The following is a 57,671-nucleotide window of genomic DNA, read 5'->3' on the forward strand; positions in this document are numbered from 1 at the left end:
TTTCCGGCGTTTCGACGATGAAGGTCGACGTATCGCCATCATACTGGTAGATATGGGCCTGGAACCAGCCGAATTCGGTTTGTTTGAAAGCAAATGTAAACGCATCGAACTTCTTGCGCGTGCCCAGCCACACAAAACGGCACTGGCGCGCCTCGACCTGCGGCTGGTAACTGGCCGCATAGCGCGTGCGGATGCGGCTGTTCAAGCCGTCCGACGCGATCACCAGCTCGGCGCCATACTGACGGGCGATGTGCTGGTCGTCCTTGACGTCGGTCTCGAACACCAGTTCCACGCCCAATTCCTCGCAGCGCCGCTGCAGGATATTGAGCAAGTGCTTGCGGCCGATGCCGCAAAAGCCGTGCCCGCCCGACGTCACTTTTTCACCCTTGAAAAAGACGTCGATATCGTCCCAGTGATTGAACGATTGCAGGATGGCGCGCGCGCTGGCCTCGTCGGCGCGGACCAGGTTGCCCAGCGTCTGGTCGGAAAACACCACGCCCCAGCCGAAGGTATCGTAAGGCCGGTTGCGCTCGATCACCACGATGCGGTGGCCGGGATGTTGCTGCTTCATCAGCAGGCTGAAATACAGGCCGGCCGGGCCGCCGCCTATGCATACGATATTCATGATTCCCTTATCTGGTGTCTATCCCGGCAGGCACTTGCCGCGCAGCTTGAAACGCTGCAGCTTGCCGGTCTCGGTGCGCGGCAAGGCCGGCAAAAAGCGCACCGCGCGCGGATATTTATACGGCGCGATTTCCTGCTTGACGAACTCTTGCAAGATCCGCGCCATCTCGTCGCCAGCGTCGAAGCCGGGCTTGAGCACCACGTGCGCTTCGACGATTTGTCCGCGCCGCTCGTCGGGACGGCCGGTGACGGCGCATTCGGCCACCGCCGGATGGCGCAGCAGCGCGTCTTCCACTTCCGGCCCGGCGATGTTGTAGCCGGACGAAATGATCATGTCGTCGGTGCGCGAGCGGTAATAAAAATAGCCGTCCTGGTCCATTTCATAGGCGTCGCCGGTCAGGTTCCAGCCGTCGAACACGTAATCGGCCTGGCGCGGATCGGCCAGGTAGCGGCAGCCGGTCGGCCCCTTGACGGCCAGCCGGCCGATCACGCCGGGTCCGAGCCGGCGCCCGTCGCGGTCCAGGATGCAGGCCTGGTAGCCCGGCACCGGCTTGCCGGTGGCGCCGCGGCGGATGGCGCCGTCGGCCGCTGAAATGAAGATATGCAGCAGCTCGGTGGCGCCGATGCCGTCGATCATCGCCAGTCCGCTGGCCGCCTGCCAACCGTCGCGGGTGGCCAGCGGCAGCGCTTCGCCGGCCGACACGCTGCGCCGCAGGCTGCCGATATCGTAATCGGACACCAGCGGCGCCATCTGGCGGTAAAAGGTCGGCGCCGTGAAACACACGCTGGCGCGGTGATCCTGTATCGCTTGCAGCAAGCTTTCCGGCGTCAGTTTTTCCAGCAGCACGGCGCAGCCGCCTACCCGCAGCGGAAACAGCAGCAAGCCGCCCAGGCCGAAGGTGAACGCCAGCGGCGGCGTGCCGATGAAGACGTCGTCCGGCCGCGATTGCAAGATCGAACGGGGAAAACAGTCGCAAATGGCCAGCACGTCGCGGTGAAAATGCATGGTCCCCTTCGGCACGCCGGTGGTGCCGGACGTGAAGCTGATCAGGCAGATATCGTCGGCGGCCGTGTCGACCGTCTCGAACGTGCCGGACTGGCGCGCCATCAGCGCTTCCAGCCCCTGCGCCACATCGGAGCCGGAGCCGGGGTCGGACGCGGCGCCGAAATACAGTGTCGCCGGCAAGCGCTCCAGCGTATCCAGCTCGTCCCGCAACTCGTCGGCGCACAGCACCGCGTTGACTTGCGCCTTGGCGATGATAGACGCCAGCTCCTTGCCGCGCAATAGCGGCATGGTCGGCACCGCGATGCAGCCGGCCTTGATCACGCCGAGGATGCAGGCCGCCATCATCGGATGGTTGGCGCCGCGCAGCAGCACCCGGTTGCCGGCGGCCAGCCCCATCTCGCCGCGCAGCACGGCGGCGATGCGGTTGACCTGGTCGAGCAGCTCGGCATAACTCCATTGCCCGCGCGCGCCGCGGATCGCGATGCGCGCCGGATCCGGCTGGCGATCGAGCAATTCGGCGACGCAGTTGAGCCGCGCCGGATAGCGCAGTTCCGGCAAATCGAACAGCAAGTCCGGCCACTGCTCGCGCGGCGGCAGGTTCAGGCGCGCGAATTGATCGGTATAAGCGGATGCCGCAGTGGAGATGCCCATGATCGCCCTGATATAGTAAAAGTTTTATCTGTGCGCCTTGCCTGCTGCACGTCACGCAGATACTTTAAACCTAAACTATCTCGCCATCAAGCGCAATTTCAGTTTTCCATGCTTTGCCGGCGCACCAGGCCGGACTGGTGGATCACGGTGCCCACCACGTCGGCCAGCACCGCTTGCAGCGTATCGCTGGACAAGCCGCCCGGCGCCAGGCCGGCCAGTGCGCGCGCCGCGCCGTTCAGGCCCAATGTCACGCAGCCGACATGCAGCCGGTCGACCCGCGCCTGCGCCTCGGCATGCTCGCCGCGCGCCAGCAAGGCGTCCAGTTCGCCGCTGGCGGCCGCCAGCTGGTTCTGGAAGCCGGCCAGGTAGACCAGCAACCGTTCGGCGTTGATGCCGAGCCGCTGCTGGGTCAGCCGGGGCGCTTCGGCCGCGTGCTGCGCGCCGTCAGCCCGGCCCAGGCTGGCGTCCAGGTGCAAGCGCACCTGGTCGACCTGGAATGGCTTGACGATATAACCGGCCGCGCCCGACAGCGCCGCATGCTGCACCGTTTCGCGGTCGGTGGCCGATGAGACCAGCACCAGCGGCATGTCTTGCAGCGCCGGATCGGCCTTGACCCTGGCCAGCAATTCCATGCCGGATAAACGCGGCATGCGCACATCGCAAAAGCAGATCGCCGGACGCAAGCCGTTTTGCAACTGCTGCCACGCATCCTCGCCATCCTCGGCTTCCACGATATCAAACGTGCCGCAACTGTCGACCAGATGCATCAACACCATGCGCGACACGACATCGTCGTCCACCACCAAAACTTTCATTTTTTAAATCTCCAATACCGGCCCAGGCCAGATTTCTTATATCGCTGCAACACGCGTGCAGGTGTTGCGTTTAGTTGCCTTTATATTACATCAGAACCGGAAACCAGCCCGTTCATTTTACAAGCGGGCCGCCGGTTCGCCGAGATTGGCCAGCATCTCGCGCAAGCGCGGCAGGCCGTCCTGCAAGCGCGGCCAATGCCGGTGGTCGGCGGCCTCTTCCAGCTCGCTGCACAGCACATGCAATTCCATCTCATCCAGATAGGCGGCGCTGCCCTTCAAGCCATGCAGCAAGCGCCCGGCCGCGTCAAAGTCGTGCGCGTCCAGCGCCGCGTCGAGCTCGCGCAAGCGGCCTTCGATGTCGCCGGCGAACGCGTCGCGGATGCGCCGCTTCAAGTCCGGGCTGCGCACGCCATGCCGCGGCGCGGCGCCCGGCCCCAGCGGCGGAGCAGCGGCGGCGGCGACCCCGAACAGCACGTCGAGTTCGCTGGCGCCGGCCAGCGCGCGCGGCGCCGGCATCAGCGGCAGCATGATGCCACGCTGCAACTGGCGCTCGATCGCCCGCGCCAGCTGGAAGTGCAGCGCGCCGTCATCGATCGGCTTGGTCAGGAACGCATCCATGCCGGCCGCCAGGTAGCGGCTGCGGTCCTCCTCGCTGGCGTTGGCGGTCAGCGCGACGATCATCAATTCCTGATCGCGCACCGGCGCGTCGGCCGGGCCGCCGGCGCGGATCAAACGGGTGGCGCTGGCGCCGTCCATGTCCGGCATGCGCCCGTCCATCAGGATCAGGTCGTAGCGCGTATGGGCGCAGGCGGCCACCGCCAGCGCGCCGTTCGGCGCGATATCGACCCGGTGGCCCAGGTCTTCCAGCATGACCCGGATGATGATCTGGTTGGTCGGAAAATCCTCGGCGCACAAGACCCGCAACTGGTGGCTGTGCGGTTCGCGTTCGACCTGCGGCACCAGTGGCGGCGCCACGCCGTCGGCCAGCGGCACGGTAAAGATGAAGGTGCTGCCGGCCCCGGGCGTGCTGGTGGCGCTGATTTCGCCGCCCATCAAGTCGACCAGCTGGCGGCAGATCGCCAGGCCCAGCCCGGTGCCGCCATAACGCCGGGTGGTGGTCGAATCGGCTTGCTCGAATTTCTGGAACAGCCGCGCCATCGCGTCGGCGTCGATGCCGATGCCGCTGTCGGTGACGATGAAACGGATCAGGTTGACCGGCCGGCCGCCCGGGCCCGGCGCCACGCCGGCCCGTTCGACCCGCACCGTGACGCCGCCGCGCTGGGTAAACTTGAACGCGTTGCCGACCAGGTTGACCAGCACCTGGCGCAGCCGGGTCGGGTCGCCGACGACGAACAACGGCAAGTCGGGCGCGAAGTCGATCGCGAAGCCGATGCTGCGCGCCGCCGCCTGCTCCTCGAACAGGCTGATGACGTTTTCGATCGCCGCGGCCAGCGCGAAGTCGATGTTTTCGATGCTCAGCTTGCCGGCCTCGATCTTCGAAAAGTCCAGCAAGTCGTTGATGATCGCCAGCAGCGACTGGGCGTTGGCCTGGCCGCGCAAGATCTGTTCGCGGGTCGAATGGTGCAGCAAGCGGTCGCGCAACGCGAAGCCCAGCATGCCGATCACGCCGGCCAGCGGGGTGCGCATTTCATGGCTCATATTGGCCAGGAATTCGGATTTCTGACGGGTCGCGTCCTCGGCCTTCTGTTTCGCCAGGCGCAGCCGTTCCTCGTTATCCTGCAAGGTGCGGTTCGCTTGCGCCAGGTCTTCGGTATGGCGGCGCACCTGTTTTTCCTGCTTTTGCAGCAGGCTGTTCTTTTGCTCGACTTCGTTGGTGCGCAGCGATACCTGGTGTTCCAGCCAGCTCTTCTGGCGCCGCAAGCCGTGCAGGCGCGCCTGGTACAGCAGGAAGCCGCCGCCCAGCACCAGCGCCGCCAGCAGGCTGCGGAACCACCACGTCTTCCAGAACGGCGGCGTGATGGTGATCGCCAGCGTGGCGCCGCGCTCGTTCCACAAGCCGTCCTTGTTGCTGGCCTTGACGCGGAACACATACTGGCCCGGATCGAGGTTGGTATAGGTCGCGAAACGCTTGCTGGCGTCGGTGATGACCCAGTCCTGGTCGAAGCCTTCGAGCCGGTAGGCGAACTCGTTGCGCTGCGGCGCGGCGTAATGCAGCGCCGCGAATTCAAGCGAGAACACGGTCGCGTCGCCGCTCAGCGTCAGCGCGCCGGTATGGTCGATGACGCGCTTGAGCACATCCGGATAGTCGCCGCGCCCGGCTTGCACGCTGCGGTTGAAAATCTGGAAATCGGTCACGACCACCGACGGCGGCACCCGGTTGTCGCGGATCGCGCCGGGATCGAAGGCGGTAAAGCCGTTGAAGCCGCCGAAATACATGGCGCCATCGGTGGCGCGCAGCGCCGAGCCGTCGAAATAAGAGCCTTCGACGATGCCGTCGCTACTGTCGTAGTTGCGGAACAGGCCGCTGCGCGTATCGAGATGGGTGATGCCGCTGTTGGTGCTCAGCCACAGGCCATCCTTGTCGTCGCCGAGGATGCCGGCCACGGCGTCGTCGGCCATGCCGTTCTTGCGCAGGTAGCGCCGGAACCGCGGCACGCCGTCGGCGTCGATTTCCATGCGGTTCAAGCCGCTGGCGGTGCCGACCCAGATGACGCCCTGCCGGTCTTCATACAGCACATGCACTTCATCGTGGCTCAGGCTGGTCGGGTCCTTGCTGTCGTGGCGGAAGCTCTTGAAGCGGCCGGTCTTGCGGTCCATCAGGTCGAGGCCGTTGAAGGTGCCGACCCACAGCCGGCCGGTCCGGTCTTCCAGCACCGGCCGCACCACATTGTCGGACAGGCTGCCGCTGTCGGACGGATCGTGGCGGTAGGTGGTAAACGCCAGCGTGTCCTGGTCGACCCGGTGCAAGCCGCCGCGGGTCGAGACCCACAAGGCGCCGCTGCGGTCGGTGTACAGGTTGCGGATAGTGTCCTGGGCCGGGTCGCTGCGGCTGAAGCCGATGCTGGTGAAGCGTTCGCGCGCGATATCGAAGCGGTGCAGCCCGGCGCGCCCGCCGACCCACAGCGCATTGCCCTTGCCGCGCCACAGCGACGCCACCTGGTCGTCGCGCATATTGACGGGCGACTGGGGATCGATCACATGAAACACCCGCGCCGTGCCGGTGGCCAGGTCGAACAGGTTCAGGCCGCCATTGCTGCCGATCCACAGACGACCGGCGCCGGCGTCGGCCAGCGCGCGGATCTTGCGGTCGGACAGTGATGTCGGATCGTCCGGCACCCGCACCACGCGCGCAAAACCGCCGCTGCCCAGGTCCACCCGGCTGACCCCGTTATACCAGGTGCCGACCCAGAACACTCCGGTGCGGTCGCGGTACAGCGCCGAAATCTGGTTGTCGGCGACGCTGTACTTGTCGCTCGGCTGATGGCGGTAAGAGAGGAACTGGTCGCTTTCCGGCAGCCAGCGGAACAAGCCGTCGCCATTGCTGCCGAGCCAGATGTTGGCGTCGACATCCTGGTACAGGCTGGTAACCCGTTTCAGTTTCAAGCCATGGTCGGCGTTCAGCCGGGTGCGGTGCGTCTGTACGCCGTTGCCGGTGCCTTGCAAGCGCCAGCGTTCGACGCCGGCCATGGTGCCGATCCACAGGTTTTGCTGGCGGTCGACCATCAAGCCCTGCACGCAATTGAATTTCGAATTCGGGTCGGCCTGGTCGATGACAAAATGCTGGAATTCGGTGGCGCCCGGCGCCAGCATGTCCAGCCCGGTATTGGTGCCGACCCACAAACGGCCGGCGCCGTCGCGCACCAGCGCGTTGACCTTGTCGTCCTTCAGGCTGCCAGGATGGGCGGCGGCGCGGTGCCACACGGTAAACAGCCCGCTGGCCGGGTCGAAGCGCTGCAAGCCGTCGGCGGTGGCGATCCACAAGCCGTCGGCGCCGTCGTCGATGATGCCCTGCACATGGCGGTTGCCGTTGCCGCGCTTGCCCGGCTCTTGCGGCGCGAAATGGGTAAACGTGCCGCTGGCCGGGTCGAACAGGTCGAGCCCGCCGTCGGTGCCGACCCACATGCGGCCCTTGGCGTCGATGTGCAGCACCTTGACCCAGTTATCGATCAGGCTGCGGCTGTCGCCCTCGGTATTCTTGTAGGTCATGACGCGGTAGCCGTCGTAGCGGCTCAGGCCGGACTGGCTGCCGAACCACATGAAACCGAGCCGGTCCTGGACGATCGCCAATACCGATTCCTGCGCCAATCCCTGCTCGACGCTCAATTGCTCGAAACGCAAGGTGCGCGGCAGCGCAGCCCCGGCCGCGGCCGTCGCCGCCGGCACGGCGCACAGCAGTAGCATCAGCATCAGCATCAGCAAATGGCGGACATGACGTAAGCGGCGGGCAAACAACACAAGCATCCTATAAAAATGATAACAAAAAGGTCGAACGCATACCGCCGCCCAGCGTGGACAAACTCGTCTCAGGCGCCGAAGAAGGCCAGCACGTCCGCCTTGCGGGCTTGCGTATCGCGTTGCCCAAGCCTGATCAGCTCGCCAGTATACGTCGATTCGAACAATAAGTACGAAGCTAATGCGGCGCCGCGCGCTTCGGCCGCGCCGATGCCCGACAACATGGTGCGGATCGGCCGCGGCAAACTGGCGATATGGCGGCTGGCGATATCGTCGAGCCGCTCGGACGGCGCGATGACCAGCAGCTGCACCGGCCGCAGCGGGGTTTTTTGCAGCAATTCGGGCGGCAGCATCGACAAGGTCAGGTTAATCCGGTTGAGCCGTTCGATATCGACCGCCAGGCCATCGAGGAAAATCGACGACAGCGCGTGGCCGGCGATTTGCGCCAGGCTGGGATACGGCGCCGCCACCGCCGCGTCGCCGGCCGGTTCGCTGAGGCGGCCGGCGCCGACCACCAGCACCTTGTCGGCGCCGAGGTGGATGGCCGGCGAAATCGGCGCCAGCTGGCGCATCGAACCATCGCCGCAATACTCGCGCTGGCCCGCCACATACAGCGGCACGGCCGGGAAAATGAAGGGAATCGCGGCCGACGCCAGCAAATGTTCGACGCCGATCTGGTCCGCCAGCGCCAGCCGCTGGGTGCGGATCCACGGCGCGACTTCGGCCGCGCTCTGGTAAAACGTCATGTGCCGTCCGCCGGTGTAGGACGAGGCGGTCACCGCCAGCGCGTGCAGCAAGCCGTCCGACAGCGCCGCGTCGAGCCGCGGCAAGTCGAGCATGCGGTGCAGCAGGCTGACCAGCGGGGTATTGTCGAGCAGCGACGTCGGCGGCGCGGCGTGCCATTTGCGCAACAGCCAGCCGAACGACAGCAGCGACAGCCAGCGCGCGCCGGAACGCAGCACGCCCAGCGAATCGGCGCGGTAGACTTGTTCGACCTGGATATGCTGCCACACGTCGAGCAGTTTTTGCACGCCCTCGCCGAAGTTATCGGCGCGGCAAGCGAGCGCGGTGGCGTTGATGGCGCCGGCCGACGTGCCGCAAATGATATCGAAGGGATTGCGCGCGGGCGGCCAGCCGGCTTCCCACAAGATTTCCGCAATCGCCTGCAAGACCCCGACCTGGTACGCGGCGCGGGCGCCGCCCCCACTCAAGATCAAGCCTGTTTTCTTTTGAATGCCCATCCCGCGAGATTAGCAGGGTATGCGGCTGTTGTGGAAATTGTTGCAGTTTTAAAACATCGTGACAGCAAAAACCACGGCGTCCCGGAAGACGCCGTGGTTGCCGGCATCAGTCGCCGCGCACCATGCCTTCGCGGCGCGGATCGGCGCCGCCGAACCAGATTTCCCGGCCATGCGCCGACAGGCGCATCAAGCCCTGCAAGCCGGAATTCTGCTCGATCACCTTGACTGCATGGCCCTTCGCCTGCAACGCCGCGATTTGCCAGGCCGGCGCGCGGCCCGCTTCCAGCTCGGTCGGGCCGTTGCGGCTGCCCAGGTTCGGCAGGCTAATCGCCTGCTGCACGTTCAAGCCCCAGTCCATGGTGCCGACCAGCACCTTGGCGACGTAATTGATGATCGAGGAGCCGCCCGGCGAACCGGTGGCCAGCACCAGCTTGCGGCTGCCTTTTTCAAACACCAGCGTCGGCGACATGGCGCTGCGCGGACGCTTGCCGCCCTGCACCCGGTTGGCGATCGGGCCATCCGCATCCTGCGAGTCGAACGAGAAATCGGTCAACTGGTTATTCAGCAGGAAGCCGTCGACCATCTGCCGCGAACCGAACGCGTCTTCGACGCTGGTGGTCATCGACATGCCGCCGCCGAAAGCGTCGACCGCCACCAGGTGCGACGTCGATGGACGGTCCAGCGCGGTGTCGGCGCCCCACGCCACCTTCATGCCCGGCGGCGTGCCGGCCACCGCGTGGCCCATCGATTTTTCGCCGATCAGCGCGGCGCGCTGCGCCAGGTAAGTCTTGTCGAGCATGGCGGCGACGCCATTGCCCGGCAGCGGGACGAAGTCGGTGTCGGCCACATAGCGGTTGCGGTCGGCGTAGGCCAGCCGGCCCGCTTCCGAGAACAGGTGGATCGCTTGCGGATCGAGCACGCCATCCTTCGGCGGGTACGGGCTGATATCCCTGACTTCCAGGATGCCCAGCATTTGCGCGATGGCCAGCCCGCCCGACGATGGCGGCGGCATGCCGCACACGGTCCAGCGCTTGTAGTCGCTGCACACCGGCTGGCGTTCCCGGGCCTGGTAGCCGGCGATGTCGGCGGCCGTCAGCAAGCCCGGGTTGTCCGGATGGCTGGCCACCTTGGCGGCGATGTCGCGCGCGATGCGGCCCTTGTAGAACGCATCGGCGCCGCCACGGGCGATCTCGCGCAGCGTGCGCGCCAGTTCCGGATTCTTCAAGATGTGGCCGATCGGCCAGGCCTTGCCGTCCTTGTCATAAAAATATTTGGCGGCGACCGGGTCGTGTATCAGCGCCTGCTCCACGCTCAGCAAGCCGTTCAGCCGCTGGCTGACGGGAAAGCCGCCGCTGGCCAGCTTGATGGCCGGGCCGAACAGCGTCGCCCACGGCAAGCGGCCGTGTTGTTTATGGACCAGTTCCAGCATGCGCAGCACGCCGGGCGCGCCGACCGAGCGGCCGCCGATGATGGCGGCGCGGCGCGACAGCGGCGTGCCGTCCGGATTCTGGAACAGGTGTTCGTCAGCCGCGGCCGGCGCGGTTTCGCGGCCGTCGTACGATTGCACCTGCTTGCCGTCCGAGTACAGCATGAACGAGCCGCCGCCGATGCCCGACGATTGCGGCTCGACCAGGTTCAGCACCATTTGCGTGGCGATCGCCGCATCGATCGCGCTGCCGCCCTGGCGCAGCATTTTATAACCGGCTTCGGCAGCCAGCGGATTGGCCGCGGCGACCATGTATTTCTCGGCGGTCCAGCCCGATTTCTCGGTATAGGCGGTGGCGACTTCCGGCGCCGCCTCCAGCGGCTTGTCCAGTGCCTTGACAGGCCCTTCGGCGTACGACGGGCCGGCGCCAAGCGCCCCCCACAAAGTCAGGCTCAACGCCAGGGTCTTCATCTTGAACATGGATTCTCCAAAAAAAAAGGGCGCATGGCCGACCTCGGCCATGCGCCCGATACTGTGCCATCCTACCTTATTTTGGCTGCATGCGGATGGCTCCGTCGAGCCTGATTGTCTCGCCGTTCAGCATGATATTTTCAATGATGGCCCTGACCAGTTGCGCATATTCGTCCGGTTTGCCGAGCCGCGGCGGGAACGGCACCATCTTGCCCAGCGCATCTTGCACTTCGGCCGGCATGCCCATCAACATCGGCGTTTCGAAGATGCCCGGCGCCACCGTCATCACGCGGATGCCGCTGCGCGACAGGTCGCGCGCCATCGGCAATGTCAGGCCGACCACCGCCGCTTTCGACGCGGCATAGGCGGCCTGGCCGATCTGGCCATCGTAGGCCGCCACCGATGCGCTATTGACGATCACGCCGCGCTCGCCCTGTTCGGTGGCGCCGCCGCGGCCCATCGCATCGGCCGCCAGCCGCGCCATATTGAAGGTGCCGACCAGGTTGATATTGACGGTGCGCTGGAACAGGTCCAGCGGGTGCGGGCCATCCTTGCCGACCGTCTTGACGGCCGGCGCCACGCCGGCGCAATTGACCAGGCCGCGCAAGGTTCCCAACGCGACGGCGGCGGCCACCACCGCCTGGCCGTCGGCTTCCGACGTGACGTCGCACTTGACGAACACGCCATGCAGTTCGGCCGCCAGCGCCGTGCCGGCGTCGACTTGCAGGTCGGCCAGCACCACCTTGCCGCCGGCGGCCGCCAGCATGCGCGCAGTCGCTGCGCCGAGTCCGGAGGCGCCGCCGGTGATGATGAATACATTGTCTTGAATTTGCATGGTTTCCTCAGTGACGTTGACCAGGTAAGGAGATGACGGTATTACGTTTACGTAAACGTCAATACTCCAACGTCAATTGTAGCCAATTTTCAAAGGTAACACTGAAAACCGTATCAAAAACATTGCACGAATGCACCGTTACGATGGCAGATATGGCCGTTCGGATCGAACATGAGATTCCCGGAACCGTTATAGCGCACGCCATTGACACCGTTGCAGCCGCCCAGGTCGCAGCTATTGGCCGGCACCGGCGCGGCTGGCACGCCCGGCTGGGGAATGGTGAATGCCGGACTGGCGGGTCCACGCTCGCCATAGACTGGCGGCAAGGTTTGCGCCGGCATGCGGCCGATCACTTGCGATACCGAACGGCGCGGCCGCAGCGGCGGCGCCGGCCGGCACGGTTCGGCCAGCAGCTTGCCGCTGTCGGCCGGATCCAGTGCGCACACCGGCATTTCCTGCGGCGGCGCTTGCGGCGGTGATTCGGCCCCGGCGGCCGTGCAAACCAAGCACAGCGGCGCCAACAAACTCAAGCATCGTAGAGGTATCGTCATCGCAGCGCTCCCGGCTGATCGGCATGTTTTCATTATCGCAGAATGCCCGGGTGCAGGCATCTCAACGCTCAGGCGGCGGTGGCGTATTCGGCGGTGGATAAGCGGCGTTCGACGGCACCTGGTCGACCAGCCGGCCGGCGACCGGCACCTTGTGCCCGGCCCCATACATGCATTGCTGGTAGGCATAATCGTAACGCTGCTGCACGTCATACGAGGCACTGTCGGCGGCGCCGGCGCCAGCCAGCGAACCGAATACCAGGCCGGTGCCGGCGCCGACGCCGGCGCCATGGCCGCCATCGATGGCCGCGCCAGCCAGCGCGCCGATCACCGTGCCCAGGGCGGCGCTGCGCACGCCGCTGTCGATGCCGGCTTGCTGCGCCGTGCCGCCGACTTGACCCTGGGCATATGAACGGCAGGAAAAATCGTCGGAACGGAATTGATCGAAACTCTTGCCGCTGCCCGGCAACACCAGCGCCGACGGACCGCCCGGCATCACCGTGCACGCGCCCAGCAACAGCGACAGCGGCGCCAGCCACAGCATCTGATTCATATTGCATCTCATGTCATACCTCATGTCACACCTCTAGCGAAGCACAGTCGAAGGCACCACGCTACGCCACGCAGTGGCACAGGTTTTGACATAGGGATAATAACCTTGCGGATGGGCGCAGTAATACCACAACTGCGCCGACGGCTCGCCGCCCCGTTCGATATACACCGGCGGCTCGCGCACCACCAGCGGACGCGGGTAGGGATAGTCGTCAAACGGATCGCCGTACCAGCCGGGGCCATAACGATAGCCGCCACCGCCCCATCCCAGCGGCGCGCCGATCACGACGCCGACATGGGAGCGCCCGTGCCAATGGCCATGACCGGCGCCATGCCAGCCGCCGTGACCGTGGTGGCCGCCTCCGGGCCGGGCCCAGGCATTGCCGCACGCCAAGGCGCCGGCCAGGAACAGCAGCGCCATGGCCGGCTTCAAGAATGTTCGGCCGCGTCCTGTCCTTGAATATGAATCGGGCGATATCCACTGCGTCTTCATGGCGCACCTCCTGTCAGAGATGAAGCTGGCTCCATCAGCTACTCTCATTATTAGCAGCGAAAACGACAGATAAAAGCCCCAGTAACAATTAGTCACGATTGATACGCGGTGATATGGAGCGCAGGAAATATCGGCGTCAAAAACGACCATGCCCCGCCAAACCTGGCGAGGCATTCTTGCAGTCACCGTTGCAACGGATTTACTGGATCGGCACGGAGACTGCCAGCCAGCCGCTGGCCGGCAGCAGCGGCACCAGCAGCAAGGCGACGATATTGATGATCTTGATCAGCGGATTGACGGCCGGGCCGGCGGTATCCTTGTACGGGTCGCCGACGGTGTCGCCGGTGACGGCCGCCTTGTGCGCATCGGAACCCTTGCCGCCGAAATGGCCATCCTCGATGTATTTCTTGGCGTTATCCCAGGCGCCGCCGCCGGTGGTCATCGAAATCGCCACGAACAAGCCGGTGACGATGGTGCCCATCAGCAAGCCGCCCAGCGCGGCCGGCCCCAGCAGCATGCCGACCAGCACCGGCACCACCACCGGCAACAGCGACGGCACGATCATTTCGCGGATCGCCGACGCGGTCAGCATATCGACCGCCTTGTCATATTCCGGCTTGCCGCTGCCATCCATGATGCCCTTGATGTCGCGGAACTGGCGCCGCACCTCGACCACCACCGCACCCGCCGCGCGGCCCACCGCCTCCATCGCCATGGCGCCGAACAGGTACGGTATCAGGCCGCCGATGAACAGGCCGACGATCACCATCGGATTCGACAAATCAAACGTGATGTGCTGGCCGATCGATTCCAGGGCATGCGTGTAATCGGCGAACAGCACCAGCGCGGCCAGCCCGGCCGAACCGATCGCATAACCCTTGGTGACCGCCTTGGTGGTATTGCCGACCGCATCGAGCGGATCGGTGACGGCGCGCACCGAATCGGGCAAGCCCGACATTTCGGCGATGCCGCCGGCGTTGTCGGTGATCGGGCCGTAGGCGTCGAGCGCGACGATGATGCCGGCCATCGACAGCATCGCCGTGGCGGCGATCGCGATGCCGTACAGGCCGCCCAGCTGGTACGACACCAGGATCGCGACGCATACCGCCAGCACCGGATAGGCGGTCGACTTCATCGACACGCCGAGGCCGGCGATGATATTGGTGCCGTGGCCGGTGGTCGATGCTTCGGCGATGTGGCGCACCGGCTTGAAATCGGTGCCGGTGTAATACTCGGTGATATACACCATCAAGCCGGTCAGCACGATGCCAACCACGCTCGAACCCATCATGCGCATGCGGGTCGTATCGTCCGGCCAGACTTGCCAGGTGACCACGGCAAAACCGATCAGCGACAGGCCGGCGGCCCACCACAGCCCGGTGTACAGCGCCGACATGATCTTCTTGCCGGGCTTGGCCTTGACCATCGAACAGCCGACGATCGACGCCAGGATAGACACGGCGCCCAGCAGCAGCGGATAAATGATGGCCGCCGGACCGGCCGCGCTCAGCAGCAACGCGCCGAGCAGCATGGTGGCGATCAGCGTGACGACATAGGTTTCAAACAGGTCGGCGGCCATGCCGGCGCAATCGCCGACGTTATCGCCGACGTTATCGGCGATCACCGCCGGATTGCGCGGGTCGTCCTCGGGAATGCCGGCTTCGACCTTGCCGACCAGGTCGGCGCCGACGTCGGCGCCCTTGGTGAAGATGCCGCCGCCGAGCCGCGCAAAGATCGAAATCAGCGAGGCGCCGAAAGCCAGCCCGATCAGCGGCTTGATCATATCGTGCTGGCTCAGGCCGGCCGCGCCGGTATGGATCAGGGTCCAGTAAAACACCGTCACGCCCAGCAGGCCGAGGCCGACCACCAGCATGCCGGTGATCGCGCCGCCCTTGAACGCCACATTCAGCGCCTGGTTCATGCCCAGCGTGGCCGCTTGCGCGGTGCGCACATTGGCGCGCACCGACACATTCATGCCGATGAAACCGCAGGCGCCGGAGAGCAGCGAGCCGATCAGGAAACCGAGCGCGGTTTGCAGGCCCAGCAAAAAGAAGATAGCGATCAGCAAGACCAGGCCGACGACGGCGATGGTGCGGTACTGTCGCGCCAGATAGGCGGCGGCGCCCTGCTGGATCGCCAGCGAGATTTCCTGCATACGGGCATTACCAGGATCTTGCCGCAAGATCCAGCTGCGCGACCATAAACCGTAAATCACTGCGACCACGCCGCAGGCTACCGCGAACCACAGACTGGCTGCCATATCGTCTCCTCCGTTTTTTATCTAACCTCACTTGGAAAAACCACGTCAAACCCACACCGGGGACAGACCACGATGACCAAGCAATACTGCTCGAAAATCGTGACCTGTCCCCGGTATTTCCTTAAAAACGGCGCAAAAAAAAGCGAACCCTCGGTTCGCTCTTTTATATCACTTTTATTCGGACAGTGCCGTAAATGCGCTGTCGCGGATTTGCTCGACCGGACCGACGCCGGAAATGCGGCGGTATTTCGGTGCGCCTGGCAAACCGGACTTGGCCCATTCGTTGTAGTAGCCCAGCAATACTTCGGTCTGGTTGTGATACACGTCCAGGCGCTTCTTGACCGTTTCAGCGGTATCGTCCGGGCGCTGCACCAGCGGCTCGCCGGTGACGTCGTCGATGCCGTCGACTTTAGGCGGATTGAATGTGACGTGGTACACGCGACCCGACGCCGGATGGCTGCGGCGGCCGTCCATGCGCTCGATAATCGATTCGTCCGGTACCGAAATTTCCAGCACGTAATCTACCGCAATGCCGGCATCCTTCATCGCATCGGCTTGCGCGATGGTGCGCGGGAAGCCGTCGAACAGGTAGCCGTTTTCGCAATCGCAATCTTTCAGGCGGTCCTTGACCAAGCCGATCATGATGTCATCCGACACCAAGCCCCCCACATCCATCACCTTCTTGGCAGCAATCCCCAGCTCGGTGCCGGCCTTGATCGCGGCGCGCAGCATGTCGCCGGTGGAGATTTGCGGGATGTTATATTTTTCTTTGATGAAGTTAGCTTGGGTGCCCTTGCCGGCTCCGGGTGCTCCTAAAAGAATAAGACGCATGAAAAATTCCTAAAACAGATTTTGAAATAATGTTAGTTGAAAACTGTGTGATGCTGCCGAAATGACTATCTTCCCGACGAAACTTACCACAAAACTTCGGGCAAACGCCACTTTGTAGACAATTTGCTATCCCGAGATTGATTAAACGCAGCATTTGCTCATATTTCTGTCGCAAAACACTAATTTTGCTGCGTTTGCACAAAATTATTCGATAGTTTAGTAGTGTTGCCGTACGCGAATTAAATCTTCCGGCGTGTCAACCCCAGCGGGAGGAGCGGAGCCGGTGACATGCACCGCGATCGGATAGCCATGCCACAGCACGCGCAATTGCTCCAGTGCTTCGATGGCTTCCAGCGGCGACGCTTCCAGGCCGGGATAGGCTTGCAGGAAAGCATTGCTATAAGCGTAAAGACCGACATGGCGCAGCGGCAGGTAGCCAGCCGGCAGCGCCGTTTTCGACGCGGCAAACGCGTCGCGGTGCCATGGTATCGTGGCGCGCGAGAAGTACAGCGCGCGGCTGTTCTTGTCCAGCACCACCTTGACCACGTTCGGGTTGAACACGTCGGCCACGTCGTGCAGCGGATGGGCGCAGGTCGCCATCGGCACGTCGGCCTTGATGCAGGCGGCGGTCGCGGCCAGCAAGGCCGGATCGATCAGCGGCTCGTCGCCCTGCAAGTTGACCACTACCGCGTCGAGCGGCAAATCCAGCGTGCGCGCCACTTCGGCGATGCGGTCGGTGCCGGATGGATGGTCGCTCCGCGTCATGCACACTGCCACGCCATGCGCGGCGCAGGCGGCGCGGATGTCTTCATGGTCGGTGGCGACGATGACGCGCGCCGCGCCGGAGGCGGCGGCGCGTTCGGCCACCCGCACCACCATCGGCTTGCCGCCCAGGTCGGCCAGCGGCTTGTTCGGCAAACGGGTCGACGCCAGGCGCGCCGGAATGATGACGATAAAAGACATGCTTTATTCGATCGCGTCTTGCAGCGTGCGCGCTTCGTCGGCCCACATGATCGGGATACCGTCGCGTATCGGGTAAGCCAGGCGGTCGGCGCGGCAAATCAGCTCTTGCGCCTTTTTGTCATGTTCCAGCGGGCCCTTGCAAATAGGGCAAATCAAGATATCAAGCATGCGAGCGTCCACGGCATTTCTCCACAATTTGTTGCGCCAGCGCGGCATCGATGCGCGCGGCGACCGGCACGACCCATATACGGGGGTCGTCTTTGAGATGTTCAATTTGCGCACATTTTACTGCATCCTTCTCGGTGATCAAGATCAGCTGCGCATCCAGCGCGGCGAACGGCCGGTCGAGGAAATCGTGATGGTCCGGCAGCGGCAGCTCGGCAAAGTGCAACCCCATGTCCCTGAGCATGCTGAAAAAACGTCCCGGATTACCGATGCCGGCCGCCGCGACGATGTTCTTGCCAGCCCCCGCCAGCTGGCTCAGCAGCAAGCGCTCACTACGGTCGGCCAGCCGTTCGGCGAACTCGCCGGCCAGTTGCATCTGCGTCGCGGCGCCCGACGGACCGGCCACCGCCGCCAGCAATCGCGGCGACAGCACGGGCGCATTGACCACCGTGAAATCGCGCCGGCGCGATGGCGCTTCGCGCAGCGGTCCGGCCGGCAACAGCCAGCCATTGCCGGTGCCGCGCCCGTCGAACAGGATGATTTCTATATCGCGCTGCAAGGCGTAATGCTGCAAGCCATCGTCGGTGATCAGCACGTCGACGTCCGGATGCGCCGCCAGCAGCGCCCTGCCCGCCTGCGCGCGGTCGCGCCCGACCATCACCGGACAGCGGCCGTGCTGTGCGATCAGCAACGGTTCGTCGCCCACTTGCAGCGCGCTGGAATCCGCCAATACCGGCCGCGGCTGATTGCCGCCCTGCCGATCCTTGCTGCCATGGCCGCGCGAAATCACGCCCGGCGTCAAGCCGGCCTCGCGCAAGGCCTGCACCAGCCAGATCGTCAGCGGCGTCTTGCCGGTGCCGCCAATAAAGATATTACCGACCACGATCACCGGCACCGGCAATTTGCTCGACTTGAGAATACCGCTCCGGTACAAGGCCGCGCGCACGCCGCTCAGGCCGCGAAACAGCAGCGACAGCGGCCACAACGCGCACGCCAGCGGGCCACGGCGCAGCCAGTTGCGCGTCAACACGGCTTCCAGCCTGGATGGCTTCGCAACAACAGGAATCGGGAGATTGGACATAGGGCACGGGAAAGCGCGGGAAGATGGGGCGTGCCATGCGGCACGCCGTGCAAAATGATGACAGTGACCGCTTACTTCTTGCCGCCGGTCTGGGCCGCGAAGGTCAGCTTTTCGTAACCTGCCAGGCGCGCCGCTTCCATCACATTGATGACCATTTGATGCATCGCAAACTGATCGGCATTGACAATCACCACCGGCGTCCTGGCCGGCGGCTGGCCATTGTTGCCGGCCCTGGCGGCAGTTTGCAGCGCGTCGGCCAGGCCGGCCACGTCGCGGAACGACACCGGTTCGCGGTTCACCGTGTAATTGCCCTTGGCGTCGACCGTGACATTGATCTCGGACGCCTTTTCCTGCACCTTGTCGGCATCGGCGGTCGGCAAGGTGATTTGCAATTCGGTGAACTTGCTGTACGTGGTCGTGACCATCAAGAAGATCAGGATCACCAGCAACACGTCGATAAACGGGATCAGGTTGATTTCGGGGTCTTCGCGCCCCTTGCCTTTACGGAAGTTCATTTGCGCGCACTGTGGACGATATCGACGAATTTGACCGCTTGCTGCTCCATTTCAATAATGAAGCTATCCACCAGGGCCCGGAAATGGCGGTAAAACACCAGCGTCGGCATCGCGATCGCCAGGCCGAAACCGGTGTTATACAAGGCCACCGAAATACCGTGCGCCAGTTGGGCCGGATTGGCGCCGCTGGCGTTTTGCGAACCGAAAATCTCGATCATGCCGACCACCGTGCCGAACAGCCCCATCAGCGGCGCCAGCGTGGCGATGGTGCCCAGCGTCGTCAGGAAACGTTCCAGCACATGGGCCACGCCGCTGCCGGCTTCCTCGATCGACTCCTTCATCACGTCGCGCGGCGAATCGACGTTGCGCAAGGCCGATGCCAGCACCACGCCGAGCGGCGAATTCTGTTCCAGCTTTTCCAGCGTATCCGGCGTGATCTTGCCGCTGCGATAGACCTTGACGACGTCATCGAGCAAGCTGCGCGGCAGTATCTTACTGCGACGCAAATACAGCAAACGCTCGACGATCAGCGCCAGCGCAACGATGGACGCGATCAACAATAGCCAGATAGGCCAGCCAGCAGCTTGGAAAATAGCGAGCAAAACGAACTCCCGATGAAATTAAGGTCGCCGCAGCCTACAGGCACGGCAGAACAGACATTGTACCCACAGGCAAAGCGAATGGCGCAATGTATCGCGTTGAGTCGCCGTCGGCAAGCATTACACGCAGGCCATCGCGCCTGTCGTACGGCGGCGGATCCCGCCGGACCGGGTTCTGCACATCTTTTGTGGATAAGATTGTGAGCAAGGGACTTGATATGGCTCAAGTCCCTTGATTTATAAGGATATTTATTTGCCGCTCAAAAATGAGGCAACATCAACATCGCGGGGATAAGCATGATCCAGTCATTTTTCAACAGTTTTGCACACATTCTGTGGACAAGATTGTGCGTAAGCCACTCGACACGGCCTAAGTGCCTTGTTTTATCAGGGTTTTATTTCCGTGCATAAAAATATCGCAATGGGATAAAAGCCGCCCTGTTATGCTCGAAAACACAATCTGCCCCGGATAAAAGACTGGCCATATCACTTTTCCAGCGTCAGGCATGGTTTCACACATATTCTGTGGATAAGATTGTGAGCAAGGCCAGCCAGCTTGCATCAGTGCATTGATTTAAAAGGATATTTTTTCCCTGCATAAAAAAGGTGCAGTAAAAAACCGCTATTTTTGATCGCGCCCAGTCGCGGCCATATTGCTTCCTGTGTATTCCCAGCAAGGGACTTTTGCACAGTTCTGCACAAATTCTGTGGATAAGATTGTGCGCAAGCGTCACGGAGCATACCAAGGCCATTGATTCATAAGGGGTTTTTTATCATGCGCAAAAAAATGGCATGCTAAGCAGTTGCCCTGTTCAGCTAAGCGCACCGGCTTAAAAGCAGTAAAATCACACAAGCAGCCGCCCGTCAATAATGCATTAAAGCAATATCAATTCAAGTGCAGCCAGTTCTGCACATCTTCTGTGGATAAGATTGTGAGCAAGGCGATAGCGGCACCATTAAGTCATTGATATATATCAATATTATTTCCCTGCACAAAAATAAAGCAGCCGATATGACTGCTTGGCGCCACTCGCAAAAGATGACGTTGAGCTCAGCCAAACGTATTACTCTGAAGCAAAAAGTTCCTCACATTTTTTGTGGATAACTTTGTGCGTAACTAGCAGCCTGAGCCGCGATGTGCTTGATCCATAAGGACTTTTTGCCATTGCACCGAAATAAGGCACTATAAATTTCATATAAAAATCAGATACTTACAAAAATAACTTGTTGTTTCGCGTCAAATATGACATAAGCATGACCTCCCGGATAATATGTGGACAGTTTTCCCTCAGCTTCGATGAATACCGATACCTCAACAGATAGCGCCTACGCTGCGGCGCCGGTTTTAAGCGTCAGCGCCCTGAACCAGGCCGTGGCCCGTTTGCTGGAACGCTCGTTTCCGCTGAGCTGGATCGCCGGCGAAATTTCCAACTTCACCCGCGCCAGTTCCGGCCACTGGTATTTCACGCTGAAAGACGACGCGGCCCAGGTGCGCGCGGTCATGTTTCGCGGCCGCGCGCAATTTGCCGGTTTTACGCCGCGCGAAGGCGACAAGGTCGAAGTACGCGCGTTGGTCACCTTGTATGGCGCGCGCGGCGATTACCAGATCAATGTCGAAGCGATCCGCCGCGCCGGCGTCGGCGCCTTGTATGAAGCATTCCTGCGCCTGAAGGAAAAGCTCGGCGCCTTAGGCTTGTTCGATCCGGAGCGCAAGCGCGCCATCCCGATGTTCGCCAGGACCATCGGCATCGTCACCAGCCCGCAGGCGGCGGCGCTGCGCGACATCCTGATCGCGCTGAAGCGGCGCGCGCCGCATGTGTCCATCGTGCTGTATCCAAGCCCGGTGCAAGGCCAGCAAGCGCCGGAAAAAATCGCCGAAGCAATCACTACCGCGTCGCGCCGCGCCGAATGCGACGTGCTGCTGGTGTGCCGCGGCGGCGGCAGCATCGAGGATTTATGGTCGTTCAACGATGAAGGCGTGGCGCATGCGATCGCCGCGTGCGCGATGCCGGTGATTTGCGGGGTCGGCCATGAAACCGACTTCACCATCGCCGACTTCGCGGCCGACTTGCGCGCCGCCACGCCGACCGCGGCGGCCGAACTGGCGGCCACGCCGCGCGCCGACTGGCTGAGCTCGCTGAGGGCCGATGCCGGCGACTTGCGCCGCGCGATGCAGCGCAGTCTCGGCGAAGCGGCGCAAACGCTGGACAATTACAGCCGCCGATTGCTCAGTCCGGCAGCCCGGATACAGCAGCAGCGCCTGCAAGTGCTGGCGCTGTCGACCGCGATGACGCACGCCACCCGGACACCGTTGAACCAGGCCCATTTTGCGCTCGACAAACTGCGCGCGCGCTGGGCCGGCCAGCGGCCCGATGCCGCCGTGCCGCGCGCCAGCCTGCTGGAATACCGGCGCCGCGCAGCCAGCGGCATGGCCAACCGGCTGGCCCAGCACCGCCAACGCTTGACCGGCCTGGCGGCGCAGCTGGAATTATTGAATCCGCAGCGCACACTGGAGCGCGGTTATGCGATCCTGACCGACGACAAGGGCGCCATCGTGCGCGCGCCTGGCCAGTTGAAGGCGCGCCAGCATGTCGGTCTGCGGCTGGCCGAAGGCAGCGTGCAGATCGGCCTTGCCAGCGTGCAAACCACGCTGGAATAAAAGTATCCGGCACGAAGCAAGTCAGCAGCGATGGCGCATCCGCTTTACAATAGTGGTCGCTTCAGCAAAAATATTCTGCTCAACTATTTGATCAATCATCTAAAGGGACATCACATGGAACATACTCTGCCACCACTGCCATATGAAATGGACGCTCTGGCGCCGCATATTTCGAAAGAAACCCTGGAATACCACTACGCCAAGCATCATCAGGCGTACGTCACCAACCTGAACAACCTGATCAAGGGTACCGAGTTCGAAAACCTGTCGCTCGAAGACATCATCAAGAAATCGTCCGGCGGTATTTTCAACAACGCGGCCCAGGTGTGGAACCACACCTTTTACTGGAACGGCCTGAAGCCGAACGGCGGCGGCGCCCCAACCGGCGCGGTAGCCGATGCGATCAATGCAAAATGGTCGTCGTTCGACAAATTCAAGGAAGAATTCACCAAGTCGTGCGTCGGCAACTTCGGTTCCGGCTGGACCTGGCTGGTGCAAAAAGCCGACGGCTCGGTCGATATCGTCAACACCTCGAACGCCGGCTGCCCATTGACCACCGGCGACAAACCGCTGCTGACCTGCGACGTCTGGGAGCACGCCTACTACATCGACTACCGCAACCTGCGCGCCAAATACGTTGAAACATTCTGGGGCCTGGTCAACTGGGACTTCGTCGCCAAAAACTTCGCCTGAGTGCGCTGATTTTCGGCGGCGTTGCATTTGTTTCGACGTCAAAAAATACAATCTGACATAACAATGTGCCAGGTTTGATGCTGCTATGAAAAGGGCTTTTACCGTCAGGTAAAAGCCCTTTTTTCCGCCCTTTCGCCCATCGCCCTGCACGCTCCGTGCACACTTGATGCGCCACAAAGTCCCCGTTCGCCCGCCATTTATGCTGCACGGGATGGGCATCGGCTGCGGCGCCGTGAATTGCACCTGCACCGTGTTGAGATTGCACGCTTTCGACTGCACAATGACCGGCAGGGTCGAACAATTTGCGTCTGCCGTTTGTTCCAGGGAGATATGAATATGAACGATTCAGACCAGCAAGATGACGGCAAGTTCAAGGAATTCCTGCATACGCTCAATCAACTCGACTTCGGTCCACTGGCGTACAAGCTGATGCACCCGGAAGATCATCCGGGACTATCATTTGAACAAACGCTCGATGCAATAAAAAAATACAAGGGTTTCCTGTTCTTGTGCCATGCAAACCAGGAACCGCTTTCGCCCTCCAGGTACATCGATTACGTCTGGCATGCGCACCTGCTGGATACGGAATTGTATCTGGTGCAAAGCAGCATGCTGTTTGGCGACTTCCTGCATCATTTCCCATTCTTCGGCAAACGGGGAAATAGCGATGAGGCCGACTTGCTGGCCGCCGCCGAGTTCACCAGGCGCCAGGCCTTGCTTAACTTCGGCTGGGATGAGGACGGCTGGTGCGGCACCGGCCCCAAACCCCATGGACCCGGCCTCGCTGCCTTGTTGAAAATAATTTTTCCGCAGGGGGTGGATCATGCAGGCATGCAGTCGCATCCCGACAGCTTCATTATTCAGTCAGGAAATTTCAAACATACCATTGAACATCTCGGCCTTGGCCACGGCGGCTTATTCTCGCCCTGGCTGTCAGACCACGACCGGCAGGCAAGAGCCTTCAAGCGCCCGATCCCGGTGATCTCCTGCAAACCAGCCTATTACCGTCCATTAAAAGACGTGTGGGTACTTCGGAATATCGAAAAACTCGACGAAATTGGCAAGGAGCTAGTGCAGAATAGATTGACGCCGCACGGCTATTCGAACGCGCTGGTCGAATTGAGGCTCAGCCCGCAAAAGGCGCCCGCCGCCGAACAGGCTTGATCACATCGACTGCCCGCGATCCAGCAGCAATGGGATCGTCGGGCAATCTGTCTTGCTCATTTACACACCCCCTATGACACCGCACAAAACAGCCGCGCCATTTTTTGTATAAACTGTTAATCTTCTTTCACTTTGGAGCTTTGGAGACCAGACCATGTCCGACATCGTCGAATTATCGGTGGCGAGTTGGGACAATACCGGCGCACCGGCGTTGCAGGCATCCGCACTGCAAGCGCTTGAGAGCGGTAAGCTGTTGTTGTTACCTCAACTGCCTTTTGTCTTGACCGACCATGAAATGCCGCTGCTGACTTCCATCGAAGGCAGCGCAAAAAATATCAGCTGGGATGCGAAGCGCGGCGTGCGCGGCAATAGCCCCGGCCGTGATCCGGCGCTGCTGGATACGATGATGCGCCGTTATGCGACGTACACGCGTGCGTTGATGGATGCGTTGCTGCCATCGTACGGCCATAAAATAAAACAGGGAAACACCAGTTTCAGGCCGGTGGAAATCAGCGGCAGGGTCACCTCGTGGCGCAAGGACGATACCCGCTTGCATGTCGACAGTTTTCCATCGTCGCCGAACCGCGGCGAACGCATCTTGCGCATTTTCAGCAATGTGAACCCGAATGGCTTGTCGCGCGTGTGGAAACTGGGCGCGCCATTTGAAGATGTGGCGCAGCGTTTCCTGCGCTCGGCGGGCAAACCGTTTCCAGGCTCGGCAACGCTGTTGCAATACCTGGGCCTGACCAAGTCCCGGCGCAGCGCCTACGACCACTATATGCTGCAACTTCATGACAAAATGAAAGCCGACCTGGCTTACCAGGCGCAGGTGCCGCACACCGTACATGCGTTCATGCCCGGCCAGACCTGGATGGTGTACACCGACCAGGTATCGCATGCGGCGCTGAGCGGACAGCATGTGCTGGAACAAACCTGGCTGCTGCCGCCGGAAGCGATGGCCGAGCCGTCGCACTCGCCACTGGCGGTGCTGGAACGCTTGCTCGGCGCCAAGCTCACTTGAGCAAGCAGTAAGCAGCAGGCAAGCCCTCCTCCATCAAGCCAGGCCCAGGGATTTTAATACCGGGATGAAATACTTCTCGGTAATTTCCCGGTATCCCCTGGAACTGGGATGGATTTCATCGTTCCAGAACAAGGTCGATTTATTCATCTGTTCCTCGCTGACCGGCGGTAACGCCGAGCGGGTGTCGATCACGTAAAAATGCGAGCCGGGCACCGCTTGCAGCTTGCTCAGCAAACCGAAATAACGGTCGATCAAATACCGCACAATTTGCTGGCGCATCGTGAAGTCGTCAATACCGGCCCGTATCATGTACGGATAAATCCAGGGACCGGACACCTTCCATACGAAAATCTTGTGCGCTACAGGACGCGGTGTCAGGTAGACATACGGGTAGACCAGGATCGGCGTGGTTTGATTGATCTCGGAATTATTGCGTATCGTAATAATTTTCCCCAGCATCACCGCGATCTCGTCCAGCGCCGCATTCAAGCGGGCCATATTCAGATAGGCGCGCGGGTCGTTCGACACCGCCGCCGGCATGGTTAAAAATTGCTGTATCCGCGGGCCGATGATGTCGTTGGCGCCGGCGCTGAGAAAAATCGCATCCCATTGCTGTCCATAGCGCTCGCTCTTGATCAGATTATCGAGTATCTGGTATTGCAGCCCGGACGATATCTCGGCCAGGGTGTCGCCCGGATTGGCAAGGCACAGGATCGACGGGTCGAGCAGCGAATCGATCTGGATCGGGATATTGGCCAGGTCCGGGATCGAAAACCAGGAATCGCCTTCGAACAGGAATTTTTTCTTGCCGCTGTGCCGGTAGGCTTCGTCGAAATACGCCTGGGGACTGGTGTAATAGGCCATGATGATACTCCCGAGAATAGTGTAAACGGCATGCCCCGGCGTCCCCGAAAGGCGGCACCGGGCACTATTCCACTATCGGCCATTCCCATCGTCATGTATTGCGTTTGCCTAATCTTGGTCGGCAAATCGCCGCATAGTAAGCGGAACGGCAACTGATATTTCGCTTACTTCAGCGCTGGGCCGGCATCCAGCCGCTGCAGCATTTCCCACAGCGCCCGCTCCACCCAGTTATGCAGCAATTTCCCATCTTCCCTGACAGCCCACACCGCCGTTCCGGTCAATGAAATCTCGCGCTGGTCGGCCGGCAGGCCGGCGATGCCGTTATTTTTCCCGGACAAATGCCAACGCGAAGCGACACGGCTGCCATCGGCGTTCTGGAACGTTTCGATCACATCGAATGTCAAGTCATTGATACGTGAATTGAATTGGATCGCCCATTCCTTGAATTTAGCCTTGGAAACAGTATCCACGCCTCCCGACGTGATGACAAAGTCATCGACCACAAAACGGTCAATCGCATCGAAATCCTTGCCCTGCCACACTGCCGCCCAAAATGCTTCAACGATTGCCACTGAGTTCATCTTGTTTCCTTTCCTTACCTCAATCATAAAACGTCAGCATATCAATCTTTGACACATATGTCAAAGATTGATATGCGATAAGCATTTGCCAGCCACGCCGCAGTCAACTTTGATGTATCTCCAGTGCGAGTCGCATTGCATACCACAGGCCAGCGAGGCTGCCGCCATGCCGACGGCAGCGCCCGCCACGGCGCGCCAGCCGGCGCATTTCGTGCCTCTTCACGCCACTTTGAGGTCCCTAATACCACCTGGATTTTGGTCGAAATTGGTATTACAAAAAAAGCAGATATTCATAGGTGATTTTTGGCAACTTTTAAATTGGTACTAAATTGGAATGGATTTTTTAAAACCAGTTGACTACCAAACTAAATGCTCGCATTCTTAAAAAACACCTGCAGCAACATCGTGGATGGGGGGCCATCCGGCAATTTGTTTCACTCGTAGCAAGCGTATCGGTTTGATGTAACAAGCACGTGGCAAACGTGCGTCGACTCCACAGGACGCGAAGGTCTATTCCGACGCGTTCAAAGATGGCGCTCCGCGGCAGCGGATGGCCGATCACTAATAAAAAAGGAAAAGTCATGAAAAAAACCATCATCAATAGCTTGATCGCCGGCCTGCTGGGCGGCACGCTGGTTGCCTGCGGCGGCGGATCGGAAGGATCCGGCAACTCGCAATTGCTGGCTGACGCGCAGGCGCAAGTCGATTGCTTTACGCCGTGGAGCAGCAGCCAGGTGTATGTCGGCGGCAACAAGGCCAGCTACAACAACGTCAATTACACGGCCAATTACTGGACCCAGAATAACAATCCATCGACCAGCAATGGCGGCGCCGGCACCGGCCAGCCATGGACCAGCAATGGCGCTTGCGGCACCGGCACGCCGACGCCCACCCCGACTCCTACCCCGACACCAACGCCTACGCCGACGCCGACGCCAACGCCGACACCAACGCCGACCCCGACTCCAACGCCGACCCCGACTCCGACCCCGACTCCGGGCCTGGCCAAACATGCGCTGGTCGGCTACTGGCACAACTTCACCAATCCTGCCGGCCCGACCTTCCCGATTTCGCAAGTGAGCAATGACTGGGATGTGATCGTGGTGTCGTTCGCCGACAACGCCGGCGGCGGCAATGTCAGCTTCACCCTCGACCCATCGGCCGGCAGCGAAGCGCAGTTCATCCAGGACATCAAGAACAAGCGCGCGCAAGGCAAGAAAGTGATCTTGTCGCTGGGCGGACAAAACGGTTCGGTATCGGTCGGCTCGAATGCCGAAGCGACCAACTTCGCCAACAGCCTGGCTGCGATCATCGCCAAGTACGGTTTTGACGGCATCGACCTCGACCTCGAAAACGGCGTCACCCAGGGCGCGCCGATCCAGACCTACCTGCCGATCGCGGTCAAGGCGCTGAAAGCCAAGGTCGGTCCGTCGTTCTATCTGTCGATGGCGCCGGAATGGGTGTATGTCGAAGGCGGCTACACCAGCTACGGCAGCATCTGGGGCGCCTACATCCCGATCATCAATGCGCTGCGCAACGAGCTGACGGTGCTGCATCCACAGTACTACAACAACGGCGATGTCTACACCCCGTACGCGGCCAACCCGATCAAGGCCGGTTCGGCCGACCAACTGGTGGCGACGGCGCGCATGCTGATCGAAGGCTTCAATTACGGCGGTAACACCTTCGCCGGCCTGCGTCCGGACCAGGTCGGTTTCGGCGTACCGTCAGGCCCTCGCTCGGCCGGCTCGGGCTTCACCACCACGGGCGATGTCAGCAGGGCGCTCAATTGCCTGACCCGCCTGCAAAACTGCGGCGCCATCAAGCCGAACGCAGCCTATCCGACCTTCCGCGGCGTGATGACGTGGTCGATCAACTGGGATAAATTCGACGGCTACAACTTCTCGGCGCCAACCAAGGCCGTGCTGAACACGCTGCCGTAATCAGCGACGCGGCAGGTCCGATACCGCGCACTGGCCACTGCCAACCGGCAGTGGCTTTTTTATTGCCGGCTTAAAGCGCCTGACAAAACATCCATGGCGGCGTTGGATTGCCTGGTCGTGCATCTGTACTGTCCACGGCAATGCGCCTTGCACTGAACGTTTTGTCAGGCGCTTTTATTGATCTTGATGTCCGTTGAGCCGGGCGGCCTTCAGGCGACTCACATCGGAACGCTGCGCCAATGCGATGGCGCATGCAGCGCAAAGCCGGCCAGCAGCGGCCCGCCGACCGGTTTTAATGCGTCATGCACGACAAACGAAAACAGCGCCTTGCCCTCGTTGTAATCGGTGGCCACCAGGCGCAGCGCCTGGTCCAGCCGGGCGGCCGCATTCGGGTCGCATTTATGCAGGCGGCGAAACAAATGCTTGCCCTGCCCGCTCCACGCATCGCGCCGGCGCACTTGCAAGTCGGCCAGCGATTGATACAGCCTGGCGGCCACGGCCAGCGCTTCGTATTGATTGCTGCTGTCGATTAAATCTTCCAGCAAGGTGGTGATTTCATAACGGCGCAGCTCCAGTTCCTCCCCGTCCAGGAAAGGCGGACCGGCGGCATGAATTTCGTTGGCCAGCGCCAGCAACGAGGCATGGGCCTGGTTGGCGGGCAAGATATTCTTGCCTTCGATGACCATCATCGCCAGCGGAATGCGGCCTTGGGGGCGGTCCACCTGGCGGCAAAAATAATCGAAGGTGGTCCGGTCGTGCACATACAGTTCGATGACCTGGCCTTGCTCCGTCAGCGTGCTGCGCCACGCATGCTCGACCTGCTCGAACAACAACAGCAAATCGATGTCCGAGCTGGGCGTATTGATGCCGTTGGCAAAGGAGCCGCCGATGATGGCGGCTTGCGCATGCGGATAATGCTCGCGCACAAAAGCGTGGGCGATCGCGGTAGCGTCTTCAAAGTTCATCGGGAGAAGATCCTGGTGGTGGCCTCTCTTCCATGCTATACGACCGCAAGCCGAAAATTATATCGAATTATTACTATTGCCCATTTGCTCAGGCCGGTGCCTTGATGGCTGAAAAACGTTTCCACACCTTGCTCATCTTGCGCACATCGGCACTCGAGCGCGCCGCCAGGTAACCGCGCACAAAAGCGGCCTCGGCCTGCAATTGCGGCTGGCCATCGGGCAATTCCCGCAATAAGCGGTCGGCCACCGCCACATCGTTCAGCCAGCCCAGTTCATCCTGCAGGGCGGACAGTTCCCTGACATAAGGCTGCACTTGCCCAGCCGGATACAGCGACGCAAAAAATTCCGTCGCATAACGGCTCTTCTTGGCGGCGATGCGCACCCGGTGACGCACTTCCGGCGTGGCGTCCGGTAAACGCTTGCCACGCTTCAAGAGCCGGCGCTGGTCTTGCAGCAAGGTCTGCCGTGCGAACCGCGGCACATGCCGCTTCAAGCGCTTGCGCGCGCCATTGTGCAAACCGTCGCGCCAGCCACATGCTTGCAGCCAGCGGACCAGCTCCAGCATCAGCCGGGTATAACGCTGCGATGCGACGGCGCTGGAAGCGAGCGCATGTTTTTGCTGGGTGGTGTCCAGCGCCGCCTGCCGGACGTCGGCCAGCACGGCGCCATCCGCCCACTCCTGGGCCAGCGACGGCAACGTCGATTCGGCCAGCACATCCCAGTCGCGCGCGGCGCCCAGTTCAGCGCCCAGCCAATCGAGTTCCTGCTGCAAGTTCGCCGGTAATGACAGCAAGTCCTTGAACATGCCGAGCGCCGAACGCAGCCGGCGCAAGCCTACCCGCATCTGGTGCAGGCTTTCGACATCGCCGCCGCGCGCCACGCCGGGCTGGTTGCCCTGGATCTGTTGCAGGCAATTGAAGACGATCGCCTTGAATACCTGTTCGACGCTCATGCGCTTCGACAGCTTCAGCGCTGCCGCCTTCAGCGCGGTATGCGGCTGGGCGATAAACAAGTCGTAACCGCGCTCGGCCTTGTTCAAGTTGGCGATATGCATAGGAATATCTTGCTGCAAAGCGAGCGCCACATCGAACAGGCTGGTCGCCTGCCCGCTCTTCAATTCCAGCTCGATCTCACTGACTTCATCGCTTTTGCCATCGCATTCGATTGCTCCCTGGTCCAGCACGCATTCGATTTCATCGCCTTGCGGCAAGCGCAGCAGCCACACGGTGCGCTGTACCCGGGTGGTAAAAATCGGCATCAGGCCATCGCGGACTTCAGGTTCGCTCAGCAAGTCGCGCCACACTGTCTTGCGCTCGACGACATGGCGCAGCGCCGTCAGATCCGGCGCCGGACCGGCCACGCTGGACTCCCATTCGTGGCGGCGGTGCAAACCGCCGTTGACGCTGCCGCCGCCCTTCATGGTTTGTACCCAGCCGTTGCCGACATTGCGTACCCGCAAGCCCGCGCGGTTGCCGCGCAACAGCAAGCCAGGCGTATCGAAATACGTGTCGTACATGGTCAGTTGTTCGGGCGGCGCTATCGCGTACTGCTTCAACAGCGCATGTTTTGACAGTGCATTCGCATCGTGCGGCGCCAGTTGCAATTTCAATTCGACTTCCATGATGGGCCAGCCTCCTGTATCAGATAGGCGCAAGCTTATCACTGCGCACAGCGCGCACGGCCACGAAGTTCTGGACGGCATCGGCAGTCGGCGTAGACTTGACCTTGATCAAGCGCAGCGCAAGAATCGGCGCCGTTATGCGCGATTCGTGATTTTGCGAGAGAATACCGCCACTTCAACACCCATCAGGAGACAGCATGACGTATCACGCATCGGCAACCCGTTACGATGAAATGCAATACCGCACTTGCGGCCGCAGCGGCCTGAAATTGCCGGTATTATCGTTGGGCATGTGGCACAATTTCGGCGACACCAACACCCTGGCATCGCAACGCGAGATGCTGCGCACCGCTTTCGACCTGGGCATCACCCACTTCGACTTGGCCAATAACTACGGTCCGCCGTACGGCAGCGCGGAAAGCAATTTCGGCCACCTGTTCAAGGAAGACTTCCAGCCTTACCGCGATGAATTGATCATTTCCACCAAGGCTGGCTGGGACATGTGGCCAGGCCCGTACGGCCAGGGCGGCGGTTCGCGCAAATACGTGCTGGCCAGCCTGGACCAGAGCCTGAAGCGGATGGGCCTGGAGTATGTCGACATTTTCTATTCGCACCGTTTCGACCCGGACACCCCGCTGGAAGAAACCATGGGCGCGCTGGCCACCGCCGTGCAGCAAGGCAAGGCGCTGTATGTCGGCGTATCGTCGTACTCGCCGGAAAAAACCGCCCAGGCGGCGCGTTTGCTGAAAGAGTGGAAAGTGCCGTGCCTGATCCATCAGCCTTCCTACAATATGCTCAACCGCTGGATCGAGGAAGACGGCTTGCTCGACACGCTGGAACAGCAAGGCATGGGCTGCATCACCTTTACCGCGCTGGCGCAGGGCCTGCTGAGCGACAAGTATTTGAACGGCATTCCACAAGATGCGCGCATCAACCGTCCCGGCGGCGGTTCGATGATGCAAAAGCACTTGAGCGAGGAAAACCTGGCGCGGGTGCGCGGCTTGAACGACATCGCCTTGGCGCGCGGCCAGACGCTGGCGCAAATGGCGCTGGCCTGGGTGCTGCGCGATGCGCGCATCACGTCGACCCTGATCGGCGCCAGCAGCGGCGCGCAAATCCGCGAGAATGTCGATGCGCTGAAAAACCTGGCGTTCAGCGATGCCGAACTGAAGGCGATCGATGCGCTGGCCAAGGAAGGCAATGTCAATCTGTGGGCCAAGTCGTCGCGCACTTGATGGGGTCAGATTTGCCTGAAGGGTAATATTTCAAGCGACTGGAAGGGATGGTCTCAAGCGCCATCCCCTTCAATTTTTTTAAACTCTTCAAACGTATCCTTGAAGTCTTGCAGCATCTCCAGGATGCGTTCCCTCTTTTGCTCCATGATCAAGCGCTCATCGGCGGATAATCGAGACTGCGACCTGACGTCCGCATGCAATTTTTCGGAGCGCACAAACGCCACTTCCAGTCCAAAAACACGGCCGATCTGATTCAAGGTGTTGATCGTCGGATTGGCCACGCCTCGCTCGACTTCCTTGATGACCTTGGCGCTGACCTCGCGGTGCGCGGCAAATTCAGCTTGCGTCAAACGGGTCATCGTGCGCATGCGCTTGACCGTTTCTTGTACGCTCAACTCGCTGCGGTCGATGGCTTCGTACAGTTCAGCTCTTTGCTGCCGCACAGTTTCCTTGTCCACAGATTTTCTGCGTTTATCCATTATGGCTCCTCTGCCAGCCCACACAGCTGCCGCGTTTGCTCGGCCACAGGCATGCCCAGATAATCGATCACATCGTCATCAACACCGGCACGCTTCATACAATCATTCAACCCACTCATCAAGCGGCCGAAATGTTTTAGTTCAGTCACGATATGCCGACGCTCCGCGCTGTCGAGATCGAGCGCCAGCAGCACATCCGTCCAATTGCCCAGTTCCTTCTTCGTTGCCGGATGATACCAACGAGCGGCGCGTGCAATGCCTTCCGGATCGAGGTACATCGGGGCGAAATCGAACAGCGGGGTCAGCCGGACCTGTTTACCTATCTGCTGGACGGCGGTGTTGCGCGCATGATTATCGGTATTGCGCATGGCGAGATTCAACACATCCCGCTTCAGGAATTCGACGGTTTCATTGGTCTTGTCGGTCACCACGGCGCGCAAGGCATGCAATAAGTCAAACTGGCTCGGCCTGGCGTCGAATCCGACGATGCCGGCGACAGAAGCGGCACTTTCCTGGTGCAACCGGCTTACGCGGCCACTATCCACCACGCGATCGAAACGGGGCACGAACAGCATGTCGCCATGATGCCCCAGATCGCCATGGGTACGCAGCCCCATGGCTTTCGCCACGCGCATATACGCTGCTTCATTGCGCAACAATTTTTTGTCGACCGCTTCCTTGCCACGCGGTAGCTTGACGATGAAATGTTCGGCGGCACGGTCATCCGGCAGCGCTGCGTCGGCATGCCATAAGCCATGATGGTCCTTGGTCAGCAAATACTTGGGCGCGGCGCCCTGGACGCCGGTGGTTCCCGCCGCCAGCATGCCATAGACCATCATTCGTTCATGAAACTCCTCGCCTCGTTCCACCATCTGTTCCAAGGTAAAGCCCTGCTCGGTGCTGGCGACGTCGTGCCGCTGGACATGGGCATGAAAATAGTCTGCCGCTTCCTTGATCCGTATGTTTCCAATCGGATTGAATGCGCCGGCGCATATCAGCGGAAAGTCAGCCTCTGCACCATCTGCAAGCTTAAGCTCGCCAAGAAGAAACTTCCGTCCGTTTCCTTGTGGAATTAAATCATAAAGAAAAGCCGGCCATTTTTCTAAAACATGGCGTACGGCGTCGACAGGAAAACGCAAAGACACAGCTGCATCATGGGAGCCGAAAGCATAATCAAGATCGTACTCAAATACCGCGCGCGAATCGGCTAATCCCCTATGGCGCGGTTGTACAGCCACGGACGCACAATCGCTCCATCTATCATCAATAAATATTTGAATATTGCATTCCATGCAATTACTCCGATGGTGCCATCTGGGCACGCGGTGATTATCAAAAACACTTAAGTAACCCCCAATAAATTACCGAGGGTTACTTGGAGCCTATCCCAGTAGTAAGCGTCTTCTGCTGGCAGCGCATCAGCAGCGCGGACCAGGCGTGAGGAGCAAGCGTGGCGAGCCACGCGACGACGATCAACGCAGTGCCCGCTACTGACGAGCGCCAGAAGAAGGCGTATTCCTCTACTGGTCCAATCTTTTAGACCCATATAAGGATCTAATTATATTAAATTTTACTCTTATATGATACTTTAACGGGATAAGTCATAGGATTTTAAAACAAGCTTGCTTGCTGGTGGCGCCCACTGCGGCATTGGGTTCAGGCCTGATTCAACGATAAAAACGCGGCAATTGCCGCTGCAATTCGCGCGCCAGCTGGCGGCGTTGCGGTTCGGTGGCGTAGCAGCCGATGGCCACGCTGGCGCCGCGCGATTCCAGGCGGACCAGGTCGCGCGGGCGGCGCGGCGGCACGATGCGGGTGCGCCACGCGTCCAGCCTGGTGTGGCTGGACTTGCCGGCCCGCACCTGTTCAATCAGCAGGCTGGTTCCGCTCAGCGCGATGTGTTCGTAATCGGCCGCGTGGCGCGCGTAATACAGCAGCGCGCACGCCACCGCGCTCATTTCGGCCACCGAAAACAGCGGCACATACCACAGGCCATGCAAGGCAAAACCCAGCGCGACCGAGAACGACAGCAGGCACAGCAAGCCATACGCCAGCGCCATCTGGCGCGGCGCCAGCGAACAGTTGCGCTTTAATAACCATTGCTGCGGTTCGGATGTCGTGTCGTGCGGCATGTATCTTGCTCCGGGAAATGCGAGCTCAGGCAAACGGATGGGTCAGCGCATACAGCACGTTTTGCCACCAGTGCTCGCGGCTGCGCACGCCGGCCAGGCATTGATAATCGATCTCGGCCGGGAACACGTGATCCTGGCAAAGCCTGGCAGCCAGTGCATTGCGCTGGTTTTCGGCATTGTCCAAGGCCAGCATCAGCCACGCGGCCAGGAATAGCGCGACGATCAGCAAGCTCCATGGCAAATGGTTGACCTTGCTGCGCTCGGCGATGAATTCCGTGGGCCGCGTTGCGCGGTACATGGCCATGACGCTTTCTTCTTTTGCTTTCATAGTGCGACGACTTTCGGTGTTGATGCCGGCCGGATTGCCGGCATGGCTGGATTCATCCATTTTACGCCCTCCCCATCGCTGTCTTGTTATTTTAGACCCGGACGCGCCGTCATCGAGCAGGCGCTTGAACCATTGCGCAAGCACCGGGTCACTCCAGATAGGGGCATGCGACTTTTTACTATCGAGAAAGGATTTTCTATCGAACACTATCAGTAGCATCAATAAAATTCATTTCACAAATGTACAATTCATTGATATAGTTTACGTAAATGAAGTAAATTACATCCTTTATTTCACCAAGAGCGACCGGTACGTGGCGATCCGGCCAGCGATGAACCAGCCACACATCATCGCCCCAAGCCTGGCCGAAGCGGCCGGGTGCAAGCCCTGATAACCCTTCAGCGTCTTTTTTGGAGAACTGTCATGAACCTCATATCCTCGATCACCGCCGCCGTCGCCACGCTGGCCGCCGCCGGTTCCATGCTGGCGCAAAGCGCGCCATCGGCTGGCCTGACGCGCGCCGAAGTCATCGCCGAATTCCAGCGTGCCCGCGCCAACGGCGACATCGCGTACAGCGAAGCCGACTACGCCAAGTTGCCGGCCAACACCAGCAGCGTGACGCGGCAACAAGTCATGGACGAGTTTTACGCGGCGCGCAAGAGCGGCAAGATTGCGCAAACGGAAGCCGATTTCGATGTGGCGCACAGCCGCACGCCAACGCTCAAGTAAGCCGCCCGCCCCGACCTTTAGTCACGATGAGTCACCACCATTCCAGATGGAGTCCCGCATGTCCCTGCTACGCTCATTGATCGCCGCCAGCCTGGCCCTCGCGCTCGGCGCCTGTGCCGACATGGGCCATATCGCGCCGCAGTCGGCGCTGCTCGACCCGAACGCGCTGGACGCCGGTCAGGCGCTGCGCGACGCGCACGCGGACGTCGCCTGGCCGAAGCAGGAATGGTGGGCCGACTTGAACGACCCGCAATTGAACCGCCTGCTGGCCGGCGCGCTGGCCGACAGTCCGACACTGCGCGCGGCGCAGGCGCGGGTGCGCCAGGCCCAGGCGCTGGCCGGCGCGGCCGAGGAAAACACCCGGCCCAAGGGCGACGTCGAGGTGTCGTTCAACCGCGAACTGTATGCGGAAAACGGACTGATGCCGCCGCCGCTGGCCAGCAACTACGCATGGCGCAACCATGCCGCGCTGAACGGTTCCTACGACCTCGACCTATGGGGCCGCAACCGCTCGGCGCTGGCCGCCGCGCTGGGCGATATCGAGCTGGCGTCGGCCGAATCGCAGATGGCGCGGCTGGCGCTGGAAACCGCACTGGTGCGCAGCTACATTCAGTTGTCGCTGGAATTCGAACGCCAGGATTACCTGAAGGCCAGCCTGGCGCAGCGCGAACGCATCCTCGACGTCACGCGGCGGCGCGCCAAGGCCGGCATGGCCACCCAGGTCGATATCGCGCAAATCGAAACCACCTTGCCGGGCGGGCGGGTCGGGCTGGAGCAAAGCGCGGAAAACATCGCGCTGCTGCGCAACCAGCTGGCCGCACTGAGCGGCAAGGGGCCGGCGGCCGGCGACAGCATCGTGCGTCCGACCTTGAGGCTGGACCGGCCGCTGGCCTTGCCGAGCGCGCTGCCGGCCGAGCTGGTCGGGCGCCGGCCCGACATCGCCGCGCAACGCTGGCGGGTGGAAGCGGCGGCCAGGCGCGTCGACGCCGCCAGGGCCGGGTTTTATCCAAACGTGAACCTGATGGCCTTCGTCGGCCTGGAATCGTTCGGCTTTGACCATTTTCTCGACGCCCATGCGCAAATCAGGGGCTTCACGCCGGCGCTGACGCTGCCGATCTTCGCCGGCGCCCGCCTGCGCGCGCAGCTCGCTAATCAAACGGCAATCTACGACGGCGCGGTCGAACAATACAATGCCACCGTGATACAGGCGCTGTCCGATGTCGCCAACGTGGTCGCCAAGGCGCAATCGCTGCAGGAGCAGGATCGCCTGACCGGGCAGGCACTGGCTACCGCAACGAAAGCCAGCAAGCTGGCCGAGCAGGCGTACCGCGCCGGCCTCAGCGATTCGATCAACGTCTTGTACAGCCAGGTCGCGCTGTTGGCGGAACAGCAGCAGATGGCGCAGCTGGGCGCGCGCAAGCTCGACACCTATGTCTCGCTGATGAGCGCGCTGGGCGGCGGCATTTGAGGTGGCCATCCGGCCGGCATGGAAATTTTATCGCGCCCCCCTTGAATGCACCGGATTCCGCCGGCAGGAGCACGTTATACAATGCAAATTTTTATGGAAAGGACGTCGCGATGACCGCTTTTGAAGCTAATTCCAAGCGCTTGCAATACATCAGCACCCTGATGCCGGATTTTCCGCTGGAATTGATGCGCTTGGCGCGCATGACGTCTCATATTCAAAAGGGTTTGAAGGACTCGACCAATGCGGCGCTGAAAAAACACGACTTGACCGACGTCAGTTACATGGTGCTGGCAGTGTTATACGGCACCGAGGATGCAAGCTCGAACGCCCGCACGCTGGGCATCGCCTGCAATGAAAAACCGGCCAATCTGACGCGCGTCTGCAACGAGCTGGAACAACGCGGCCTGATCCATCGCGGCAGCCGCCCCGGCGACCGCCGTTCGGTGATGATTACCCTGACCGACGCCGGCCGCGCGCTGATCTGCCTGGCGCTGCCCGACGTGTATCGGCGCAACGTGCACGTGTACGACGGCTTTAACGCCGAAGAATTGCAGCAACTGGAAAAAATGTTTGCGCGCCAGTTGCACAATTTGAGCTGCCTCGACTGAGCCTGATCTTGATCGATCTCCTTCAACCTCTTCCATTAAACACACTGCAATGACGCCCTCACCGCAAGCCGCCGATCTGCCGGCCAGGCCGGCCAGCGCCGCCGCACGCGCATCGGCCTGGCTGGCCGCCACGGCCAGCGACTGGACCGGCACCGAAGGCGAACGCTGGCTGTTCGTCGCCAGGACCATCGCGGCCGCGTTCGGCGCGCTGTGGCTGGCCTACCGGCTCGGCCTCGATTCGCCCAGCACGGCGATGACCACCACCCTGATCGTGGCGCTGCCGAGCGCCGGCATGGTGCTGGAAAAAAGTTTTTATCGCCTGCTCGGCACGCTGGTCGGCTGCAGCGCCGCGCTGGCCATGATCGGCATGTTCCCGCAAACCCCGGTGCTGCTGTTTGCCTGCCTGGCGCTGTGGGTCGGCCTGTGCACCAGCGGTTCGGCGCTGAACCGCAACGCGCAGTCGTACAGTTTTGTGCTGTCCGGCTATACCGCCTGCCTGATCGTGCTGCCGGCCGTCGACCAGCCGACGCTGGCGTTTTCGCTGGCCGTCACCAGGGCCAGCGAAATCGGCGTCGGCATCCTCTGTTCGGCGATCGCCAGCGCGGTGCTGCTGCCGCGCCACCAAAGCACGCAAGTGATGCGCAGCGTCGACAGCCGCTACGCGCGCTTCACCGGCTTTTGCCACGCTGTGCTGCGCCACCAGCTGGCGCCGGCCGACGCCGAGCTGGCCCAACTGCAATTCGCGGCCGATATCGCGGCCCTTGAATCGGGCCGTTCGGCGGCGATTTTCGAAGTCATCCATGCGCGCGACCACCACCGCCAGCTGCACGCCTTCAACCTGTCGTTCATGCAGGCGCTGACCACCTTCTACACGCTGCAGCGCCTGCAGCGCCGGATCGGCCAGGATCGTTTGTCGGCGCTGCCGGCGCTGACCGAGCCGCTGTATGGCATCGTCGCCGATGCGCTGGGCGACGGCACCCCGCTGGCCGAGCTGGCCCAGCCATTGCGGCAGGCGCTGCTGGCCGCGCGCCAGCGCATCGCCGCCCAGCCGCTGGTGCGCACCGACAGCGTCGACTTCGACACCAGCGTCGAACTGCTGCAGCGCTTCGTGCGCGAGATGAGCCACTTCCAGGACTTGTACCAGGGCTTGCTGCTGGGCCGCCGCCGCGACCTGCCGGAAGCGCCGGCCTACGTGCCGAAAACCCCGTCCCTGCTGGTGCTGGCCGGCGGCTTGCGCGCCGCCGCCACACTGGTCTTGCTGCTGCTGGCGGCCTACTATCTCGACTGGCCGTACGCCGCCACCGCGATCCTGATGGCGACCGTGTTCAACGCGCTGGCGGCGGCGTCGCCGCGGCCGTTTACGCTGATCACCCATGTGCTGGCAGGCTTCGTGCTGGGCTGGCCGGTGGCGCTGGCATGCGTCTTTTTCGTGATGCCGCAGGCGCAGGGTTTTACCATGCTGATGCTGGCGCTGGCGCCGTTCCTGGCCGGCGCCGTGTACCTGATCAGCGATCCGAAACGCTCCGCCATCGGCCTCGGTCTCGGCCTGTTCGTGACCCAGTTCGTGCCGGCCAATGTGCTGTACCTGGACGGCGCCGCTTTCATGAACACCAGCCTGGCGCTGATCGCCGGCGTGGCGCTGTCATGGCTTATTTTCGCGCTGCTGCTGCCGCGCCATACCATCGGCCAGAAAGACCATGTCGCCGCGGCGCTGTGGGCCGAGGCGCTAGCCGCCTGCACGGCCGCGCCGCGCCACCTGAAGCACCGTTTCAACAGCCGCGTGCGCGACTTGCTGAGCCAGCTTAACGCGGCCGCCGGCCCGGCGCCGGGCGAGGCAACCCTGGCCGTGGTGCGCCAGGCGCTGACGCTGCTGGAACTGGGCAATTCGGTGATCGACCTGCGCGCACTGATCGCCGGCGCCGACGCCAGCCTGGCCAGGAGCGCGCTGCAGGACTGCGTCAGCCGCATCGCCGCCTACCTGCGCGCGCCGGCCCAGGCCAGCTGCAGCGCGGCGGTCGAGGCGATCCTGCAAGCCGGCCTGGCGGTGCGCGCCGCGCTGCCCGGCGCCAGCGCCGAACGCCAGGCCCGGCTGCATGCGACGCTGATCGACATGCACTCGATTTATACTTCCCTGCTCGACCAACTGCCGCAAGTCCCAGGAGACCCCAATCGTGCCGCGTGAACTCGCCATTTTCGGGGTCCTGATCCCGACCCTGCTGCCCCTTTTCTGCGCCAGCATCGTGCTGCAGGCGGTGCTCGACCGGATACTCGGCCGGCTCGGCCTGTACGCTATGCTGTGGCATCCGTCGCTGGTGCGCCTGTGCCTGTTTACCGGCATCTTCGGCGCGCTGGTGCTGACGCTCTATCAATAATCTGTCAATCACCGTTTTCGTTTTTTACTTTGAAAGAATGCAGTCATGGCAAGCAAGCTGATACGCTATCTGATAACCCTGCTGTTGCTGGCAGCCGCCCTGTGGATCGGCAAAGCCGTGTGGGACCGCTACATGGAATCGCCGTGGACCCGCGACGGCCGCATCAAGGCCGACGTGATCAACATCAGCGCCGACGTATCCGGCACGGTCACCGCGGTGCTGGTGCGCGACAACCAGCTGGTGCAAAAAGGCGATGTGCTGTTCACCGTCGACCAGGCCCGCTACGACACCGCGCTGCTGCAGGCCGAAGCGCTGCTGGCCGCGCAACGGACCGAAAAAGGCCGGCGCAGCAAGGAAGCCGGACGGCGCTCCGACCTGGACGCCAGCGTGGTCTCGACCGAAAGCCGGGAAACCGCGGAATTCGCCGTCAGCGCCGCCAACTCGCAATACCGCGCCGCGCTGGCCAGCCGCGACCTGGCCAGGCTGAACCTGGAGCGCACCGCCGTGCGCGCGCCGGTGACCGGCTACGTCACCAACCTGAACGTGCACACCGGCGATTTCGCCGCCGTCGGCGCGCCCAAGCTGGCCGTGATCGACAACGCCTCGTATTACGTGGTCGGTTATTTCGAAGAGACCAAGCTGCCGCTGCTGGCGCCGAACGACAAGGTGGACATGAGCTTGATGGGCGGCGGCAAGCTGCAAGGCCATATCGAAAGCATCGCGCGCGGCATCACCGACCGCGACGCCAACACCGGCCGCGAATTGCTGGCCGACGTCAACCCGAGCTTCAACTGGGTCCGGCTGGCGCAGCGGGTGCCGGTGCGCATCCATATCGACCAGTTGCCGCAAGACCGGTTGCTGGTGGCCGGCACCACCTGCACCGTGGTGGTGAGAGCGCGTTCCGCGCCGGCCGGCAAGCCTTAGCGGCCGCGCTCCGCCACGACGTCAAAACGTCTCCCACTCCGACTCCACCACGCTGGCCTGGCGCGCCGGCTTTGCGGCCGGCGCGGCCTGTCTAGCCGGCCGCAAGACCAGCGCGCGGCCGGCCGAGGCCGGCCTGGATGCCACCGCGGCCACCGCCGGCGGCGCGACTGGCGCCACCACATGAGCGTCAACATGCGCGTCGTCGCCATCGAGCAGGAACACATCGACCGACCGCGTCAGGCTGGCGGCCTGCTGCTGCAACGCGTCGGCCGCCACCGTGGCTTGCTGCACCAGCGCCGCGTTTTGCTGGGTCACGGCGTCCATCTGCACGATGGCCTGGTTGATTTGCTCGATGCCGGCTTCCTGCTCCTGGCTGGCCATGCTGATTTCGCCCATGATGTCGGTGACGCGCTGCACGCTGGCGACGATTTCATTCATGGTGCCGCCGGCTTGCTCGACCAGCTGGCTGCCGAGGCCGACCTTGGCCACCGAATCGTTGATCAGTTCCTTGATTTCCTTGGCCGCCGCCGCCGAACGCTGCGCCAGGTTGCGCACTTCCGACGCCACCACCGCAAAGCCGCGCCCCTGCTCGCCGGCGCGCGCCGCCTCGACCGCCGCGTTCAGCGCCAGGATATTGGTCTGGAACGCGATGCCGTCGATCACGCCGGTGATGTCGGCGATCTTGCGCGACGATGCATTGATGTCGTTCATGGTGCCGACCACCTGCGTCACCACCAGGCCGCCCTTTTGCGCCACCGCCGAGGCCGACGCGGCCAACTGGTTGGCCTGCCGTGCATTGTCGCTGTTTTGCTTGACGGTCGAAGTCAGCTGTTCCATCGACGACGCGGTTTCTTCCAGCGAACCGGCTTGCTGCTCGGTGCGCGACGACAGTTCCTGGTTGCCGCTGGCAATTTGCTGCGACGCGCTGGCGATGGTGGCGCTGCTGCCGCGCACTTCGCCGACGATGGTCACCAGGCTGGCCGTCATGTCGTCCAGCGCGCGCAGCAATTGCCCGGTTTCGCCGCGCAAGGCCGAGCTGCCCGCCTGGCGCGCCGTCAAGTCGCCGGCCGCCACGCTTTGCGCGATGCCGATCGCGCTCAGCAAGGGAGCGCGGATCGAACGCGTGATCAGCGCCGCGCCGACGCCGCCAATCACCAGCGCCAGCAGCCACAGGCCGCCCAGCACGCTACGCCCCTGCTGATTGCGCTGGTCGATGGCGCCGGCCAGAACCAGCATATTGTTGCGGTAATAATCGGACAGCAGGCGGATGCCGGCCAGGTAATCGGCCAGCGCCGGCTCCAGCCTGGTATCGGTCAGCGTCGCGGCGCGCGCCGTATCGCCGGCGCTGCGCGCGCTCAGCACTTCCTCGCGCGCGGCGCGGTAGACGGCGCGCCTGGCGGTGGCGGCGCCATACAATTGTTTGCCGGCATGTTCAGGCGTCAATTGCTCCAGCTGCGTTTGCAGCGTGTTGATGCGTTCGCTGTCCGGCTTGAGCTGCGCTTCGGCCGCCTGCTGTTGCGCCGGATCGGCGCTCTTGCCGGCCAGCAGGCTGCGCACGCCGTTCAGGCGGGTCAGGTCATGCCACTCGGTGACCAGCCGTTCCCTGGCCACCTCTTCGCGGATCACCTGCCTGGTGACGCCGCGCACGTCGGCCAGCAGCCACAAGCCGATCACGGTCATCAGGGTCATCAGCCCCAGCAGCAAGCCTGCGGCGATCGCCAGGCGGGTGCCAACGGTCCATTCAGCATTCTTCATCATCAGTATCCAGTCAGGTTGAGATCCAGGCAGGCGCAGGCAAACCGGCGCGATTGCCGACGATAAGCACCATCGTCACGCGGCGCCGTCCGGTTCGTATGGATCGGGATCAAACTTGCGTTGAATCACTTTTTAATGAGCGGAAGAAAAACGAAAAAAACCGCGCGGCGATGAACCGGGCGGCTTTTTGGGGAGGGATCGATACCCGGAACGGATGACAAAACGTTCAGGGGCGCAGGTGCGTCAGCGCATACGCCAGGTGATTCCACCAGTGCGCGCGCGATTCGACCAGCGCCAGGCACTGCGCATCGCTGTGATCGGGGCAAGCCTTGTTATACAGCGCGTTGCGCTGGTTTTCCGCATGCACGATCGCCAGCGCCAGCCAGGCCACCAGGGCCAGCGTCAGGAACAGCAATATCCATGGCAATCGTTTCATGCTCACTCCAGGCCGTGATGCTTACTTCTTGACCGCTTTGGCGGCTGCCGGGGCGGCAGCGGCCGCTGGCGCGCTCTTGCCGACTTCCGCCTGCACCTTGGCGACCAGGCCATCCATCACGCGCAAGGTCGCTTCCTGGATCTGGCGCTCGTTCAGGCCCGGACGCGACTGCATCGTCGGCGACGTCACGAAGCGGCCATCGACCACGATGCTCGGCGCGCTATCGAGTTTATAGGTGCCGATTTGCTGGATGCCGCGCTTCATCTTGGTCTGGACCGCGAAGGAATTGAAGAATTCCAGGTATTTGGCCTTGTCGATGCCATTCTTGACCACCAGGTCGAGGATCGCGTCATCCTTGTTCAGGCGCTGGCGGTCGACGTGGATGGCGTGGAAAATCTTGTCGTGCATGACATCGAGCTTGCCCATCGCTTCCAGCGTCACATAGGCGTGCGCCTGCGGATCGTTGGGGCCGGAAAACGCCATGTGCACGCGGCGGAACACGATATTGTCGCCCTGCTTCTTGACCCAGTCGGCCATCAGCGGATCGAGCGCGTAGCAATGCGGGCAGGAATACATGAAGAATTCGACGACTTCGACTTTCTTGCCGAGGTCGGTGCGCGGCGTATCCAGCGTGGTGTAGCCGGCGCCAGGTTCAGCCGCAAAGGCGCCGGAAGTGGAAACCATCAGGGTGACGGCGGCGAGCAAGAAACGCAGGGAACGCAAGAAACGCATGACTATCCTTCATAAGTGAGTGGCAAACGCCGCGAGATTACCATCTTTTGCGGCGCCGGTTCGGCGCGAGGCAGGAATATTATTATTTTTCAATCAAATTAAGCCGATCTTAAGCCGCGGTTTTAACCTAAGCGCGCCTGACCAAACGTTCAGGGCAAGACGCATTGCCGTAGACAGTACAAGATGGTCGACAAGGCAATGCAACGCCGCGATGGATGTTTTGTCAGGCGCTCTCAAGCCTAAAAGCTGTAGCGCGCCGAGACGCGCACCTGGCGCGCGTCATTGGCATAGATACTGGACAGGCATTCCGGCGCATTGCTGTAATAGCGCTTGTTGGCCAGGTTGCTGGCGCTGAGCGCCAATTCCCAGGCCCCGATCTTGCGCGCATAACGGCCGTCGAGCAGCGCGAACGACGGCGTCCGCGCCAGGCAGCTCTGGTCGAAATCGTTGCCGTAGCGTTGCACGTCCATCCACTGCACGCCGAGGTCGGCGCTGTGGCCGCTGGCCGGCAGCCACGACAGGCGCGCCGACACGGTATTGCGCGCCACCAGCGGCAAATCGGGACCGTCGTACGGGTAATCGTCGTAGCGCGCATTGACATGGCGCAGCTGGCCGTTCAACGACCAGGCCGGCGCCAGCCGCCAGTTGGCCTCCAGCTCGATGCCCTGGCGCTGGTTCGGATCGAGATTGCGGCCGGTACCGGCCTGGCCCAGGTTCTGGTCGAACACGATTTCATTATGCAGCCGGTGGCTGAACAGGCGCACGCTGGCATTGCGCGCATCGCCGCCGAAGGTGGCGCCGGCTTCCTGGTCATGCGACACCTGGCCGATCAGCGGCCGGTAGCCCTGGGTGGTGAAGCCGCTGTCGTCGATGCGGTAGCTCTGGCTGGCCTTGGCGTACACGCTGGCCCACGGCGCCGGCTTGAAACTGGCTTGCACGTCCCATGCGTTCTGGTGCTGCCAGTCGCGCGCGCCGCTATCGCCGATGCTGACGAAATCGCTGGAAGCGATGTCGTTCATATTGAATTTTTCATGCCGCGCACCGAACGACAGGCGCACGTCGCGCGGACCGCCGAAACCGATGTCTTCGCGTACGAACAGCGCACTGGAACTCTGCTTGCGGTCGAAGCGGAACAAGGCGTTGCCGGTCTGGTGGCGCCAGCGTATCAGGTCGATGCCGATTTCCGTATCGTAGGCGACTCCGTCAACCTTGGCGCCGTGGCGCAGGCGCGGCGACAACTGGGTTTCGCGGCTGCTGTAACTGGAGTCGTAGCTATAACCGGCATAAGCGCTGCCTTGGTCGTCATCGCCGCCATCGCGCACATGGGTGGCGCTGACGTTTTTTTCGCTTTGCGTCAATTCCAGGCCCAGGTCGAAGTTGCCGATATAGCGCTGCACGAAGCCGCTGATCCGGTTGGTGTCGAAACTGCCGAAATCGCCCGGCGTGGCGGCGCCCGGCTTGCCGTCGTCCGGCTGCGACAGGTCGGTCGGGAACGGGAAACGCGAATCCTGGCGCGTCGCATCGACGCTGAAACCGGCCCGGCCCTGCTTCGACTTCCATTCCGCGCCGCCGCTGAAGCTGACTTCGCGGAACTGGCTATGGTCGCGGTAATCGCTGCTGCGGCTATCTTGCAACGCGGCATCCATCGAAAAGCCATCCCAGTTCTGCACCACCGACGCGCGCGTATCGCGCTGGCCAAACTGGCCGACTTCGCCATACAGGCTGCCGTGCAGCGCCTGCGCGGGCGGCGTCTTGCTGACCAGATTGACCACCGCCCCGCTGCCGCCGGCCGCGCCATACTGCACGCTGTTGCCGCCGCGGCTGACTTCAATCCGCTCCACGTTCTCGATCGGCACGGTGGACAACAGCGCCTGGCCGCGCACATTGTCCAGTATCCGCACGCCGTCCTGCAGGCCCAGGAGATCGGCGCCGACAGCGGAGCGCGACAGTTTCAAGCCCGATCCGGGACCGGTCAGCGATTCCATCGCCGACACCATGCCGATGCCGCCGATCTTGCGCAAGGCGTCGGCCACGTCGCGTGCGCCATACTGGCTGATCTGCTCGCTGTCGATGACGGTCGCGCCAATCGGCGCGCGCGACGCGGCTTTGCTCAGGCGGGCTCCGCTGACCATCACCGCCTGCACGTTTTGCGCCAGCACGGACGGCGCCAGGCCGGCGGCAAAGCAGGCGGCCAGCAAGCCCGCCAGGGCGCGGCGCGGCGGCAAGCGGTGAAGACGAAATGCGGAAACGATCATGAAACCCAGCTCAAAATGTCCAGCCAGCAATAAAGACGGCACAAAGTCCGTAATTATACGCAGACTGCCAGCCGCGGCTGGCGCATTTCATTGTGCAAATTTTACATTTCACAGGAATAGGGGCTGGCTCACTCCAGCCGCCCGTCGGCGGCAATAAAATCGATAAAGGTGCGCACCTTCGACGACAGGTAGCGCCGGCTGGTATACACCGCATACACGGTGCCTTGGCGCATGCTGTAGCTGTCGAGCACACGCAACAAGCGGCCGGCGGCCAGGTCGGCCCCGGTTTGCCACGACGGCAGCAAGGCGATGCCCATGCCGTCCAGCACCGCGTCATGCATCAGGGTTTCGTTATTGGTTTGCAGCACAGGCTTGAACTTGACGGTTTCGTGGCCAGCCGGGCCGTCGAAGCCCAGTTCATTGCCCGACGCCAGCAGCGTGTAGGTGACCATCGCGTGCTGTACCAGGTCGGCCGGACGTTGCGGATGGCCGGCCCGCGCCAGGTAGGATGGCGCCGCCACCAGGTCGAAACCGATGCGCCCGATCGGCCGCGCGATCAGCGCCGGGGCCGGCGCCTGGCTGACCCGCAGCGCCAGGTCGAAACCTTCCTCGACCAGGTTGACGACCCGGCCGCTCAGGTCGATATCGAAGGTCACTTCGGGAAATTGCTCGCGGTACGCCGCCAGCACGCGGGTAAACACCGGATTGGCGAACCACACCGGCGCGCTCAGCTTGAGCATGCCGCGCGGCACCACCGTGGTGCGCCCGACCGTCGCCTCGACTTCTTCCAGGCTGTCCAGCATGTCGCGACATTGCTCGAAGTACACCTTGCCGATTTCAGTCAGACTCAGGTGCCGGCTGCTGCGGTTCAGCAAGCGCGCGCCCAGATGGCGCTCCAGGTGCATCACATGCTTGCTGGCCATGGCCGCCGACAATTCCAGCCGCTCGGCGGCGCGCACAAAACTTTCCAGCTCCACCACCGCGCGGAAGACACGCATGCTGACCAGGGTATCCATGCTCGTCCTATCATTATCATCAACCAGCAGGCAATGATATATCAATATTTACAGCCTTGATGAACTGACTGCGCATGACCATACTCCCTTCATCGACAGAGTGCCCCTGTCCAACCGGAGTGTGCCATGACTGATTTCACCTTACCCACCTACTTCCTGTCGCACGGCGGCGGCCCCTGGCCTTTCATGAAAGACCAGTACGGCGGACGCTACGACAAACTGCAAGCGTCGCTGCAAGACATTCCGCGCCAGATCGGCATCAAACCCAAAGCCGTGCTGGTGGTGACGGCGCACTGGGAAGGCCCGCAATTCCTGGTGTCGGCCAGCCCGAAGCCGGGCATGATCTACGATTATTCCGGGTTTCCGGCGCATACCTACCAGATCCAGTACCCGGCGCCCGGCTCGCCGGTCCTGGCCGAGCAGGTCAAGGCGCTGCTCGACGCGGCCGGCCACCCGGCGCGGCTGGACCCGCAGCGCGGCTTCGACCATGGCACGTTCAGCGCGCTGTATCCGATTTATCCGCAAGCCGACGTGCCGCTGGTGCAACTGTCGCTGAAACATGGCTACGATGTGCCGACCCATGTCGACGTGGGCCGCGCGCTGGCGGTATTGCGCAGCCAGGGCGTGCTGATCGTCGGCAGCGGCCTGAGCTACCACAACCTGCGCCAGTTCGGCCCGGCCGGCGCGGTGGCCTCGCACCAGTTCGACGCGTGGCTGCGCAGCAGCATGGCGCTGCCGCCTGCCGGGCGGCTGCAAAAATTGCTGGCGTGGGAACAGGCGCCCGGCGCGCGCCAGGCCCATCCGTATGAAGATCATCTGGTGCCGCTGATGGTCGCGCTGGGCGCGGCCGAGCACGAGCAGTCGAACGAGATCTACCACGAAGACGACTTCTTCGGCGCGCTGGCGGTGACCAGCTTCCGCTTTGGGCAGGCTGCCGCCTGATGAGTGGCGGCGTCAGTCCCTGCGGCGACAGGGACTGCGAATACCTCACACTACGTCATCAAGTCCCGCGCTTGCCATTCGCCGCGGCCTTGGCTTTTTCGGCCGCGATGGCCGCCGCCCTGGCCGCTTTTTCTGCTTGTTCGGCCGCATGCTGGGCCAGCAAGGCGGCGCGGGTGTCGGGCGTTTCCAGCGAAATACGGCCCAGCACGCCGCTGCGGTAATCGATCAGCAAGGTGTGCGACGCTTTCTCGAAATCGTAGTCGCCGCCCTTCTGGCGGAAACCGCGCCGCGCCGCGATGCCTTCGACCACGCCGATCGCATCCACTTCATCGGTCTTGGTGCCGTAGCGCGTGGCCAGCAAGTGCGGGTAGCGCTTCAACAATTCTTCGGCCAGGAATACCGCCACTTCTTCCTCGATCAACGCATTCGAGCCGATCGCGTGGCTGGCCGCCAGCATCAAGCCATCGCTGGGGATGGCGATCTTCGGCCACAGCATGCCGGGCGTATCGGTCAGGATGGTGTTTTTATCGAGATACAGCTTTTGCTGCATCTTGGTCACGGCCGGCTCGTCGCCCACCTTGGCCACGCGCTTTTTCAGCAAGGCGTTCATCAGCGTCGACTTGCCGACGTTCGGAATGCCCATGATCATGATGCGCAACGGCTTGGTCGGCACGCCGCGATGCGGCGCCAGCGACTTGGCCAGCTCGGGTATGCGCGCCACTTCGCCCGGTTTCTTGGTCGTCATCGCGTACGCGGTCACGCCTTCCTGGGCGTTGTAATAGGCCACCCAGGCGGCGGTCGCGGCCGGATCGGCCAGGTCGGTCTTGTTCAGGATCTTCAGGCACGGACGCTGGCGGAACAGGCGCAACTCTTCGACCATCGGGTTGCAGCTGGCTTCCGGCAGCCGGGCGTCGACCACTTCGATCACCAGGTCGGTGTTTTCCATCGACTCCGCCGCCTTCTTGCGCGCCGCGTTCATATGCCCCGGGTACCATTGTATCGCCATGCTATTACCTTCAAATTCGTTCGATCAATCCGCTATTTTACGGGCTAAGGCGGTACTTCAAGAAAAATGTCGCGATCTACATCTAAACAATGGGCCGATTTACGCACAAATCTCTGGCGCTCACACAAGATGAGGGGCATCTTGCTGCAAGACTCGCTCTGCGACGTCTCCAAAAAATTGTCGCGTCATACTGAAAAATTGGCTTAACTTCTTACCAGAAGGCAATAGATCGCACATCGCCAGGTGTTCGATACTCCAGTCATTCTGCTGATGTTGCGAAAAAATCCGATCCAGTTCATTCCACCAGCGTTGCCGCTCGTTGATCAGATAAGGGCTGTTCAGATTCAGTATCGCAATGGTATAGGTCGCCCGATCCCGATCGGCTTGCTGCTGCAGCGACTCCGCAGGCACTACGCGGCCATCGGACAAATAGGCAAAGAAACGCGCGCAATCGGCTTGATGGCAGGAAATAAACAAGTGCGCGTCATATTGATCGCCCTTGGCATGTCCGGCAAACACCTCGTCTTCCTGCGCCTTGAATGCCGCCAGATCATTTTTACTGGCCAGCGCACTGGCCGCCAGGTTTTGATAATCGAAGGTACGTTGAGGAAAGCTGCTTTTCGGCTGCACATGTTCAATGTGATAGCCCAAACCCAGCAAGTCAGCCCTGATTTCCGAATAACAGCAAAGAAAAAATTGCTCCTCTACCAATTCCTCACACAGGGCAGGCCTATGCGCGTAACTCTGCCAGCGGCTGGTGGCGTCTTTTGCGCCATGCGGCGGCTGTGCATGCGCCTGCGCCAGATAAAATCCGCCGCCATCCGGTTTTTTGATGAACCTCATCGTTGCAAAGCCTGTTGCCGCCGGATACTGCGCTCAAGTCGCTGCAATTGCGGATGCTCCGCACCAAGCGCGGCAACCAGTCCATCCATCAAGCGCCGCGCCTCTTCAGTCGCATAGTTACCTTGATCGACCAATTCGGTCAGGCGCTGCAAATCTTCCTTTTCGGCCACCGGCGGCTGGGGATCGACCATCATCACGCTCAGCATCACGTCACCGCTGGGTTCGCCATAGGTACGCGCGAGCGGCGGTTCGGCGATCATATGGCCCTCGGCATCCTTGCCGATCACCCGGATATTCTCGCGCCTGACGCTACTGAGGACTTGCGGGCTATGGGTGGTGACGATGAACTGTATTTTAGGAAAGGCTTGTTTTAAGGAGCCCAAGACTGTTTGTTGCCATGATGGATGAAGGAACATATCGATTTCATCGATTAAAGCGATCCCTTCGGTCTCTAACAAGACCTCGGCGCCCAGATGGGGATTCAGCTTGCAAGCACGGAATGCCAGATCGGCGACCATCGCCACGGCATTCCTCAAGCCATCACTTAGCATTTCCAGAGGCAAAACGCCATGCTCCGGATGGCTCAATACCAGCTGTTGCTGATACTGGGCGCTATACGCAATGTCATGCCAGCCGGTCTGCTCTTGCAGCAGGGCGTTCACCGCACTTTTTACTGCCTGTATCAGGTTTTCAAAATATTGCGTCAAATCGCCCGGCCCGACGCCCGTTTCGAGTGCGATGATCTGGCTCTCGCGGTAACTCCGATAGACCCAGCCATACCAGTCGGCAAACTGCTTGAAGCTGGACGACAGCGTCAGGCAATTCAAGTAACCTGACAGGCGGGAATACTCGCTTTTATCGAGGGTGACGTCGGCCGCAACCGAGGTATAGCGGCCCTGATACCATAACCTGCCTGTGCCCAGATAGGCGATCAGAGGTAAAGCAGTCTGTACTCCGTCTTGCTCTTCACGTATTTTTTTCTGTAATTCGGTACCGTACTTTGTCAGTTGTTTTGTCCATGAATCGCCCAAAGTATTGGTGCCAGCCTTGACACGCTCACGGGATTGCATCCACGCGAAATCATTCGTCACTCCCGGCCAGCGCCCGGTGGCGGTCACCGCACTCGGCATTTGCGGCTCCATGTTGTGGCTGTTTCTTCTTTCCAAGCGTACATCGTCTATCTGGATCGATGCAGACTTTCCAGTTTGGCTACCCAAGTCAAACGCCTTAACAAATGGCCATAAAGCAATTCGTGCAGCGTCAAGCAACGCAGTTTTTCCGGCGCCGTTAGGCGCAATCAGTACCGTCAGCTCAGGATGAAGGTCCACAGCCAACTGATTAAAACAGCGGAAATTTTGGATGACAATTTTTTTCAGCTTCATGTGAATCATTTCCTGATTGAAGAGCGAGCAGACCCAGGAGCATGCTCCGCCGGTAGCCACTATTTTACGTACTTGGCTCTGGCGCGTCGGACTTTCTCGAGGATGCCTGTGCAGCCGCAACGGGCATCCAATGTGACGGAATTCAATAATAATATTACTAAAATTAATTTAATGATAATATTACAAGTAACGCGAATTTTTCTTTATATTTCCATTAATCCCAGATGAGATACATGATATTGGCAGTATGCGCAAGCTTGCAATTCATAGCCGCTGCGGCAGTTTCACAAGAAACCGTCCCGTCGGTGGTATTGGAGGAGGCGCCTGCCACCCCGCAAACGGTGGAAGTGAGCGGCGCCAGGGATCCCGAATTAAAACCCTACCGCAGCATGCTCAAGGGCGTCGATGCCTTCAATGAATTCCATCGCCTGGCGCCCCATGCCAGCCTGCGTTTCATCTTGCAGCCGGCCAGGGCGGACCAGGCACTTGAAGGCGCCACCCTGCAAATCAGCAGCGACAAGCTGTCGATTCCGATCCCGGTACATGCCGACGGCACCTTTACTTTGCAGCGCCATAAACAGGCGATGGACGAAAATGCCGACATCGTCAGCAATAAAAAGAAGAACTCGCTGCGCTGGCGGCCCGATATCCATAGCCCCAACCTGCCCGCCAACGTACGCCGGCTCGGCGATTTGCGGCTGGAATGCGTGATACGCTGGGCGGTGGAAAAGGACGATTTGCCGTTCGTCACGCGCAATGCCTTCCGGCTGGTCGGCGGTCCCTGCCATTCATCGATGGTTGCGGTACTGTTCCATGCGCCACGGCGGCTGTCGGCGGTGACGGCGGTCTCGGGCGAACGCCGCGCCACGCTGTCGCTTGGCAAACAAAAGGTCAGCTACATCGCGCCTTTGCACGATATGACATGGAATGACGATACCTTGCTGGAATTGACCTTCGAGGACCATACCTCGATCGCACAAACTGCCGGACCCGCGCCGCAATAACCCAAACAACAGGAGCACGGCGGCGGCGTGCTCCTGCCCATGTTGAATCGCAAAATATAATTTCCAAAAAAAGAGATAAATCTTTATTTTTTGGAATCGGCAACTAAACCATCACAATTCAGCCAGTGCCTTGACGTGGGCCGCCACGCTGCGTCCCAGCGCCGACAGGTTGTAGCCGCCTTCCAGGCAACTGACGATGCGCCCTTTGGCATACTGTTTCGCCACTTCCATCACTTGCTGCGTGATCCAGGTGTAATCCGCCTCCACCAGGCCCATGCCGCCGACGTCGTCTTCGCGGTGCGCATCGAAGCCGGCTGAAATGAACAGCATTTGCGGCTGGTGCCGGTGCAGCGCCGGCAGCCAGTGGTCGAGCACCAGCTGGCGCACCACGTCGCCCTTGGAGCGGGCCGGCACCGGCACGTTGACGCGGGTCGCGGTGAACGGTTCGGGTGCGCTGAACGGGTAATACGGATGCTGGAAAAAGCTGACCATCAGGATGCGTGGATCCTGGGCCACCGATTCCGCAGTGCCGTTGCCATGATGCACGTCGAAATCGACGATCGCGACCCGCTCCAGCCCACGCACGTCGAGCGCATGCTTGGCGGCGATGGCGACGTTATTGAACAGGCAAAAGCCCATCGGCTCGCTTGGCCGCGCATGGTGGCCGGGCGGACGGGTGGCGCAAAAAGCGTTGTCGAGTTCGCCATCGATGACGGCGTCGGTGGCGGCCACCGCCGCGCCGGCCGCACGCAAGGCGGCTTTCCAGCTATAGGCATTCAACAGCGTGTCGCCGTCGAGCGGATAATAATCGTCGGGCGCGGGCACGTTGTCGCGCACCAGGCCGATCGCGTTGGCGCTGTGGTTGCGCTCGATATCGGACAGCGCCGCCAGCGGCGCTTCGCGGTGTTCCAGCAAATCGCTGATCTGGGCCCGTATCAACTGGTCGCTGATGGCTTGCAGGCGCGCCGGCGACTCCGGGTGCCAATCGCCCATTTCGTGGCGCTGGCAATCTGTGTGACTATAAATGGCTGTACTCATTACTCGGGTCTCGTTTCCATACCGCAATAATCACATTCCATCATTGTTGCCCTGTGGTATGCGGTTCTCGCATAGAATCACTGGCGCGTACGACGAAATGCTCTATCGCATCTGATCTATTTTATAAGCTGCTCCCCGCCAACGGGGGTGATTCCTGGCCGTTTCCGGGCCGTGTGAAGGCCGATAAAACCGGATCGATTGATGGAGCGCTCCCCGATTGTAAATTAAATAGTGGCATCCCCTTTACTGAAATTATCATGTTCACAAAAATGCATGCAGTGGCGCGGCAAGTCGGGCAAGTCGTGGTCGGCAAGGATGTGCAGGTGCGCCAGGCGCTGACCTGCCTGCTGGCCGGCGGCCATTTGCTGATCGAGGACGTGCCGGGCGTCGGCAAGACCACGCTGGCGCATGCGCTGGCGATTTCGCTCGGCTTGCAATTGAACCGGATTCAATTCACCAGCGACTTGCTGCCGGCCGACGTGGCCGGCATCTCGATCTACCAGCGCGAGCAGAACGGCTTTGTGTTTCATCCGGGACCGATCTTCACGCAAGTATTGCTGGCCGATGAAATCAACCGCGCCACGCCGAAGACCCAGTCCGGCTTGCTGGAAGCGATGGAAGAACGGCAAGTCAGCGCCGATGGCGTCACGCGTCCGTTGCCGGAACCGTTTTTTGTCATCGCCACGCAAAATCCGGCGCACCAGGTCGGCACCTTCCCGCTGCCGGAATCGCAGCTGGACCGCTTCCTGATGTGCTTGTCGCTCGGCTATCCGGACGCCGCCGCCGAACGCGCGCTATTGATGGGCGAAGACCGGCGCGGCATGCTCAAAACGCTGCCGGCGGTAATGCAGGCGGAAGAATTGACGGCGGCGCGGCTGGCCTTGAAAACCCTCCACACCGCGGCGTCGCTGATCGATTATGTGCAGGCGCTGGCGCAGGCCACGCGCCAGAACGGCATGTTCGCCGAGGGACTCAGCCCGCGCGCGTCGATCGCGCTGCTGCAGGCGGCGCGCGCCTGGGCCGCGCTGGAAGGCCGCGACCATGTGATCCCGGAAGACGTGCAGGCGGTGCTGGTGCCGGTCTGTGCACACCGGCTGCGGCCGCTCAAGTCCAGCCATGGCGTGGCGCTGGCCAGCGGCGACCTGGTGCTGCAATTGCTCAAATCCGTGCCGGTCTGATAAAAAGGCGGCGGCCGTGTTGAAAAAAATATTCACGAGCACTTTTGGCCGCAGGCTATTCCAGTTGCGCGAGCGCGAGCGCGGCGAAATCTGGCTCAGCCAGCGCCGCGTGTTCATCTTGCCGTCGCGGGCCGGCGTCGGTTTTGGCTTCTTGCTGCTGGTCCTGTTCATCGGCGCCATCAATTACAACCTCGGCCTCGGCTTTGCCTTGACCTTTTTTGCCGCCGGCTGCGCGCTGGTCGACATGTATTTGACGACCAAGAACCTGGCCGGCCTGCACCTGGCGCCGGGCCGCGCCCAGCCGGTGTTCCCCGGCGAAGAAGCACGTTTCGAATTGAACCTGATCAACCGTAGCAAGCGTGACCGTTTTGCGATCCACATCGATTTCCTGCACCTGGAAGCGGCGCGGCATGTGGTCGATGTCGCGGCTGGCAACAGCACGCAGGTGACGCTGGGTGCGCCGGCCGCCCGCCGCGGCTGGCTGGAAGCACCGCGCGTGCGGCTGGCGGCCAGTTTTCCATTGGGACTATTTCGGTCCTGGTGTTATTGGAAACCAGAAAGCAAAGTATTGGTCTATCCGCTGCCGGAACAAGATGGACCGCCATTGCCACTCAGCGGCGGCAGCGGCGAACCGGGTGCCGGCCATGCCGGTGAAGAAGATTTCGCCGGCATCCGCAGCTACCAGCAGGGCGATCCGATGCGCCGGCTGGCGTGGCGCCAGATCGCCCGCCTCGATCCGGCCGATGGCGGCCATTTGCTGAGCAAACATTTTGAGGGCGGCGCGGCGAGCCCCCTGGCGCTCGACCTGGACAGCCTGCCGCAACAGCTGGAACTGGAGCACAAATTGTCGCGCCTGACCGGCTGGGTGCTTGGCGCCGAGCAGCGCGAATTGCCGTACTCGATGCAACTGGAGCGCCAGTTTTTCCCGGCCGCGCTGGGCGCGGCGCATCGCGCGGCCTGCCTGCGGGCGCTGGCGCTGTATGGCATGGCCGACGCAACGGAGCATGCGTCATGAAGCAACTGTGGTCACGCTTGCACACGTTGCCGAGCGACAAGGCCAACACCTTGTTGTTGCTGCTCAGTTGCGTGCTGGTGCTGGCGCCGCACGCGGCCCACTTGCCGCCGTGGATCAGCGCGGTATTGGGCGCCACCTTGCTGTGGCGCGCCAGCATCACGCTGCGCGGCAAGCGCTTGCCCCGCTCGCGCATGCTGTTGCCGGTGGCGCTGCTGGCGATGGCCGGCGTGTATCTCAGTTTCCGCACCTTGCTGGGACGCGACGCCGGCGTCGCCATGCTGGCGCTGCTGCTGGCCTTCAAGCTGCTGGAGATGCATGCCCGGCGCGACTTGTTCGTGGTGGTCTTCCTCGGCTTCTTCCTGCTGCTGACCAATTTCTTTTACAGCCAGACCATCCTCACCGGCATCGTCATGGCCTCGACCGTGATCGCCTTGCTGACCGCCCAGCTGTCGTTCCAGTACACCGGCGCGTTGCCGTCGCTGGGGCGCCGGCTGCGGCTGGTGTGCGCCATGTTCGCCTTTGCCGCACCGCTGGCGCTGCTGCTGTTCGTCGCCTTCCCGCGCATCCAGGGGCCGTTGTGGGGCTTGCCGGGCGATAGCGGCCAGGCCCGCAGCGGCTTGTCCGACAGCATGGCGCCAGGCAATATCGCCAATTTGGCCTTGTCCGACGATCCGGCGTTCCGGGTCCGCTTCAAGCAGGCAGTGCCAGCGCAAAACCAGTTGTATTGGCGCGGCGTGGTGCTCGGCGATTACGACGGCCGCACCTGGACCCGCAGCGGCGCCGGCAAGGCGTTCCGGCGCGGCCAGCGCATCGAGCAAGGCAAGATCGAGATCGCCCTGAACAGCGCGCCGGTGGATTACCAGGTGACGCTGGAAGCGAGCGGCAAACGCTGGATCTTTGCGCTCGACGTGCCGCGTCAGATCGACCGCCTGCAAGGCAATCCGTATGCGGTATCGCCGGCGCTGGAAGTACTGGTGGTCAACAATATCGAGCAGCGCGTGCGCTACACCGCCAGTTCGGTGCTCGATTACCGCTTGCAGGCCGGCGAGTCGCCCGACCATTTGCAGCAATGGCTGGAATTGCCGCAGGGCTTTAATCCGCGCAGCCTGGCACGCGCCAGGGCAATCCGCAGCGGCAAGCAGCCGGAGGCGGCGATCGCGGCGGTGCTGCAATGGTTCCGCGACGACCAGTTCAGCTACACCTTGCAGCCGCCGCAACTGGGCCGCAATGCGGTCGATGAATTCCTGTTCGACAGCAAGGCCGGCTTTTGCGAACATTACGCCGGCGCCTTCGTCGTGCTGATGCGCGCCATGGGCATGCCGGCGCGGGTGGTCACCGGCTACCAGGGCGGCGAAGCGAATCCGGTCGACGGCTACCTGACGGTGCGCCAGTCGGACGCCCACGCATGGGCCGAAGTGTGGCTGGCCGGGCGCGGCTGGCTGCGCATCGACCCGACCGCCGCCGTCGCGCCGGAACGCATCGAACACAACCTGGCGCGCGCGCTGCCGCAACGCGCGCCGTTCGGCTTGCAAGGCTTGAGCGACTTGATCGCTTACCGGGGCGGACAGAATTCCTGGCTGAATGCGCTGCGCTTCAACTGGAACGCCGTCAACAATGCGTGGAATCAGTGGGTGCTCGATTACAACCCGGAACGCCAGCGCGGTTTGCTTGGCACCTTGAACGATGCCTTCGGCAATTGGCAAAGCTTGCTGGGCGGCCTGGCGATTGCCGCGCTGCTATATATAAGCTGGCTGCTGGAACAGCGCCGCCGGCAAGATCCGCTGGAGCACCTAT

51 protein-coding genes (2 of these 51 running past the window's edge) are annotated in these 57,671 nt (G+C 61.8%); 17 read left to right on the forward strand and 34 right to left on the reverse strand.

The genetic code is table 11. The features are described from left to right. The 17 genes from GJA_RS18630 to GJA_RS18705 all read right to left on the reverse strand — a co-directional run. Nucleotides 1–625, reverse strand: partial view of a bifunctional salicylyl-CoA 5-hydroxylase/oxidoreductase gene (locus tag GJA_RS18630; RefSeq protein WP_038495161.1) — the 5' portion only. 1,757 nt of this gene lie to the left of the window's left edge; 625 of the gene's 2,382 nt are visible here — the first part of the coding sequence; the start codon lies at nucleotides 623–625; its stop codon lies beyond the left edge, outside the window. An 18-nt stretch (nucleotides 626–643) separates the two neighbouring features. Next, a complete protein-coding gene (locus tag GJA_RS18635) occupies nucleotides 644–2,281 on the reverse strand; it encodes an AMP-binding protein (protein ID WP_038495164.1) in 1,638 nt (545 codons plus the stop codon). Between the two features lie 98 nt (nucleotides 2,282–2,379). Then, entirely contained in the window at nucleotides 2,380–3,096 is a 717-nt protein-coding gene (locus tag GJA_RS18640; RefSeq protein WP_038495167.1) for a response regulator, read from the reverse strand. A gap of 117 nt (nucleotides 3,097–3,213) precedes the next feature. Then, nucleotides 3,214–7,464 carry a hybrid sensor histidine kinase/response regulator gene (locus GJA_RS18645; protein ID WP_242404578.1) on the reverse strand — a complete coding sequence of 1,417 codons (4,251 nt, stop codon included), beginning with the start codon at nucleotides 7,462–7,464 and terminating at the stop codon, nucleotides 3,214–3,216. Nucleotides 7,465–7,580: 116 nt separating this feature from the next. After that, nucleotides 7,581–8,750 carry a patatin-like phospholipase family protein gene (locus tag GJA_RS18650; RefSeq protein WP_038495170.1) on the reverse strand — a complete coding sequence of 390 codons (1,170 nt, stop codon included), beginning with the start codon at nucleotides 8,748–8,750 and terminating at the stop codon, nucleotides 7,581–7,583. A gap of 106 nt (nucleotides 8,751–8,856) precedes the next feature. Next, nucleotides 8,857–10,656 (reverse strand): gamma-glutamyltransferase, encoded by a 1,800-nt coding sequence (gene ggt / locus GJA_RS18655; protein ID WP_038500415.1) that lies wholly within the window; start codon nucleotides 10,654–10,656, stop codon nucleotides 8,857–8,859. Nucleotides 10,657–10,723: 67 nt separating this feature from the next. Next, the gene (locus GJA_RS18660; protein ID WP_038495173.1) at nucleotides 10,724–11,482 is read right to left on the reverse strand and encodes an SDR family NAD(P)-dependent oxidoreductase; all 759 of its coding nucleotides are present in this window, start codon (nucleotides 11,480–11,482) and stop codon (nucleotides 10,724–10,726) included. A 113-nt stretch (nucleotides 11,483–11,595) separates the two neighbouring features. Continuing rightward, complete coding sequence (locus GJA_RS18665; RefSeq protein WP_144241594.1) at nucleotides 11,596–11,928, reverse strand: hypothetical protein; 333 nt, start codon at nucleotides 11,926–11,928, stop codon at nucleotides 11,596–11,598. A 166-nt stretch (nucleotides 11,929–12,094) separates the two neighbouring features. Beyond that, complete coding sequence (locus GJA_RS18670; protein ID WP_038495176.1) at nucleotides 12,095–12,583, reverse strand: glycine zipper family protein; 489 nt, start codon at nucleotides 12,581–12,583, stop codon at nucleotides 12,095–12,097. A 33-nt stretch (nucleotides 12,584–12,616) separates the two neighbouring features. After that, the gene (locus GJA_RS18675; RefSeq protein WP_038495179.1) at nucleotides 12,617–13,003 is read right to left on the reverse strand and encodes a hypothetical protein; all 387 of its coding nucleotides are present in this window, start codon (nucleotides 13,001–13,003) and stop codon (nucleotides 12,617–12,619) included. A 271-nt stretch (nucleotides 13,004–13,274) separates the two neighbouring features. Then, a complete protein-coding gene (locus GJA_RS18680) occupies nucleotides 13,275–15,335 on the reverse strand; it encodes a sodium-translocating pyrophosphatase (RefSeq protein WP_051781111.1) in 2,061 nt (686 codons plus the stop codon). A gap of 174 nt (nucleotides 15,336–15,509) precedes the next feature. Then, entirely contained in the window at nucleotides 15,510–16,166 is a 657-nt protein-coding gene (adk, locus tag GJA_RS18685; RefSeq protein ID WP_038495182.1) for an adenylate kinase, read from the reverse strand. A gap of 216 nt (nucleotides 16,167–16,382) precedes the next feature. Further along, nucleotides 16,383–17,129: a 3-deoxy-manno-octulosonate cytidylyltransferase gene (kdsB, locus tag GJA_RS18690; RefSeq protein ID WP_038495185.1), complete on the reverse strand. Its 747-nt coding sequence runs from the start codon at nucleotides 17,127–17,129 to the stop codon at nucleotides 16,383–16,385. 3 nt (nucleotides 17,130–17,132) lie between these two features. After that, a complete protein-coding gene (locus GJA_RS26860) occupies nucleotides 17,133–17,309 on the reverse strand; it encodes a Trm112 family protein (RefSeq protein ID WP_081905484.1) in 177 nt (58 codons plus the stop codon). Then, nucleotides 17,290–18,375, reverse strand: a complete 1,086-nt coding sequence (lpxK, locus tag GJA_RS18695; RefSeq protein ID WP_038495188.1) for a tetraacyldisaccharide 4'-kinase — start codon at nucleotides 18,373–18,375, stop codon at nucleotides 17,290–17,292. Before lpxK ends, GJA_RS26860 begins: the two co-directional genes overlap by 20 nt. A 71-nt stretch (nucleotides 18,376–18,446) precedes the next feature. Continuing rightward, complete coding sequence (locus tag GJA_RS18700) at nucleotides 18,447–18,890, reverse strand: ExbD/TolR family protein (protein ID WP_038495191.1); 444 nt, start codon at nucleotides 18,888–18,890, stop codon at nucleotides 18,447–18,449. Further along, on the reverse strand, nucleotides 18,887–19,492 hold the full coding sequence (locus GJA_RS18705) for a MotA/TolQ/ExbB proton channel family protein (RefSeq protein ID WP_038495194.1): 606 nt from the start codon (nucleotides 19,490–19,492) through the stop codon (nucleotides 18,887–18,889). Before GJA_RS18705 ends, GJA_RS18700 begins: the two co-directional genes overlap by 4 nt. A 1,294-nt stretch (nucleotides 19,493–20,786) precedes the next feature. On the opposite strand from GJA_RS18705, the gene xseA reads away from it, so the two are divergent. From xseA to GJA_RS18725, 4 genes are all read left to right on the forward strand, one after another. Next, nucleotides 20,787–22,148, forward strand: coding sequence for an exodeoxyribonuclease VII large subunit (xseA, locus tag GJA_RS18710; RefSeq protein ID WP_038495197.1), 1,362 nt, complete (start codon nucleotides 20,787–20,789; stop codon nucleotides 22,146–22,148). 114 nt (nucleotides 22,149–22,262) lie between these two features. Beyond that, nucleotides 22,263–22,841: a superoxide dismutase [Fe] gene (gene sodB / locus GJA_RS18715; protein WP_038500424.1), complete on the forward strand. Its 579-nt coding sequence runs from the start codon at nucleotides 22,263–22,265 to the stop codon at nucleotides 22,839–22,841. A gap of 336 nt (nucleotides 22,842–23,177) precedes the next feature. Then, the gene (locus tag GJA_RS26320) at nucleotides 23,178–24,005 is read left to right on the forward strand and encodes a glycine-rich domain-containing protein (protein ID WP_144241595.1); all 828 of its coding nucleotides are present in this window, start codon (nucleotides 23,178–23,180) and stop codon (nucleotides 24,003–24,005) included. A gap of 154 nt (nucleotides 24,006–24,159) precedes the next feature. Further along, a complete protein-coding gene (locus GJA_RS18725) occupies nucleotides 24,160–25,026 on the forward strand; it encodes a Kdo hydroxylase KdoO (protein WP_038495200.1) in 867 nt (288 codons plus the stop codon). A 33-nt stretch (nucleotides 25,027–25,059) separates the two neighbouring features. Here GJA_RS18725 and GJA_RS18730 read toward each other — a convergent pair whose 3' ends face one another. Continuing rightward, nucleotides 25,060–25,890, reverse strand: a complete 831-nt coding sequence (locus GJA_RS18730; protein ID WP_038495203.1) for a hypothetical protein — start codon at nucleotides 25,888–25,890, stop codon at nucleotides 25,060–25,062. 164 nt (nucleotides 25,891–26,054) lie between these two features. Then, nucleotides 26,055–26,498 carry an ester cyclase gene (locus GJA_RS18735; protein WP_197539803.1) on the reverse strand — a complete coding sequence of 148 codons (444 nt, stop codon included), beginning with the start codon at nucleotides 26,496–26,498 and terminating at the stop codon, nucleotides 26,055–26,057. A 554-nt stretch (nucleotides 26,499–27,052) separates the two neighbouring features. Here GJA_RS18735 and GJA_RS18740 point away from each other — a divergent pair. Then, nucleotides 27,053–28,414, forward strand: a complete 1,362-nt coding sequence (locus GJA_RS18740) for a chitinase (protein ID WP_038495208.1) — start codon at nucleotides 27,053–27,055, stop codon at nucleotides 28,412–28,414. 218 nt (nucleotides 28,415–28,632) lie between these two features. Here the strand turns inward: GJA_RS18740 and GJA_RS18745 are convergent, their stop codons facing one another. Both GJA_RS18745 and GJA_RS18750 read right to left on the reverse strand, forming a co-directional pair. After that, nucleotides 28,633–29,379 carry a nucleotidyltransferase domain-containing protein gene (locus GJA_RS18745; RefSeq protein ID WP_051781115.1) on the reverse strand — a complete coding sequence of 249 codons (747 nt, stop codon included), beginning with the start codon at nucleotides 29,377–29,379 and terminating at the stop codon, nucleotides 28,633–28,635. Between the two features lie 88 nt (nucleotides 29,380–29,467). Beyond that, complete coding sequence (locus GJA_RS18750) at nucleotides 29,468–31,000, reverse strand: CYTH and CHAD domain-containing protein (RefSeq protein WP_038495211.1); 1,533 nt, start codon at nucleotides 30,998–31,000, stop codon at nucleotides 29,468–29,470. Between the two features lie 197 nt (nucleotides 31,001–31,197). Here GJA_RS18750 and mgrA point away from each other — a divergent pair, with 197 nt between their 5' ends. Then, nucleotides 31,198–32,235: an L-glyceraldehyde 3-phosphate reductase gene (gene mgrA, locus GJA_RS18755; protein ID WP_038495214.1), complete on the forward strand. Its 1,038-nt coding sequence runs from the start codon at nucleotides 31,198–31,200 to the stop codon at nucleotides 32,233–32,235. A 53-nt stretch (nucleotides 32,236–32,288) separates the two neighbouring features. Here mgrA and GJA_RS18760 read toward each other — a convergent pair whose 3' ends face one another. The 4 genes from GJA_RS18760 to GJA_RS18775 all read right to left on the reverse strand — a co-directional run bounded on the left by GJA_RS18760 (nucleotide 32,289) and on the right by GJA_RS18775 (nucleotide 35,234). Then, a complete protein-coding gene (locus GJA_RS18760) occupies nucleotides 32,289–32,714 on the reverse strand; it encodes a helix-turn-helix domain-containing protein (protein ID WP_174525962.1) in 426 nt (141 codons plus the stop codon). Then, nucleotides 32,714–34,006, reverse strand: coding sequence for a type II toxin-antitoxin system HipA family toxin (locus GJA_RS18765; protein ID WP_038495217.1), 1,293 nt, complete (start codon nucleotides 34,004–34,006; stop codon nucleotides 32,714–32,716). Before GJA_RS18765 ends, GJA_RS18760 begins: the two co-directional genes overlap by 1 nt. Nucleotides 34,007–34,381: 375 nt before the next feature. Next, the gene (locus GJA_RS18770; RefSeq protein ID WP_038495220.1) at nucleotides 34,382–34,846 is read right to left on the reverse strand and encodes a DUF2244 domain-containing protein; all 465 of its coding nucleotides are present in this window, start codon (nucleotides 34,844–34,846) and stop codon (nucleotides 34,382–34,384) included. Nucleotides 34,847–34,871: 25 nt separating this feature from the next. Next, a complete protein-coding gene (locus tag GJA_RS18775) occupies nucleotides 34,872–35,234 on the reverse strand; it encodes a hypothetical protein (RefSeq protein WP_242404579.1) in 363 nt (120 codons plus the stop codon). 363 nt (nucleotides 35,235–35,597) lie between these two features. On the opposite strand from GJA_RS18775, the gene GJA_RS18780 reads away from it, so the two are divergent. The 6 genes from GJA_RS18780 (at nucleotide 35,598) to GJA_RS18805 (ending at nucleotide 41,275) form a co-directional block, all read left to right on the forward strand. After that, a complete protein-coding gene (locus tag GJA_RS18780; protein WP_038495223.1) occupies nucleotides 35,598–35,903 on the forward strand; it encodes a DUF4148 domain-containing protein in 306 nt (101 codons plus the stop codon). Nucleotides 35,904–35,961: 58 nt separating this feature from the next. Beyond that, the gene (locus GJA_RS18785) at nucleotides 35,962–37,371 is read left to right on the forward strand and encodes an efflux transporter outer membrane subunit (protein WP_038495226.1); all 1,410 of its coding nucleotides are present in this window, start codon (nucleotides 35,962–35,964) and stop codon (nucleotides 37,369–37,371) included. 110 nt (nucleotides 37,372–37,481) lie between these two features. Continuing rightward, a complete protein-coding gene (locus tag GJA_RS18790) occupies nucleotides 37,482–37,979 on the forward strand; it encodes a MarR family winged helix-turn-helix transcriptional regulator (protein ID WP_038500438.1) in 498 nt (165 codons plus the stop codon). A gap of 49 nt (nucleotides 37,980–38,028) precedes the next feature. Next, entirely contained in the window at nucleotides 38,029–40,161 is a 2,133-nt protein-coding gene (locus tag GJA_RS18795; protein ID WP_038495230.1) for an FUSC family protein, read from the forward strand. Further along, nucleotides 40,151–40,351, forward strand: coding sequence for a DUF1656 domain-containing protein (locus GJA_RS18800; RefSeq protein ID WP_038495233.1), 201 nt, complete (start codon nucleotides 40,151–40,153; stop codon nucleotides 40,349–40,351). The genes GJA_RS18795 and GJA_RS18800 overlap by 11 nt, the downstream gene beginning before the upstream one ends. A 45-nt stretch (nucleotides 40,352–40,396) precedes the next feature. Beyond that, entirely contained in the window at nucleotides 40,397–41,275 is an 879-nt protein-coding gene (locus GJA_RS18805; protein ID WP_038495236.1) for an efflux RND transporter periplasmic adaptor subunit, read from the forward strand. A 21-nt stretch (nucleotides 41,276–41,296) separates the two neighbouring features. Here GJA_RS18805 and GJA_RS18810 read toward each other — a convergent pair whose 3' ends face one another. From GJA_RS18810 to GJA_RS18830, 5 genes are all read right to left on the reverse strand, one after another. Continuing rightward, nucleotides 41,297–43,033, reverse strand: a complete 1,737-nt coding sequence (locus GJA_RS18810) for a methyl-accepting chemotaxis protein (RefSeq protein ID WP_277914405.1) — start codon at nucleotides 43,031–43,033, stop codon at nucleotides 41,297–41,299. A gap of 223 nt (nucleotides 43,034–43,256) precedes the next feature. After that, nucleotides 43,257–43,466, reverse strand: coding sequence for a hypothetical protein (locus GJA_RS18815; RefSeq protein ID WP_038495242.1), 210 nt, complete (start codon nucleotides 43,464–43,466; stop codon nucleotides 43,257–43,259). Between the two features lie 21 nt (nucleotides 43,467–43,487). Next, nucleotides 43,488–44,198 (reverse strand): thiol:disulfide interchange protein DsbA/DsbL, encoded by a 711-nt coding sequence (locus GJA_RS18820; protein ID WP_038495245.1) that lies wholly within the window; start codon nucleotides 44,196–44,198, stop codon nucleotides 43,488–43,490. 239 nt (nucleotides 44,199–44,437) lie between these two features. After that, nucleotides 44,438–46,453 carry a TonB-dependent receptor gene (locus GJA_RS18825; protein ID WP_038500441.1) on the reverse strand — a complete coding sequence of 672 codons (2,016 nt, stop codon included), beginning with the start codon at nucleotides 46,451–46,453 and terminating at the stop codon, nucleotides 44,438–44,440. A 128-nt stretch (nucleotides 46,454–46,581) separates the two neighbouring features. Further along, nucleotides 46,582–47,469, reverse strand: a complete 888-nt coding sequence (locus GJA_RS18830) for a LysR family transcriptional regulator (RefSeq protein WP_038495248.1) — start codon at nucleotides 47,467–47,469, stop codon at nucleotides 46,582–46,584. A gap of 126 nt (nucleotides 47,470–47,595) precedes the next feature. On the opposite strand from GJA_RS18830, the gene GJA_RS18835 reads away from it, so the two are divergent. After that, nucleotides 47,596–48,411: a DODA-type extradiol aromatic ring-opening family dioxygenase gene (locus tag GJA_RS18835; protein ID WP_038495251.1), complete on the forward strand. Its 816-nt coding sequence runs from the start codon at nucleotides 47,596–47,598 to the stop codon at nucleotides 48,409–48,411. Between the two features lie 58 nt (nucleotides 48,412–48,469). On the opposite strand, the gene ylqF is transcribed toward GJA_RS18835, so the two are convergent. From ylqF to GJA_RS18850, 3 genes are all read right to left on the reverse strand, one after another. Beyond that, complete coding sequence (gene ylqF, locus GJA_RS18840) at nucleotides 48,470–49,417, reverse strand: ribosome biogenesis GTPase YlqF (protein WP_081905487.1); 948 nt, start codon at nucleotides 49,415–49,417, stop codon at nucleotides 48,470–48,472. A 120-nt stretch (nucleotides 49,418–49,537) separates the two neighbouring features. After that, nucleotides 49,538–50,260 carry a retron system putative HNH endonuclease gene (locus tag GJA_RS18845; protein ID WP_081905488.1) on the reverse strand — a complete coding sequence of 241 codons (723 nt, stop codon included), beginning with the start codon at nucleotides 50,258–50,260 and terminating at the stop codon, nucleotides 49,538–49,540. After that, entirely contained in the window at nucleotides 50,257–51,642 is a 1,386-nt protein-coding gene (locus tag GJA_RS18850) for an AAA family ATPase (protein ID WP_081905654.1), read from the reverse strand. The genes GJA_RS18845 and GJA_RS18850 overlap by 4 nt, the downstream gene beginning before the upstream one ends. A 257-nt stretch (nucleotides 51,643–51,899) precedes the next feature. Between GJA_RS18850 and GJA_RS18855 the strand changes: the two genes are divergently transcribed. After that, a complete protein-coding gene (locus GJA_RS18855) occupies nucleotides 51,900–52,646 on the forward strand; it encodes a hypothetical protein (RefSeq protein ID WP_051781118.1) in 747 nt (248 codons plus the stop codon). A 111-nt stretch (nucleotides 52,647–52,757) separates the two neighbouring features. Here the strand turns inward: GJA_RS18855 and GJA_RS18860 are convergent, their stop codons facing one another. Beyond that, entirely contained in the window at nucleotides 52,758–53,684 is a 927-nt protein-coding gene (locus tag GJA_RS18860; protein ID WP_038495257.1) for a histone deacetylase family protein, read from the reverse strand. Nucleotides 53,685–53,941: 257 nt separating this feature from the next. Here GJA_RS18860 and GJA_RS18865 point away from each other — a divergent pair, with 257 nt between their 5' ends. The 3 genes in view from GJA_RS18865 to GJA_RS18875 are tightly spaced (at most 16 nt apart) and all read left to right on the forward strand, a layout consistent with a single transcriptional unit that may run on beyond the window. Continuing rightward, nucleotides 53,942–54,862 carry an AAA family ATPase gene (locus GJA_RS18865; RefSeq protein ID WP_038495260.1) on the forward strand — a complete coding sequence of 307 codons (921 nt, stop codon included), beginning with the start codon at nucleotides 53,942–53,944 and terminating at the stop codon, nucleotides 54,860–54,862. Between the two features lie 16 nt (nucleotides 54,863–54,878). Then, the gene (locus tag GJA_RS18870) at nucleotides 54,879–55,877 is read left to right on the forward strand and encodes a DUF58 domain-containing protein (protein WP_242404580.1); all 999 of its coding nucleotides are present in this window, start codon (nucleotides 54,879–54,881) and stop codon (nucleotides 55,875–55,877) included. Beyond that, nucleotides 55,874–57,671 carry the 5' portion of a transglutaminase TgpA family protein gene (locus GJA_RS18875; protein WP_038495263.1) on the forward strand. Its footprint extends 236 nt past the window's final position, so the window shows 1,798 of its 2,034 coding nt (coding positions 1–1,798); it begins with the start codon at nucleotides 55,874–55,876; its stop codon lies off the right edge, out of view. The genes GJA_RS18870 and GJA_RS18875 overlap by 4 nt, the downstream gene beginning before the upstream one ends.

Origin of the sequence: Janthinobacterium agaricidamnosum NBRC 102515 = DSM 9628, assembly GCF_000723165.1 — a bacterium.
GTDB lineage: Bacteria > Pseudomonadota > Gammaproteobacteria > Burkholderiales > Burkholderiaceae_D > Janthinobacterium > Janthinobacterium agaricidamnosum.

Excerpts from the sequence above, each read along its gene's own strand:
- GJA_RS18780 (WP_038495223.1), top strand. The coding sequence starts at position 35,598 with ATGAACCTCATATCCTCGATCACCGCCGCCGTCGCCACGCTGGCCGCC.
- GJA_RS18735 (WP_197539803.1), bottom strand. The coding sequence starts at position 26,498 with ATGATTGAGGTAAGGAAAGGAAACAAGATGAACTCAGTGGCAATCGTT.
- GJA_RS18785 (WP_038495226.1), top strand. The coding sequence starts at position 35,962 with ATGTCCCTGCTACGCTCATTGATCGCCGCCAGCCTGGCCCTCGCGCTC.
- GJA_RS18830 (WP_038495248.1), bottom strand. The coding sequence starts at position 47,469 with ATGGATACCCTGGTCAGCATGCGTGTCTTCCGCGCGGTGGTGGAGCTG.
- GJA_RS18640 (WP_038495167.1), bottom strand. The coding sequence starts at position 3,096 with ATGAAAGTTTTGGTGGTGGACGACGATGTCGTGTCGCGCATGGTGTTG.
- GJA_RS18770 (WP_038495220.1), bottom strand. The coding sequence starts at position 34,846 with ATGCCGCACGACACGACATCCGAACCGCAGCAATGGTTATTAAAGCGC.
- GJA_RS18645 (WP_242404578.1), bottom strand. The coding sequence starts at position 7,464 with ATGCTGATGCTACTGCTGTGCGCCGTGCCGGCGGCGACGGCCGCGGCC.
- GJA_RS18700 (WP_038495191.1), bottom strand. The coding sequence starts at position 18,890 with ATGAACTTCCGTAAAGGCAAGGGGCGCGAAGACCCCGAAATCAACCTG.
- xseA (WP_038495197.1), top strand. The coding sequence starts at position 20,787 with ATGAATACCGATACCTCAACAGATAGCGCCTACGCTGCGGCGCCGGTT.
- sodB (WP_038500424.1), top strand. The coding sequence starts at position 22,263 with ATGGAACATACTCTGCCACCACTGCCATATGAAATGGACGCTCTGGCG.
- GJA_RS18670 (WP_038495176.1), bottom strand. The coding sequence starts at position 12,583 with ATGAATCAGATGCTGTGGCTGGCGCCGCTGTCGCTGTTGCTGGGCGCG.
- GJA_RS18635 (WP_038495164.1), bottom strand. The coding sequence starts at position 2,281 with ATGGGCATCTCCACTGCGGCATCCGCTTATACCGATCAATTCGCGCGC.
- GJA_RS26320 (WP_144241595.1), top strand. The coding sequence starts at position 23,178 with ATGAACGATTCAGACCAGCAAGATGACGGCAAGTTCAAGGAATTCCTG.
- adk (WP_038495182.1), bottom strand. The coding sequence starts at position 16,166 with ATGCGTCTTATTCTTTTAGGAGCACCCGGAGCCGGCAAGGGCACCCAA.
- GJA_RS18815 (WP_038495242.1), bottom strand. The coding sequence starts at position 43,466 with ATGAAACGATTGCCATGGATATTGCTGTTCCTGACGCTGGCCCTGGTG.
- lpxK (WP_038495188.1), bottom strand. The coding sequence starts at position 18,375 with ATGTCCAATCTCCCGATTCCTGTTGTTGCGAAGCCATCCAGGCTGGAA.
- GJA_RS18745 (WP_051781115.1), bottom strand. The coding sequence starts at position 29,379 with ATGAACTTTGAAGACGCTACCGCGATCGCCCACGCTTTTGTGCGCGAG.
- GJA_RS18810 (WP_277914405.1), bottom strand. The coding sequence starts at position 43,033 with ATGATGAAGAATGCTGAATGGACCGTTGGCACCCGCCTGGCGATCGCC.
- mgrA (WP_038495214.1), top strand. The coding sequence starts at position 31,198 with ATGACGTATCACGCATCGGCAACCCGTTACGATGAAATGCAATACCGC.
- GJA_RS18795 (WP_038495230.1), top strand. The coding sequence starts at position 38,029 with ATGACGCCCTCACCGCAAGCCGCCGATCTGCCGGCCAGGCCGGCCAGC.
- GJA_RS18825 (WP_038500441.1), bottom strand. The coding sequence starts at position 46,453 with ATGATCGTTTCCGCATTTCGTCTTCACCGCTTGCCGCCGCGCCGCGCC.
- GJA_RS18775 (WP_242404579.1), bottom strand. The coding sequence starts at position 35,234 with ATGGATGAATCCAGCCATGCCGGCAATCCGGCCGGCATCAACACCGAA.
- GJA_RS18865 (WP_038495260.1), top strand. The coding sequence starts at position 53,942 with ATGTTCACAAAAATGCATGCAGTGGCGCGGCAAGTCGGGCAAGTCGTG.
- GJA_RS18835 (WP_038495251.1), top strand. The coding sequence starts at position 47,596 with ATGACTGATTTCACCTTACCCACCTACTTCCTGTCGCACGGCGGCGGC.
- ylqF (WP_081905487.1), bottom strand. The coding sequence starts at position 49,417 with ATGGCGATACAATGGTACCCGGGGCATATGAACGCGGCGCGCAAGAAG.
- GJA_RS18805 (WP_038495236.1), top strand. The coding sequence starts at position 40,397 with ATGGCAAGCAAGCTGATACGCTATCTGATAACCCTGCTGTTGCTGGCA.
- GJA_RS18675 (WP_038495179.1), bottom strand. The coding sequence starts at position 13,003 with ATGGCGCTGCTGTTCCTGGCCGGCGCCTTGGCGTGCGGCAATGCCTGG.
- GJA_RS18660 (WP_038495173.1), bottom strand. The coding sequence starts at position 11,482 with ATGCAAATTCAAGACAATGTATTCATCATCACCGGCGGCGCCTCCGGA.
- GJA_RS18790 (WP_038500438.1), top strand. The coding sequence starts at position 37,482 with ATGACCGCTTTTGAAGCTAATTCCAAGCGCTTGCAATACATCAGCACC.
- GJA_RS18765 (WP_038495217.1), bottom strand. The coding sequence starts at position 34,006 with ATGGAATGCAATATTCAAATATTTATTGATGATAGATGGAGCGATTGT.
- GJA_RS18730 (WP_038495203.1), bottom strand. The coding sequence starts at position 25,890 with ATGGCCTATTACACCAGTCCCCAGGCGTATTTCGACGAAGCCTACCGG.
- ggt (WP_038500415.1), bottom strand. The coding sequence starts at position 10,656 with ATGTTCAAGATGAAGACCCTGGCGTTGAGCCTGACTTTGTGGGGGGCG.
- GJA_RS18725 (WP_038495200.1), top strand. The coding sequence starts at position 24,160 with ATGTCCGACATCGTCGAATTATCGGTGGCGAGTTGGGACAATACCGGC.
- GJA_RS18760 (WP_174525962.1), bottom strand. The coding sequence starts at position 32,714 with ATGGATAAACGCAGAAAATCTGTGGACAAGGAAACTGTGCGGCAGCAA.
- GJA_RS18750 (WP_038495211.1), bottom strand. The coding sequence starts at position 31,000 with ATGGAAGTCGAATTGAAATTGCAACTGGCGCCGCACGATGCGAATGCA.
- kdsB (WP_038495185.1), bottom strand. The coding sequence starts at position 17,129 with ATGTCTTTTATCGTCATCATTCCGGCGCGCCTGGCGTCGACCCGTTTG.
- GJA_RS18820 (WP_038495245.1), bottom strand. The coding sequence starts at position 44,198 with ATGCGTTTCTTGCGTTCCCTGCGTTTCTTGCTCGCCGCCGTCACCCTG.
- GJA_RS18860 (WP_038495257.1), bottom strand. The coding sequence starts at position 53,684 with ATGAGTACAGCCATTTATAGTCACACAGATTGCCAGCGCCACGAAATG.
- GJA_RS18740 (WP_038495208.1), top strand. The coding sequence starts at position 27,053 with ATGAAAAAAACCATCATCAATAGCTTGATCGCCGGCCTGCTGGGCGGC.
- GJA_RS18650 (WP_038495170.1), bottom strand. The coding sequence starts at position 8,750 with ATGGGCATTCAAAAGAAAACAGGCTTGATCTTGAGTGGGGGCGGCGCC.
- GJA_RS18680 (WP_051781111.1), bottom strand. The coding sequence starts at position 15,335 with ATGGCAGCCAGTCTGTGGTTCGCGGTAGCCTGCGGCGTGGTCGCAGTG.
- GJA_RS18850 (WP_081905654.1), bottom strand. The coding sequence starts at position 51,642 with ATGAAGCTGAAAAAAATTGTCATCCAAAATTTCCGCTGTTTTAATCAG.
- GJA_RS18845 (WP_081905488.1), bottom strand. The coding sequence starts at position 50,260 with ATGAGGTTCATCAAAAAACCGGATGGCGGCGGATTTTATCTGGCGCAG.